This is a genomic window from Nitrosomonas communis, assembly GCF_900114745.1.
Taxonomy (GTDB): Bacteria; Pseudomonadota; Gammaproteobacteria; order Burkholderiales; family Nitrosomonadaceae; genus Nitrosomonas; species Nitrosomonas communis_A.
Map to the genome: position 1 here is coordinate 1 of NZ_FOUB01000014.1, position 55,956 is coordinate 55,956.

A 55,956-nucleotide genomic window follows, 5' to 3' on the forward strand; every position below is an offset into this window, starting at 1 on the left:
GTGTGGGGATTACCGGGATCGCTAAACGGGGAAAGGAGTTGAAAGTGTTGGTGCAGTACAAAAAAGGAGGTGGCATCAGGGTCGCGGGTATCGATTCGTGTCATCGGTCATTCCATGACGGGTGCCCATATCCACGATGGCGATATGTTGGTGGTGGATCGCTCAGTCGAACCTAAACACGGGCATATTGTATTGGCAGTGATTAACAATGAATATACTGTCAAGCGACTGTATGCCTGCAATGGCGTGATCGAACTGCACGCTGAGAATCCAGCTTATCCCCCCATCCGTTTTCGCGAACATGAGGAATTGCAGGTGTGGGGGGTGGTAGTGGGAACAGTAGCACGCTTTATCGTGTGATCATGTCAACTGACATCACTCTCGTCAGTAGACAACTATTCGCTTTGGTAGACGTCAATAATTTTTATGTCAGTTGCGAGAGGGCTTTTAATCCGCATCTGATCAATCGACCGGTCGTAGTACTCTCCAATAACGATGGCTGTGCAGTGGCTCGTTCCAATGAAGTCAAAGCGCTCGGCGTCAAAATGGGCATGCCCTGGTTCCAGCTCAAGGATTTGGTAAGACAGCATGGCATCATCGCACTTTCATCCAACTATACGCTCTACGGCGATATGTCTGATCGGGTGATGACCATCCTGCGTGATTTTAGCCCCTATGTCGAGGTCTATTCCATCGACGAATGCTTCCTGGGTTTACAGGGGTTAGGCAAACTCTGGCCAACCGCTACGGACATGGGTCAGTCGATACGTAACCGTATCTATCAGTGGACCAGCTTGCCGGTCTGTGTGGGCTTTGGCGCCACCAAGACATTAGCCAAACTGGCCAACCATATCGCCAAGAAGCAGCCCGAATTCAACGGAGTATGTGATCTCGCCATGATGCCTTCCAGCCAATTGGATGCGCTGCTATCGGCGATTGAAGTAGGAGAAGTATGGGGAGTAGGGCGCAGAATCAGCCAGCATTTGCATGCAGCGGGTATTCACACCGTAAAAACGTTACGGATACGCCAACCGCTTGGTTGCGTGCCAGATTCGGCGTAATAATGGAACGCTTAGGTTATGAGCTACGCGGTATATCGTGTCTGGTACTGGAAGAAGTATCTGCGCCCCGGAAACAGATCATTTCCTCGCGCTCGTTTGGCCAACTCATCTATAACCTGCATGAACTCAGCGAATCCGTTGCGAGCTATATGAGCAGCGCGGCGGAAAAGTTGCGCAGTCAAAACTCGATCTGTCATGCCATCCAGGTGTTTATCCAGACCAATCCCTTCCGTGAGCAGGATAATCAATACAGTAACTGTATTACCGTACCCCTACCCAACGCCAGCAGCGATACACGCTTGTTGGTCAGGGCAGCACTATTTGGACTCAAGCGTATTTACCGCAAAGGCTAGGCTTACAAGAAAGCCGGGGTGATTCTGACAGGCATCGATCCCGTCACGGTGTACCAGGATTCATTGCTGACACAATATGGCGTGGATGAGAAATCAGCAAGACTGATGAGTGTGATGGATCAGTTGAATCAGAAGTATGGACGCAATACGGTATCGGTATTCTCTGTAGGAGGCCAGAAAACCTGGAGCATGCGACGGGAGATCATGTCGCCCTGTTACACTACAGAATGGAGTGATGTGCCTATTGCATATGCTTCATGATTGCATTAGGCTCAAATTACGATGACATAGAAGGAGCAGTCCTGTATCGTTCGTCACATTTCTTTGTGAGTGGCTAATTTAGGGATTGCCAGCACTTTATCGATGCGCAAACCATCGAGATCGATGATTTCAAAGGTCCAGTTTTCCCATTCAAATCGATCACCGGCTTGGGGAATTTTTCCCAAAAGCAGCATGATGATGCCACTTAACGTATGGTAGCGGCCGCGCTCTTCTTCTGGCACTGCATTCATCTCGAGCCGGTCTTTAAGCTCAGGAACCGGAATCAGGCCATCAAGTAACCATGAGCCGTCACGACGCGGTACTGCCCAAGATTCTTCAATTGTGTGCGGCTTGAATTCGTCAGTAATCGCTTCCATAACATCATAGAGTCTCATGATACTTTGTATTTCACCGTATCATACACATGAGTGCGTCACCCTGTTTTTTTCCGGCCTCCCTCGCCCATAGGGCGCGTAAGAAGCGGGCCGCCAAGCTTACGATCCGCTGTTTTTAGATATATATGTTATTCATTTTCCCTAGCTTTTCCCGGCTCCGCTTTTTCTGGATGTTCCATTTGATATTCTTTACCAATCTCTTGTAGACGTTTCTTGCGTTCGGATGGTATTTGCTCCCTGCCGTGCTCTACTGCAGGGTATATCTGGTGTAATACTTTGCTGACGCGATATTCATCTCTTCTATCCGAAATTGGCACGCGAGTAACATATACAAAGATATAAGCAGGTTCAAGGAATGCTACAGCATCACGTTTTGAGGGATCAAAGTAAACTAAATCGTTGGCAATAACGTTGACTTGCGAACCGGGAGGCAACTTAATGGACCGTTCAAAACGATTTCTTGCATCATTCATTCCAAGTTGCAGCGGTAGCGTTTCCCGTTCTTGACGCAAATCACGCCAAAATAAATCTAGGCCGGCTACTCTTCCACTTTTGTCAAAGACAATATTGACGCCTTCTCCCGAGACCCCTAGGCCGTTGATAGTTCGCGGTACAAAAACACGCACATCTGCGAGCTTCATCTCACTTGGTGCGTATTTGCCTTTTTCGCCCTGTTGTGCTCCTGCGGCACTCCGCTCTTTGCGAAACGATACCCGAGTAGCATCGAACAATAGCTGATCTTCTTCTATCAGCTTGGCGCTAATTAATTTGTTTAGCACATTTCTTGCCCATCTGCGCGCCTGATCTTCGGTCATTACTTTTCGATCAGCATCCTTATCCGATAGCTCGTTGTACAGTCTTGTGTCGCGGAACTTAACCATACCGGAAGGGATATATAGTTTGAAACGATAGCGCTCGTCTTTTACACGTATGATCTCCTTGTTTTCATCCGTTTTAACTATCATTTGATCATTGCTCATCTTTATATCAAGCGCAGTTCTTAAGCTCTCTATTTTTCGTTTACCGGCGACCATTCTTTCGTGCTCGCTTTTATAGATCGGTACAACCATGTATATCTTATTTGATACTTCACCTAATGCTAGTGGTCGTTCATATTGATAGTTAAATTTAACTTCAGCTTTGCCCGGTTCTAGTGCAAATACGAAATTAGTGGAAGTTAAAACCAGCGTCACACCAAACGATATCAAGATTCGAGTCCAGTTCCTTAATAATTGAGTTTTCATGATAGTCCTCGGTACCTTATTAACAAGAGCCGTTATCTATGAACGACCAGTGGTAATGGCCATCCCAGCCGGAAGGCGGATCAGCTCTTGGGCTGCGCATGGTTTCATTATTGTGACGGTCACTAGAGTCACTGGAGTTAGCGCCAAACGTAATTACCATTGGTGAGTTGCTACACCACCATAGAAAACAATTCTCTCCGGCATCAAGCCATGCGGATCGATTTGAGTCGCCATCATCGATGTTTTCAATGAACTCTTCGAGCCGATCATCGGCATCGTCCGGAGAATTATGGAATGCCAATCCTTGATGCGAACGCATCAATATACCGGGGCCCCAGTTTTGCCAGACTTGAGCCAGTTCGCCTTCAATTGCGCTACAGCTTGCGTCCATCACCACGTATTCATTGTCTCCGTCATTGCCAAATCCATCGTTAGTTTGCTCGCCCATTTTGATGCTAGACGGGGAAGTTGCATTACAAACGTCGTTATGGCGGTGTCCCATTGCGATATCCCAGCTACCATTGGGTTCATTAGTGGCCCCAGTTCCGTGGCCGGACCAAACAGAAATATCTGCCTTACCAACCTTATCCATATACGAAGAGTCTAGCCCACCGTTCACCGTAGCGGTTTCTTGCCAGTCCTGCGGCCAAGCGTTAGATCCTTTAAAATACCAACCTTGAACCCAACCTCCTAACGAGTTCATCTCAGAAATCATCCCATCGGTGTTATCACAAGAGTTTGGCAAGTTACTCCCGCCACATTGACTATAATCTTCATCACATTCAACGGCCCATTCACGAGCGGACGCATCATATGCGAGTAACGAGATGAGCACGACAGAACTTAGCAAGCGAACTACTGAGAAATTCTTGGTAGCGAGATTTATTTTCATGATTTACTCCATCGTTAAATGATTACCAATACGTATAACATGCCTGGTTCAACTTAAAACTGAAGGAGAAGCTTTGATTGTTTCAGAAAAACTTATAGTCTCAGAAAGAGCTATATAAGATAGTTCTAGAACGAATATACACCGAGTCAACCTAGATTTATATAGAATATTTACGAATTTCATAAGCATATCGAAACTTTATTAGCGGATGGCAATGCTCCGACACAAATCGATTAAATGGAAACAGATCGTTAATAAGAAAAAGGAGTATCTCTTCATCAGCATAGCGCAAGAGATGCGATCAAGAAAATTCTCCAAGAAGATTAATCCAGCAGAAATGACAGATGGAGTTTGAGCAGGGCTAAAACTGATGTGGCTTATATGGTTTGCTTTCGCACAAACTAGTATAGATCATCTTTGGAAAGAACGATTCGTTTGTTGAGAATCAAAAGGGCGGCCGACTCCCGGATATCGTGGTAGCACGCACACATTGAAACCGATGATGAGATACCACTTCCCACTCCATGAATCGAGCTGTTTCCTCCGCTTACCAATGCTGAAAATAAACCATTTGATTAGTCCACGCGTAATTCATTGATTTATATGCTATAAAAATAAGAGCTTGTGGACTTCGTTCTCAAATGATGGGGAGGGTAGGAGAGAATAATAGGCAAAGAGAGAAAAATTGAGCTGATTTAACGGATTTCTTGAAACCTCGAAGTCCGCAATAATCCGCAGGAACCCGCGCAAACACGCGAGAGTAGGCACAAAAAAACCAACCGGATGAAGGGTTGGTTTTTGGTATTGGTGGTGGGGTGGAAGCCTGCGTCAAACCATGTTATATCAACGCGTTCGGGGCAGCGCTAACTGCTGCGGAAAGATACATAAATCCCTTGGTTGGCCATTATCTAATTAGGAATTTGATCATTTTATTTCCATAAATTGAGTAAAAACTACCGCCAATAGACGGTGACCTTGACTTTAAATGTATGATCCATGTTCTCTGGGTCTATCCCCGCAGGCGCGGCGGAACCTGCTCCGCCAATATATGAGGTATAAGTATCTGATAAATATGCATATAATAATTGATTGCTTTGCTCGGTTCTTGCTCCTGTTCTTACCCTAGAAAATTCTACTCACTCCAAAAAGCATTTTCCTAATCAATTTATGGAGAATGCATTATGGAGGAAACCATCACAGCAACACCAGCAAATGAATCAACCCATAAACCAATGACGCCAGTATAAGCAAAGGACATTGATAGCTTAATTAATTCCATCATGGAAGAGATTAGCCATGTTAGATAATTAAGCTTAGCATCGTTAATCAAACCATTTGCAGAAGCACAGCCGGCAGTAAAAATTGATTGTAATCTTGCCGAAGCACTGGATATGTTCACCAAGGAAATTTATTTTTAGGAATAAAAATTCTTCTGGAATGTACTAAAAAATCAAATACATGGCTTGCTGAGGCATTAGCAGAAAGAGAGGATTTTGATGAGATAATGGGACTTGCAGAAAGCAAAGATTAAACAACAAGCCTGCCAGCCCTTAAAGGTGTGGTGCATGTCTTTTACTAGCTGTTCTCTCGAATAAATCGCACAATCTGAAACTTTGCAGGCACGTGAAACATTGCCAAGCTCGTCAGCCAGATTAAGCAGACCAAGCTTGTGTTTGATAACATTATGTTGAACACTACTCATGGGATTACTCCTTTACGCTTTCGCGTTTGATTGATAAAGATCTGCACCTTTATCAAACCGAGTATCCCCCTTTTGGCAAGACATTCTTGTCAGATCAAGTCTGAACTACTACAGATAACTTACCCACGCGTCGTCCAATTAATCGCCGTGATATTGCCAGTGCCTAGGAATTTCTTGTTGTAGTATTTTGGTGATGAACTCATCAGGCTCAAGTCGTACTTTTCGCCGGAGCTTAAGTTGAAGGTCAGTTTAAGGCAGCCCGACCCCAGTCCCTGAGGTCCCCTTCCATAGACATAAATCACTTTATTGCTTGCGATTCCCAGATAGTTCCTGAAGATAATCGACTGGACGTAAGCGCCATTTTTACCAACGATAATCTCGGACAGGTTTGCATTACTGTTGATCGATACCTGAGAGTCTGGTGTCATGTGACCTTCGGCCATGCCAATCATTTCCCCTTCATCCTGAGTATTAAAGTTAGATACCGGTAAGTTACTGCTACCACAGCCGGTTAGATTGCTCATGATATGGCATAACCAGTTAAAAATGATTTGGCATGTAAAGAATATGGAGAACATACCGACGGTTCGTTTTTATTGTTTACTCTTTGTTTTGGTTTACGCTTATTTGTGCTCGATGAAAAAATGAGAATAATCTTTGAATCATTTACAACCGGTTTGTCTATAGTGCAAATAAAGCTTGGTTTGTAATTTCAATTAATGGCCCATTATCAGCAGCTTTTCTTATCATCAGGATACTTTTTACAATCTTATAGCTCTCTTCTTTAGTCCCTAACTTTGGGTGCAAATCAAGAAGGACGCGAAGAATAGCATTTACATCTGTAAATTGAATACTGAATGGATAGAACAGGAGACAAAGCCTGCCCAAGCGAACGATTTCCATAGTAAAAAACCATAGATTTAACCTCTCCTAACTGAAATTGATACTAGCCATAAAAAAGAAAACCCCACCGAATCAGCTAAAATCCGACGGGGCTTCTAGCACTTTTTTAAATTTTAGAATGATTCATGACAAATGCATCATGAAATACTCTAAACGGCTTTTATTTTTGAAACTTTAGGAATAGAAAGAGGAGTGAAGTGGTACCCAAAAACTGTACAGGTTGTTAAGCTCTGGCAGAATTAAAAAGGAGCTTAATGAGGATGAGTAAAAAGCGCACACAATACTCGAGTGAATTCAAAGCAAAACTAGCGCTGGAAGCAATACGTGGCGATGAAACTGTCACAAATTAATTAGCAGCGCGCTATAATGTACATCCAACACAGATCAATAGCTGAAAACGGCAGCTCATTGAGCAAGCTGCCGAGTTATTTTCTAAAGATAATACTGCCTCTAATAAGCAGCGACATACAACAGATGACCTGCACCGGGTTATTGGTCAATTGACGGTAGAACGCGATTTTTTAGCGAGAAAGCTCAATCATTAATTCTTGTAGAACGCAAAGAGATGATTGAGCCCCATGGAAGTCTTAGTCAGGTTCGTCAATGCCAATTGTTGAATCTGGCACGTTCTACCTATTACTATCAACCGCAACTGATCAGTAATGCTGATCTCGTTCTGTTGCGTATGATGGATGAGCAATACCTGAAAACACTAAAATCAGGCTCACGCAGTTATGCTACCTGGTTTCAGCGCCAGGACATCATGTTAGGGCGCAAGAAAGCTTCTTCCTTAATGAAAACACTCGGTATTGTCAGCATAGCTCCAAAACCCAGGACCAGCATCTCAAGCAAACAGCATAAGGTTTATCTCTATTTAACGTGAGTTCGACATAAAGATCACGCTACCACAGCTGGGAGAGCTTGAGGGAGTCTGATATTAAGCGAGGGTTTCTTCTCGCGAAAGGTGTAAGCCACCAGCCCGGCTATCAGATTAACAAAAAAAGTTAACTGGGCTGCGATGACGTGAATGCTCGATTTGCGAGATATTCTTCAATTGGTCATTGACGCTCTCAATGATCGTGCGTTTACGTAACAGAATTTTGTCAAACAGCGGCAACAGCTTGTTTTTCATGTTCTTGCGTACCCTGGTAGCAAGCTGCTCGCTTTGCTCCCAAAGTTGCTCAAAGAGCGGCTGCGAGAGGTGGCTTCAGTCATTAAAGAGTTTCCCAAACGAAGAGCGCGCCAGTTCCGGTAACGAATCACGATCATCAATATTAGCCGCCGTGATTTTTTATTGCCAATAATTCCCCTTGATCATTGGTAACTAAGTGTAGCTTGAACCCATAAAACCAATCTGCACTGGCCGAGCAGCAAACTCTGCCATTACTTTATGCGACGCAATGCGGTGATTGTGACACATACTGATCTTGATTAAATCAATGAAGCTGATCCTACTGCATTGCCCAAAGCGGCTGATTAGAAAATTAGCACAAAGGCACCAGATTACCTCGCAATAGCTCAACAAAGCGGTTGTAGCTCACCAGCCCTGGAAAATAACACCGCTGATACCTCAACACATAATTCAGGTAATAATGTTGAAACGTCCCGTGACCGGACAGATGGAATCCCACCATGATGCTCATGACTTCACTTAGACACAGTTCCCCTTGTCAATTACGCCCTTTTAGTGATGACTCCGACCTCTTTAATGATGAAACTCTTTTTGAAAGTGCTTTCACCATGAAGAATTCAGATTTCTTTTGCTACCTTTCTTATGTCGAACTCACGTTATTTAAGTTTTGAATAAAATTCTGTCGAAAAATTTTACACTTTGATTAAGCGATATATTCAACAAATCGATATTTTTAATTCTCAACCTTTTTTTCTGTTTTTTATTTTCAGCTTTCTACATTATTGAGCAACTTAACCTAATTTTGGAATTTTCTGTCAGCACAAGAATGAGGAAGTAATGAAATTTTTTAACTATTTATTTGCGTGATTGTGTTGGGATTGCATATTTTTAGCATCTCTGTTTTTCGTTTGGCTTTAGGGAGAATTGAAAAACTGTAGCCGATGATAGGTAAAAACGGGCGAAAAGCAAGTCTATACTTGATAAATAAGCATTTTGAATCTATTTTTAACACCTCAGCGGCAATGTAATTTTTTTACAGCCTACTAGTTAATGCGGACACTTCTATTGACTGTCCGGCCGACTAGCTTCATCTGCTTAACTCGATCGCTCATATTGTGGTCATCCTACTACAGTAACATTCTCACAAGCACATTTTGCTGCTCACGCCAATGCATTAATACCAATGCATTATTACTTGATTCCTTGCTCTCCTTTACTCATTTACCCGGATTCACTTGTTATCCGAAACTCGATCTTTTGTGCCACATCGAGAATATTATTTCTTCCTGAGCACAGCAAAATTATGTCGAAGAATTTTACACTTCAATCCGATGCTATCCTTTGTTTATTTGCAACTTAATGATTATTAATTAGTAATATGAGTTGGCATAGACCATGCTTTATATTTAACTAATCCAGTTTACGCCTTTGTTATCTTCGAAGGTAATGGAGGGGATAAGAAATTGCAGAAATTAGGTGCTTCAACTTCATGGGATATTATGTGAGCTGAGAGGGGAGTATTTATGACAGAGAATTGGAGATTAGCAGGGGATCTGTTTGTCACAGTGGCAATGTGGCTATCATTAATGATGGCGCCGCCTGCATTAGCCGATAATGCAGGCAAATTGAAAGTATTGCTTATTTCGACTAGAGATGAAACCCAAGAGCTGGGACTCAGCTATACCTCGCCTGCTTTAAACTTTTGCAGCCAAATAACTTCCTAAATTGGAGCACTGAAGAAACTCGGTTTCAAAAAAACAACAGCTTGTGGCAGTAAAAAAAGAAGAGTTGCGCAAGTTAATCGCAATCTCAAAATTAAGTTATTAGTCATCACATATATCACATATATTGGAGGTAATGATGAAAAAACACGATTCCCAGCATCACATAGGATTGTTTTGGGTGATTATGTTGAGCATTTTCTGGCTTGTGGCAGCCACTTCCATCAATGCTCAGACCGTGACTAATCCTGGCCAAGGTCAAGGCAATGACATTAGTCAAGGTAAAAATGAGAATACTGCTCATCCAGGTAAAGGTAATAAAAATAGTAGCAAACACGATTTGGAAAACATTCGGAATCTGGGAATAGTGCCTTCTCCTCCGCGGCCACCAAAAACAAAACCAGACGAACCTAAAAAACCTCAAAAAGTTGTGCCAGCTGAAGATACGATTAGAGGTGCTCAGTCTCTAGGCTTGGATTTACCAGGCAACCAGGCATCACTGATGACTACTCTTGCCGAAGTCCCAAACAACTCAGTTAACACCCTGATTCTCTATGACACCAGTGGACAGTGGGGTTTTCTAGGTGAGCTCTACGCTCAGATGGCTGCCAACCTTGTGTCCCATTTCGGGACCTGGCAGGCGCATCCGGTAGGCACGTACACGGCTGGTGAGATGAACAGCTATAGTGCGGTGATTTACATCGGATCAACCTATGATGAACCCCTGCCTGCTGCCTTCCTTACTGACACGCTGGCCGGAACGACCCCGGTTATGTGGATGTATGACAATATCTGGCAGCTAACGGCATATTCCAGCAACTTCGAAGCGGCCTACGGATGGAATTGGGCTGGGTTCGATTTCAATCCGGTGGGGGCCATCAAATATAAACTGACCGATCTGACCCGAAACACGACAAACCAGGGAGGGATGATGACCTTTGCCAGTGCCGATCCAGCTCGGGTTCAGGTTCCAGCGCTGGCATTGAGAGCGGATGGAACCAGCTTTCCCTGGGCGGTGCGTTCCTTGAATTTAACTTATATCGGTGAGATTCCATTCGCATACATGGATCATAATGACCGCTATCTCGTTCTGGCTGACATGTTGTTCGATCTGTTGGCCCCTGCCACGGCCGAACGGCATCGAGCATTGGTTAGAATCGAAGATGTGGGGCCTGATGCTGATCCCCAGGAGCTTAGACAGATTGCCCAGGCGCTGTCTAATCGCAAAGTTCCGTTTGCGGTGGCTGTGTATACCCGTTACGAAGACCCTCATGGCGTATTAAATAACGGCGTGCCTGAGGCCTTCAATCTTGCGGACAGGCCCGATGTGGTCGATGCTTTGAAATTCATGCAATCCAAGGGTGGCACCCTGCTTATGCACGGCTATACCCATCAGTTTGAAAACTTGAATAATCCTTACGATGGCGTGAGTGGGAACGACTTTGAATTCTACACCGCCCACGTGGATGCCAATAATTCGGTTATCTATGACGGACCGGTACCAGGCGATTCCCAGGCGTGGGCAGCTAACCGTATCGCTCTGTCTGAAGCGGCATTTAAAGCGGCCGGGTTGGCAGTTCCAACAATCTTTGAGTTTCCGCATTATGCCGGTTCGGTGGCCGACTACACGGCGGTACAGGAGCGGTTTGGGATACGTTACGATCGTGGTTTGTATTTCCCGGGTAATCTCAGCCACCAACCTATCGACTACAGCCGGCTTGCTGGGCAGTTTTTCCCTTATCCCGTGAAAGATATATATGGCAGTGTGGTCATGCCAGAGAACCTCGGAAATATTGAACCTGAACCATTTAACAATCATCCGGCTCGACTTCCGACAGATCTGCTTGCTACCGGTCGAGCCAACCTTGTCATTCGTGATGGATTTGCCAGCTTCTTCTACCACCCATATTTGGGGCAGCAAATGCTTATCCAAGTGGTGGACGGGCTCAAGCAGCAAGGCTACACATTTGTCACCGTAGATAGCCTCAAGCCATAGGAGCCAAAATCTTTATATAAAGACCTCTGCATAACTATGTTTCTAAAGTTTTTTTGTGTATGTGCTACTCATAAAATAACTTACTTAAAAATACTTAACTATCCAAAAAGCCAGTTATGCAGGGGTCTCATATATCAAATATGATAGATTTAATGATGAAAAAACAAAATTTTCTGTATCGCTCAGGGTTGTTTTGGATGGTTATGTTGAGCATTTTCTGGCTTGTGGTTGCCACTTCCATCAATGCTCAGACTGTGATTAATCCTGATCAAGAAAAAGTTGTGCCGGCTGAAGATACGCTTAGAGGTGCTCAGTCTCTAGGTTTGGATTTACCAGGCCACCATACATCACTGATGACCAGGCTTGCCGAAGCCCCGAACAATCCGGTAAACGTCCTGATTCTGTATGATACTAGCGGACCCGAGGGTTTCTTAGGTGAACTATACGCTCAGATGACTGCCAACCTTGTGTCCCATTTCGGGACATGGCAGGCTCATCCGGTCGGTGCATACACGGCCGGAGAGATGAGCAGTTATAGCGCAGTGATTTATATCGGATCAACCTTAAACGAACCCCTGCCCGCTGCCTTTCTTACTGACACGCTGGCTGGCACGACCCAGGTTGTATGGATGTCTAACAATATCTCGCAGTTATCGGCATATTCCAGTGATTTCCAGGGAGTCTACGGATGGAGCTGGGCCGGGTTCGACTTCGGTCCGGTCGGGACCGTCAAATATAAACAGACCGATCTGACCCGAGACACGACAAATCCGAGGGGGATTATGACCTTCGCCAATGTTGATCCAACTCGGGTTCAAATTCTGGCCATGGCGTTTAGAACGGATGGGAGCAGCTTTCCCTGGGCGGTACATTCCTTGAATTTAAGTTATATCGGAGAGATTCCATTCGCATTCATGGATCATAATGACCGCTATCTCGTTCTGGCCGACTTGTTGTTCGACCTGCTGGCCCCTGCTACGGTCGAACGGCATCGAGCACTTGTTAGAATCGAAGACGTGGGGCCTGATGCTGATCCCCAGGAACTAAGGACGATTGCCGAGGAGTTGTCTAATCGCAGCGTTCCGTTTGCGGTGGCCGTCTATCCTCGTTATGAAAACCCAAATGGCATAAATAACAATGGCGTGCCTGAAGCCTACAATCTTGCTGAAAAGCCCGATGTGGTCGATGCTTTGAAATTTATGTTATCCAAAGGCGGCATCCTGCTTATGCACGGCTATACACATCAGTTTGAACACCTAAACAATCCCTACGATGGCGTGAGTTCGAACGACTTTGAATTCTACACCGCCCACGTGGATGCCAATAATTCGGTTATTTATGACGGACCAGTACCAGGTGATTCCCAGGCTTGGGCCGCTAACCGTATCGCTCTGGCTGAAGCTGCATTTGTAGCGGCCGGGTTGCCCGTTCCGGAAATCTTTGAGTTTCCGCATTATGCTGGTTCCGTGCCCGACTATACGGCAGTACAGGAGCGGTTTGGGATACGCTATGATCGCGGTTTGTACTTCCCGGGTTACCTCAGTCACCAGCCCATCGACTACAACCAGTTTGCTGGGCAGTTTTTCCCTTATGTAGTCAAAGATGTATATGGCAGTTGGGTTGCTCCAGAGAACCTCGGAAATATCCAATCTGAATCATATAATAATCACCCGACTCGATCTCCGGCAGATCTGCTTGCTACCGCTCGAGCCAATCTTGTCGTTCGCGATGGATTTGCCAGCTTCTTCTACCATCCAAAGCTGGGGAAGGATATGCTTATTGAAGTGGTGGACGGGATCAAGCAACTAGGCTACACATTTGTCACTCTAGCCAGCCTTAAACCATAGGGGCTCAGCCCTTATCTCTGCCTTCTTAATAATATTGCTCACACGAATTTTACACATAAGGGTTGAGGAACGACTTGCGTAAAGTTGCGAAGATTTTTTAGGCAAGAATTAATTAAAATTATCTGGAGAATCAATGGTTAAAAAGAAAATAGCATTAATTATGGGGACACGTCCTGAAGCCATCAAAATGGCTCCTATCGTATATGCTCTTAAACAGCGATCCAATGATATTGATACTGTGGTAATTGCAACAGCCCAGCATCGGCAGATGCTTGATCAGGTTTTATCTTTGTTTAATATTGTTCCGGACATAGATCTAGATTTGATGAGGCCCAATCAGAGTTTGAATGATTTGACCTGCAGCGTGCTGCAATTGATGCAAAAAACTCTTGAAGATGTAAAGCTGGATTTGTTGATGGTTCAAGGGGATACAACCACTGTCTTCGCAGCTTCAGTGGCAGCATTTTATCTAAAAATACCTGTTGCACATGTTGAAGCAGGATTGCGCAGTCATGATTTGTACAACCCATTTCCGGAGGAAGCAAATCGTCGGCTAACTTCTGTATTGGCTCAAATTCATTTAGCACCTACTCCATTAGCAAAAGAGAAATTATTGAATGAAGGTGCCAACGAAGAAAATATTTTTGTGACGGGGAATACAGTGGTTGATGCCATGTCAACACTGCTTGACGTACCATTCTCCTTTCAAGGTTCTCCTATCGAAAATTTACCTCTGAGTCAGCACCGGGTCATTTTAGTAACGTCACATAGAAGAGAGTCGCACGGGGAAGATCTCAAGAATACTTGCTTGGCGTTAAAAGAAATCGTTCAACGTTTTCAAGATGTCATGGTCATTTATCCCGTTCATTTAAACCCAAATGTCAGGAAAACGGTTATGGAAATTCTGTCTGATGTTGAACGTATCGCATTGACAGAACCGGTTGATTACCTGTGTTTCTTGAACTTGATGCGAAATGCTTATCTCATTGTTACCGATTCTGGTGGTGTTCAGGAAGAGGCACCGACACTTAAAAAGCCGCTATTAGTATTAAGAAAACTGACAGAAAGACCAGAAGCTTTTAACGCAGGGTTATCAAAAATTATCGGTACATCAACACAAAAAATTGTTGATGAAATCAGCCTGTTATTAACTGATGACAAGGCATATCAAGCAATGATTGGCATTAATCCATTTGGTGATGGAAAAGCGTCCGAACGAATCGCTGAATTGGTCTGCAGATGGGCAAAAAATCAAAAGCCTCTATTGCCATCTGAGAATGAGTTTAAAGGCTGAACTATAACATAATATTTATAAGAGGTTTTATATAAAAATGGATAATATTCCTTATCTTCTCGTTGTCATGCAAATGTTGATGGCATTTGTATGTATTGTTTTTTTTATTAGTGGCCTTGATGATCTGTTCATTGATTTATATTTCTGGGTTAGGCGTTTTTATCGCAAATTTTTTGTGATGACAAAATATCAGCCATTAACAGAACAGCAGATATTAGATAAGCCGGAACAATTTATTGCCATTATGCTGCCAGCCTGGGATGAGTCGGCAGTTATCGGTCAGATGCTTAGGAACACGATCAAGTCCATCAACTACACTAATTATCATATTTTTGTTGGGGTTTACCCAAATGATCCGAAAACCAGAGCAGAAGTTGAGAAAGTCATGGTTGAAAGTGAACATGTTCATCTTTGCATCACGGGAGATGATGGGCCGACCAACAAGGCGGATTGCCTTAACTGGATTTGTAATGGAATCAGAAAATTTGAGCAAAAAAATAATATTGAATTTGCCTGCTATATCATGCAGGACTGTGAAGATGTAATACATCCATTATGTTACAAACTGTTTAATTATTTGTTCCCAAAAGCAGATATGGTGCAACTGCCAGTATTATCATTACCCCGTAAATGGTATGAATTTACTGGTGCACACTATCAAGACGAATTTGCTCAACTGCATTACAAAGATTTACCAGTGAGAGAATCTATTACTAGGAGCATTCCAGCGGCTGGCGTTGGTGTTGCTTTTAGCCGGAAAGCTATTAATGTTGTTGCCAATAATAATAATAATCAGATTTTTAGTACCAATTCTCTAACAGAGGACTATGATTTCGGATTCAAGCTCAGAGAATATAATTTAAAACAAATGTTTGTCCGTTTGTTTGTGGATAGAACCATAACCAAGAAGTCTCTTATTACAGGAAAAAAGAAGCAAGTTAAAGTTAAGGAGTTGGTTTGTATCAAAGAATTCTTTCCAAACATTTTTTGGGCTTCAGTGCGGCAAAAATCACGGTGGGTGCTCGGTATAGGTTTGCAAGGCTGGGCGAATTTGGGATGGAAAGGACCATTATCCATCAAATATATTTTGTATCGGGATCGGAAAGCTCTTATAACTAATTTAATTAATTTACTCGGTTATATTATTGTCTTGGTTGTTGTCTCAATCTGGATAATAATCAGTTTGGATCCCAATTCTTACCAATACCCTCCCTTGGTCGAGGAAGGGACATTTTTATGGTACCTGATTGCAATCAATGCTTTTTTTCTGGTGCTTAGAATTTTTCACCGGGGCTACTGTGTTAAGCAACTTCATGGTTGGACTCAGGCTTTTCTTTCTTTTCCAAGAATGGTGTGGGGCAATGTGATTAATTTTTTTGCGACTACCAGGGCTTTGTCACAATATATGACGTATTTAAGAACCAAAAAAACAATTGGCTGGGATAAAACTGATCATGTTTATCCAGAAGATAATGCTCTGAATGTATTTAAACCGAAATTAGGAGAGTTCTTGGTTGGCGCAGGAATTATTACAAAAGAGCAGCTAGATAATGCGTTAACAAAGCAAATAGAACAGCCTCGCTTATTAGGTGACCTTTTGAGTGAGCTGGGATATGTACAAAAAGTTCAGCTGGAATCGATCATTGAAAATATGTAACCAAATTTTATTACTCGTATTAAAGAAGATGATGCAAAGATAGGATTTATACTTGCTAAACCATAGAATGATGCGTTTGGTCTGATTTCAGTGAGAAGCATATTTACAAGTGCATGATATTTCATCTGGAAGGTGAAAGCGTGGCCCGACAAAATGATTTGTTGAGCATTGTCCTAAAACGCAGCAGTTCATGATAGCAACACGGAAGCAGGGAATATATAGCAATTTTTACTTGATCAAATGTTGGCAACTAAAGATGTGAGAGAAGGATGAGGGATGATATTGACATGGGTATTGAAATTAAAATTAAGGTTATTTTTAACTGCAATAGGAAGCTTGATGTTCATACTGGTGATATTTACCAGTCATGCTGCTGATCCAGCATTGAGTCAAAATAAACAAGATTATTATTTGGATAAAATAATCATACAACGATCTGAGCGTTATTTAGAACCAGCAATACGAAAATTTCGTAGTTTTCCACATTTGGATAAAGCCTATCGTTTAATGGATGAAAATAAATATCCTGAATCCAAGATCGAGTTTCAGAAATTCTTTGAAATCGATCCATTGGATATTAAAGCAAGAATGGCTTATGTCATTATGCTATATAGAATCAAAGAATATCAGGAGGTAATTCAACAAGCGAGCCTAGCATTAAAACAAATTGGCAATAGTGTGCCATTCCTTCTATACCGTGCTTTAGCTCATAATGCCATTGGAAATAATGAGCAAGCGCTAAAGGATTTTAGCTCAATAATCACAAGTAATGATGTTCTGGAGGAAGATAAAATATTTGCACTGGATATGTCTTTAATTATCTCACTAGAGCAAAAAGCATATCTACAATCTTTGACTTTTCTTGACCAATATCCAGTTGAAAAAAAAGACTTTAATTATTATATGCGCTATGCAATAGCAAGAGAAGGTTTAGGTGAATTTGATTTGGCTAGGGAAATGCTTGATAAGGCTTTACTACATTCAAAAGCAAAGAATGAATCTATAAAGGTCTATATGGCGTTAGGTAACCTTTATAAAAAAAGCAAAAGGCCTGATTTAGCAGAAAGCGCATATCAAGCTGCCTTAGCAATTGGCGGAGAAAAATCTGAGATATTGCGGCCATTAGCTTATATATATTATGATTTGGGTCGTCTGGATAAAGCCATTGATATGATAAATGTGCTTTTAAAGCAGCGGTATAATAATAATGATCAAGAACTTCTGGCCAACCTTTTTTTTGCAAATAAAAATTATTTATCCTCAGCAAGAGCATATGAAACATTACTCTTGAATCAGACACAGGAATCAGATTTATATCGTACTTATAGGTTGATAGGTCATGCCTATAGTAATGCAAAGCAGTATGACATGGCAGCTAAAGCTTTCCAGCATGCTGCGGAAATAAAACAATCCGATGAAGTTATGCAATCTTTGGTCAATACACTAGAGAATAAAGGCGATGTTGGCAAAGCAATCAAGGTCTATCGCGAGTGGTTAAATAAAGAAAAAAGCGCAGAAGGATATATTAGATTAAGTAATCTTTATAGCAGTTCTGGCGATATCGATAAAGCTTTGCAGTCATTAGTGTTAGCACTTCAATCTGGCGCATCTAAAGAACAGCAGAAAACAGTGTACCGAACTCAAGGTGAATTGCTTTACCAGCAAAAAAAATATGCAGAGGCTAAAGTTGCATTTCAAAAAGCAGCAAAAATTGATTTAGCTGATACAGGATTAGCAGCAAAAATTGATTCAGCTGATCTGGAATTACTGAATTCATCGGCTATGACAAGTTTAAAAACAGGTCACTTAGAAGAAGCTTCAGACACTTTAAAGAAAAGTCTGAAAATAAAGGAATCGGTTCATACCTTGTTTATGCTGGCTGAAGTTGAAAAAAGTCTAGGAAACTGGGAGAAGTCAGCTGAAATATATCGCCATTTAATTCAGCTTAATGATTTAAATTCAAAACAAAAAAGCGATGTGTTAACAAATCTGGGGTTGTTGTATCTCGACCGAGGGCAAGAGCAACCGGCACTTGATTATCTAAGAGCAGCAGCTTCTATGGATGAGCAAAACTGGGTAAGCAACCGAATCCTGGGTAATGCGTATGCCCGTTTTGATCGGTGGGATGAAGCGCTTGTACAGTATCGGTCTGCATTATCAAAACAAAACAATTTGGAAAATCTGTTGAACTTTGCCCAAGCCAATGGCAAGCTGAATAAAAACGATATTGCTACTGATTATTTTCAGCGAGCAATGAAGCAAGCAGATAAAGATGGCGTTAACTCCGAGGATAAAAAAACAGTTCTTGATACATTTGGCTATTTTTTAGCGAATCAAAAGGAATATGAACAGGCCGCAGAGAAATGGCGGCAATCTTTGCGAATCAAAGATGATCCGGTTATCAGAATGCGGCTGGCTATGCTGCTTGGTACTGAATTTGATGATGATCAATCTTTAAGCGAATTAGAGACAATTGATAGCAATAGCTTATCTAAAGAGCTGAATGCTGAACGATATGATTTTATTGCTCAACAGTATGCAAAAAGAAAACAGTTTTCAAACGCAATTAGTGCTCAGATAAAAGCGCTTGATTTTATAGAAACAGCAGAGCGGCACTATATGTTGGGAAATTATTTTCAGTCAAATAAGCAGAATAAAGAAGCGCTTGAACAGTTTAAGCTTGCTGTTGATAAATCTCCAGATAATACATTCTTTGTAACTGCATTAGGCTATGCTTATTTAAATAATGATCAACCTGATCAGAGTATGCAGATGTTTGAAAATGTCGTAGAGAAAGATCCTAAAAACTTTGGCTTGCATAAAGAACTGGCTTACCTTAGTCTGAGAAATTCAGATAATGAAGCAAGTAAGTATTGGTTTAAACAAGCCATTGATGTCAAGACTGAACAATTAGGCGGTAGTCAGGTTGATGTAGTTAACAGAGATAATGAACTTGCCAATTTAAGAAGAGAAGTGAGGGAGTTAGAGGATAATTTTAATTTTACTGTTTATTCTGGCTATAGACAAAACAATAATACTGTAAACCCAACTGGAGCTGCGGGGACTCTTGGTGGGGTTATTCCTTCCCAAGGTGGGGTTGAACTGAATTATCGACCACCTGTTATCGGATTGCGTGACGGACGAACCTTCACATTGTTTTCGCGTTTGCTCTGGTCTATGGAGCCTGATTCTTTTAAAGTCGATTCAGAAACTTTTCAGTCTACTGTTGGAATCAGGTATAAGCCTTTTATAACGCACAATTTTAATATAAGTGCAGAAAAACTAATCAAGATTGGAGATAGTTCCCAGAATAACTGGTTGATTAGAGGAATGTATGGCTGGACAAATGGATTTGACATCAATTTCGGGAAACAATACTGGAACTACACCACTTTATTTGCCGACTTAGGTTATTTTGTTGAATCTCCTAGTATATTGAGTTTCTTTGGTGAGGCCCGCCAAGGAATCAGTTATAACTTATGGAACAACATCGTTTTAACACCACACGCAGTGATTGATGGTCGAATTCAGACAAAAGATCAGAGTAACGTGTCTTATTTAGAAGCTGGCGGTGGATTATCGTTGAAGTATTACTTTAATCAAACCAGATACTCAGCTCCTAAATCTTATATTGAATTTTTATTTCAGTATAAAGCGGGTATTGTAAATATTGAAAGTGGTTTTAATGCGATGGGGATTTTCCGATATTAATTCCTATATCTAGGAGTTATAGAATGAAACGCTTTTCCTGGGTATGGATAGGTTGTTGGATGATAATAATGATTAGTAGCAGTCGGGCGCTTTTTTCAAAAGAACCCGAACCAATTCATCCAATTCGAGGGACGTTTATTCAGCTTTATGAAGACTCACATGGACAATGGGATAAAAATGAGTGGGTAATTTTTTTTTCGTATCTGAAAAAGCTAAAGATATCTAATTTATACTTGCAATGGACGGTTGAAGAGACATACGCTTTTTTTCCCAGTAATTCGTTTCAGCCTGTCGAGTTTCCTCCATTGGAAACTATTTTAAAATTCGCCGAGCAGCTTGATATAAAAATTAATATCGGTTTAGTGTACGATGACAAATATTGGAATCAGATTACTAAAAATCCACATCGAGTGAAGGTCTATTTGGACGGGTTGTTGAATCGTTCTATATTAGCTGCTGAGCAAATCGCCCCAATCGCCAAAAAATATAAATCATTTAATGGTTGGTATATTACCGAAGAAGTCGATGATATTAACTGGAGACATGGCAAAAGAAAACTTCTGTTTGCTTATTTAGGACAATTAAGTAGCGCGTTAGAGAAACTGACACCTGGCTATCAAATTGCAATTTCAGGATTTTGTAACGGGCAAATTAAGATGGCAGAATTTAAAAAATTTTGGGATCAATTGTTTGAGCGAACAAGAATTAATTTGGCTTTGTTTCAGGACGGGATCGGGGTGAATAAATTGACTTTATCCGAGTTACCTGATTATCTTGCGGCTTTTAAGCAGTCTGCAATTGATAATCAGAGGGAAATAGGCGTGATTGTTGAAATTTTTCGTCAAACGGATGGTCATCCAATCAATGAAAATTCATTCCAAGCGGTTCCTGCAGATTTATCTAGAATCAACCAGCAGCGTCAACTAGCCAGTAAGTTTACACAGAATATAATTGCTTTTAGCATCCCATCTTACATGATGCCGATAGCTGGTGATGCCGGAGAAGCTTTATATAACGGTTATCTGGCTGATATTGAAGAAAATACCAATTCCGATTTAAGACTGGAGACTATTCAGAAAGACCCCACCCAACCTCAGTAAATTAAAATGCGAATTAAGAGCTAACTCGTAAAAAATTCCAGTAAAACAGAGCCGCAGCCAGCCTTCCGAATACTTGCACCATAAGCCCTTTATAATTCCATTTCTATTTCATAAGTTAATTTATAATCCCAGGCCATGCAACGATGGAATAGACACATCGTCGCTAATTTATTTGGATAACAATTAAAGCTATTTATCGAAGGCGAATGTTAAGACACCGTAAACGCTATAATCAAACTCTAAGTCGCCCAATAATACTAATCAATAATCAATTAACTGAAGTAAAACTAATTGATATATGGCTACAGAGACTCAGCTATATCGCGCAGTTCGGTCTCTTTCTTCTGACAATCGGTACTATATATTTCACAGTAATACCCCTATATCAAAAAGCTCTTCTTGATGAAGCAATAGCCAAACAGGAGGTTAAGCTAAAGGAAACAAATGAAATACTTGAAAGAACATACGAGCGTCTTCGAACATATATTGTAAATAGTTTTGTTAGCTATGCCGGCATGAAATGTACCGGTCTTATCGATTCGTCAGATATTTTGCCAAATAAAACCGAAAAACCTAATACTAAAAAAATGCTTAATGAAGATAATTTATTTGAAATAGATATACCTACGTGTTTAATCAATGCTGCACATAATTTTTCCTCATTACAATATCTCCAGCCAGACGATCGAGTAACCCTTGAAGAAAAAATACATACATTAACTTTAAGTGGAGAATTGTCTTCTCTTAAACAACAAGTAATAACAGAATATGAAGAAGTTCCTAATCAAGCAGCTAAAAATTTTAGCGAGCTTAAACCACCTGATGGATTCCAGAAAAGAATGCTAGAAATTCTGGAAAAACTTCAATCACCTGAAGATTTTGATCGGAGTATCTACATTGCGACAATTGATTCTGAGAGACTTCGTATTAGAGCATCCTATCAAAAGAAAATTTTAGAATTGATTAATACATTAAGGATTTCTAAATTAGCAAAGGAAGAAAATTGACACATCTGAAAATTGGTAATGCGAAAATTAAAGAAAATAGGAATCGAAGAGAAATGCAGCGTCGACGTTTGCAAATGTCCTGTCCCGAGGTTGAACGCGAAGTCCGCAATGAGTGCTAGCCATTCCCCTGGCTCAGCAGCGAGCACTAGAGAAGGTGAAGCTCAATATAAAAGAGCCACCAAAACGCAAAAATTCCCCGATATCGGGGAAATTATCATATCGGATTGTCTGTGGGTTACCGTCCCGGCCCCCGCCACTTATCAAAACTCCTAGCCCCAGTATAACCGAGATAGCCAGCCCCAAACAGCCACCACAGACTCTCTGGCACTGCTCCCAACAGCTTATTTAAATTCTCCGCTGCCTGGAACACGTGCGCCGGCCACCAGATGCCAAGGATAGACCCGAGCACACACAGCAAGATTACCCCGTAGATCACATACAGAAAAGTCGGCCTTGCCCGGCTCGTCCATGGGTCGGCGGAATTGGCCTCAGCCAGAATGGCAGATAGACTTGTCTGCATTTCCTGCAGTGCTTGCTGCCCCTCGGTTTGTAATAGGGCAAGCTTGGCCTTCTCACGTTCAGCCGGATCAGGAATCAAGCGATCAAGCAGACGGCTTCCGGCTTCAATGAGCCCTGGTGCTAAAGTGGTTAGAATTGGAATCATACGGTACCCTCCACAAATTCTGCCATACGATTCATCCAACCAGCCGCAAAGACTGATTGCTTTGGATCATTGGTAATTAATCGCCCCAAGTGGCGAACCCGTGATGCAAGCACTTTACTGTAGAGTTTATTTTGATCGGCAGCTGCTATAGCAGCAAGGGTCTTCGGACCAATTACTCTATCCGCGGCTACACCCACAGCTGTTTGCAGCCAATGCACTGCCGTTTTCGGATCAGAATGCACACCGCTATCTACCAAGAGCGCTTGCAATGCCGGGTGCGTAATTGCATCAAAACCTGGCTCTACAATATATTGCTGACGATAAATTTCCCGTGCTTCAGCTTCAGTAAGCGCTGCTACTTCATCACTAGTCGCTGCTCGCCCGAGACGGCGCCAACCTCCGAGTGTTTTGGCCGTGATGCCGTACTTGGTCGGGCCACCCCGATCAGCCGGGTGATTGATAAAGCTGCCTTCACGGCGAATGATGTCATCGATAATAGTTTCAACCATTACTGACCTCCAAATAATTCAATTTTCAAAAGTGCTCCAGCTAACAACGCCAACACAAAGCCGGTGGTGATGATCTTGATTACCGTCTGCCAGGCGGTACGTTTGGCAGTATTAAAGGCATCAAGTAGATCACGTAGCTCACGAATGTCGTGGGCAGCGTCCTCGCCTTCAAGGCCGACATCGGCTAATGCGCGCTTGGCACCGCGCGCGGCTGCTTGTTCGAGCAACTGTTCGAATTCGTCTTGCGGCATGGCGACCATACCGTTATACAGAGTGGGTAGATTCATTTATATGCTCCAGAAATAAAAAAACCGCCAGAGGCGGAGTAGGGGTGGGGTGAAACAGGATGAGAAGCGAAGGCGATGTTAAGCAAAAATGAATTTCAATGCGCCCGCCGGAAAATTCGGTGCTGGATCGCCCGCCACGATATTTCTGGCCGTGTCGAGATTGGCTACCGCTAGTAGGGTGCCACCGGTAGACGCATCATAGATCCCTGCGCCGACTACGTTGCCCCAATTGGCGTTAGGAGCGCCGTACACAATCGCAGCGGCATTCGAGAACTCGCCATTTCCGCCAGTAGGCGCATTCCAGGCGGTATCACTAGGGCCATTCTGCACTCTGGCGTAGTTACCGCCTGACACCTCTACGCCACCGGTGCCATCTTCGAGCGGAAGCGTAGTAAAAAGCGCAATATAAATGCCTGCTGGTTTTGGCCATGTAGCCGTGCGCAGCAGATGGTTACCGATGGATTCTTCCAGAACATTCGTAGCTGAACTCATAATGCCTCCTGATTAAAACAATAAGAAAAACCCGCTCACGGATTCGGGATAAACCTTTGAGCTAGCTCGTTGTTTGAACGTAATGGGTAGATTGACCGACAATTCAGAACCCTGCTGCAAGCCTGCTTGCATAGAAGTATTGATAGGAAAGAGAGCCGATAATCTTGACTCAGACTGCAACGCGGCTTGCATCTCGAGGGATATGGGGTATTGAGTGAAAGCCAACTCAGTGCCAAGCTCAAGATTGCTTTCGGTATCAAAGGTTGCGGTAAAGATTGACCCTAGGGCAAAACCAGACACCAGATCAGCCTGGAGTGTAACGCCGAGCGGCAAGACCGCATTCAAGGTTCGCTCTGCGCTAATTACTTCGGATACCACCTGGCTAACCTGCGCAGTAATGATCGACGGCCTCAATGTCTCTGCGGTTAATTGGCTTACCTGAATATTGGGTGGCGTCACCTCCTTGCGTAAAATAGACGCGATAAGCTGGTGTGCTTGGGCTTTGACCGCTGTATTTTGCCGCAATACGCCAGCAATGGCATGACTCGCCTGGACATTGACGCCCGTATTTTTGCGTAAAACTGCGGCGGTCGCTTGACTTGCCTGAGTTTTGACCGCGGTGTTACTACGCAGTATCTCCGCAACAACCTGACTTGATCGAGCTGCCGTCATTATGCCGACTCGATGACCACTTCCATCGCGTTGACCGCAGCCGGTGTCCAGGCTGCACCGGTATTCGGATCCACCTCATGAATGCTCGAATAATAAATTTGCGACGTCGATAACGCCTGGGCAGCGCCAAGGCTATCGGTAGTGCCCGATCGAATGCCGACTTTAAGCGAGCGAGAGCCGGCATCATCTTTGAGCGCGGCTACTTTAACCCTGACCCCATAAATGATCTGACTGGCTAATGATGGCGGATCGCCCATCACGTAGCTATCTTTCTGCCCGATCACATTGCTCGCATTGTAATCGGTGGTGTTGGGCGTGGGATCATCCACCAACGCATAATGGCTGGTCCCAGTACTTGGCGTCCAATCGGTGTAATTGCCATCCGCGCTAGGATAAACCGCATCGATGCGTACATCGCCCAGAAAATCATTGTTGGGCGCAGGCCCCGTCGTATCGAGCAAATAGAAATCATCATACTTGAATATCGTGGAGAGGCCGGTATTGCCTGGTACACCCAAAGCCACCTGATTGACAAAAGCATTGGCGGTATTTTTAGTGTCGACATTCGAGGCAGATAGGATATTGATCCCGTTCAATCTCACATCAAAGGCACCGGTGGTATCATGCATCGTGGCTTTCAATTCCAGATACTGCTCAGCTGCTGCAAGCACGGCAGTGCTGGTACCTAGAACCGTGCCGTTGCGACTCACAAAGACATTACCCGCTGGGTTAACGCCTAATTCTAATTGTTGAGTTCCACCATCCATCAGGCGCAGAATGGAATTGGATAAAGAAGGCATAGTGCTTGGGTTAAATGAGAATCCCACGATCAGGGTAGAGTAATTTCCGGGCAGCGTCTTGGATGCCCAACCAAAGGAGGAGGAATTAGGTGCCAATAAAGCACCTCCGCCCCGTCTTCCCCCTGTGGCACTGATCGAAAATAGACCAGTTGTGCTGTTCCATTCTTTCAAAATATCAGCGGTAGCATAGGTCTCAAATCCATCAAAAAAAATTAAACTCATTAGAATCCCCTCATCAAAGCGACCACGTCAAATTTGGCTGCGGCCGCGTCATAAATAAAACCGATCTTGTCTGTCAACCCCGGCCCGGTAGATAACGTTATATTGGTTAAATCCGAACCGAAGCGATGATTTACCAGCGTTATAGTTCTACCTCCCACGCTATCTTGCGTTAATTCCAGCATGCATTTCTGCCGGTCCTCTGCTCCTGTGAGCGTAATGGTGGCATTGCCGCCGAGCGTGACCTTGATGGTATGCGCCTGCGAGAAATCCGCAGTTATGCTGGTATTAAAGGGAAGGGCGAGAACGGCCGCTTTGGGTAGGGTCAGAATATTGGTGCCATCGTGATACACCCAGATGGCTACATTTGGCGGCAAAGCTACACCGGTGCCACTCAGCCCTTTTAGGGTAAGCTTATAGCCGCCAGTGGTATTATTGATTACAAGCCAGGAGCGCGGCGCATTGCTGAGCGGTACCGAGATGTTGATCTCGCCCGATACTGCACCGGTGAATACCAGCTCCAGGTTATTCGCCTCATCGGCAGTCAAAGTAACATTGCTATTACCTGCTACAGATTTGCTCAGTCTGCCTAATAGATAGGTTCTCGCCAGATCGCCCGCCACCGCCTTGTTTTCACTCGCTTCCAATCTGCTGTCGAGGCTGGTAAAGCTTGTACCAAGCACGGTACTACTCTGTGCTGCTACATCATCGGCCGCACCCCACACCACATTGAGCAGTTTGGTAATGGTGCCAAAGGCTGAGCCGGTCCACACTACGCTATAAGCCGCCTCAGCGATGCTATTGGTGCGGATGGGAGTGCCGCTCGAATCGATGGTAATGTACCAGGTGCTCGCAGAGACACCAGAGAAGCTGATGGTGGTAGGGGTCGTTTTGGACACTACTGCATTCAGACTAGGCCGCCAGCAAAAGCCAGGCTGCACCGTTAGGATATTACCTGAACCAGTGCATTTATAACTATACGCACCGATCAGGCTCGCGCTTACCCCAAACAACGCCTGAAATGCCTTGGCGACATTGGCGCTGCTCGCTGCCGTACTGTTGCCGGCTAGCAATTCCAGTGCAGCAATCGCTGCCTCGATCAAATCGAGGTTGCTGTTGTGTTTCGTGATGTAATTGGTATCGCCATTAATGAAGCGTTGCAGCTGTAATGTCACGAATAAATCTCCTGTAATACGCCGCCTTTAAATATCCCGGTTGCTCCGTAGGGCGTTAGGCCATATATGCCGAGTTGAGAAAATTCCTCATATGTTAAAGGTCTGCCTACGAGGGAATTATCAATGGGTGTGCCGATCACAATCCCACCGGACTGAAATACAGATGGCGTTGATGCCGGGTTTATACCGGTGATAATGCCTGCGTTACCAAAAGTGAAGGAGGGGAAAGTGACGGGTATCCGAAAAAAGCTTCCCGGTTGCTCCTGAGAAAAGCCCACCACCTCATAGCGTCCAGATTCGCTCCGCCTGAGTCTGACTGCCGCGCCTACTTCGGCATAAAGTAGATTACGGTTGGCGCGTGCAATCGGCACATTCTTGAGCGGATTTATCTGGCCAATATCGACGTCGACCGCGTAGAGCATTGCCAAGCCATCCGTCACTAATAGCGCAGGTCGGGTCAATACTTTGCCGTCTAACTCTTTGGCCGCATTCTTTATTTCCGCTTGCGTGATATAAGTCAGTGTGCTCATACGCGAAAACCCTCCACTTCCAGTACTGCAGCGCTGCCCGGCGAAACATCGCGCTGGTAGTTGGTTACATACAGTCTCGATTGATCGGGTAATTGCAGAATATCTCCTGGCTCGATTCTGGGATCATCGACAATCGACACGTTGAAACTGGATACCTCGTGTGCTCTGTAAAGCAGTTCACGTACCGCATAGGCTTGTGCCATCGGTTCATCCATGATGAAATCGTTTTCGATCTCGACTTCATTACTCATCCATTCTGGTGCGTTTTGGTCATAGGCTTCGGTGGTGTTGTGCGTGTGTACATAGTCGTAGGGCGTGCCCCAGATCTCATACATGCCGGTACCAATCGAGGCTAATGTCAGCAATACCGCAATCTCGGCACTTGCCTGAATGGGCCTGCCTAACGGAATGGTTTCCGTGGGAGTTACTCCGTCGGGAATAAGTGAACTGGACAGAATCGCTGCCATGCCGGCGGTTACCAGCGCAGGCACCCAGGCATAAGTGGTGAGCACGATTTCGCCACCGGTTTGAGTTTTTTGCGAGTAAGCTTCTTCGCATACCGGCAGCAGTCCCGAATTGGCCGATTGGCGAATGACCAGGTAAGTATTTTCTGCGCGCTGCGTTTCGTCCTCAGAAAAACTCACACGTTTTGTCTGCTTGAGTTGGAAAAAGCCTGCGGTGATATTGATACTGGCCAATATCTGGTCCTGTTGGGAAACCTTGGTCAGGTTTGGGTCCAGCCATCGTACTTTGACAGCGGTCAGTAGCGGCCTGGATTTGGCTGCGGTCACGCTGATGATGCGTTCGGTGGTTAAAACAATATCGGCTGGCCGCGTGATATCGCGGGAAATGGTTTTCAACACGCCACGTGCATCGACAAAAGGCTGCACGCCGAGAGGCTCAGCCAATTTCTCCAGCATTTCCCAGGCAGTAAGGTCTGCCAGTTGGGTATTTGAATGGACGGTAGTGACGGATGTCTCACCAAATCCGATCTCGGCATCGGTCAATCCGAGCGTATAGGCAATATCTCTGGCAATGACTGACAGGGGCGTGGCCACCGGGTAAATCTCTGTCACGCGGCGAACGTTGCGCCAATGGGACGAGGCATCGCGTGATCGCAGTGTCAACGTCAAAGAGCGCACGCCGGAGCTCAAACGGTAATCGTTCAGTGATTCGATCATTCCCCACCACAGCAATTGACCATCCAGTCTGCACTCGATGATCTGGCCTGGTTGTGGCTGATCAATCTCGTATAACTCCAAATGCCAGGTGACGGTCACATTGCCCTCACGAGCGCTGTGTGAGGCACGAGTAACAAAAGCGCGGATATCCACCCCGTCCGCATGCGTGCCTGCTACCAGCTGCAATGGGGTGGCTGTTGGGTGCCAGATGATGGCGACGTTTTTGACGCCATCCTGAGCAATTGGCTGCCAGCGGTGATCCATTACACTCTGCCCGCGATGCGCATACGTAACACCAACGTTCCTGTCACATAACCCTGGCGTGAAATGAAATCAAAATTCAGTCCTTGCCCATTCAGCTCTAAATCCGTGAGGATGACTTTATAGCCGTTAGCGTTGACATAATTGGGATACCACTTAACGTAGTCAATGGCAGGATCGGGCGGATTCTGCCAAAAAGCAGCCAATATGCGAACCATCTCCAGAGAGGTGGACAACCCACCGGTCCAGCGTTCCTCTACCACCACATCGCGAATGTTGCCCATCATCAGGGTATTGGAGGTGCCATTTAGAGTTTTGCTGCTGGTCCAGATTGGGGTAATGATGGCATCGCCATCGATGTTGCTCCATTCATCCGGGCAGTACTCATAATCATAAGTACCTAAGGTAGGATGGATCAACCGTCCCTTACCGGTAGCCGCACCAATCGCAGGCAGGATGGTGATATTAACGGATACGGCTTCGGTTGAGGCCTCGCCTACGGTAAAGGTCGTCTGGCTGGCCAGAATAGTCATGTTGTCACGGCCTCCGCACTGACGGTGAGAGTAGCGCTACCGGCGACAGTGGCTGTGCCCTGTACGAGCGCATAGCCATTGTTATCGGTAATACCCGGTGCTATCGTGGCGTTCACGCTGCTGATTGCACCTTGTACATGCACCCCTGCCACTGGCTCGCCCGCATCGCCAAATAGTCGGGTGAGATAGGGCACAGTCCTACCCGCGCGTGGTGCAATGAGCGGTATCGGCTGCATGATCCTGACCGGCAAGGGCACTGGATACCACCCTTTGATGGTTGATGCGCTCGATCCGTCCGCATTGTTGGCGATCATCTGAAATGCGAGCAGACGTCGATGGAAACGATCATAGGCAAATTTCTGCGAGCCGATCTGTGTCAAATATTGTGTGTTGGTCGGCGTTGGTGCTCTCAATGCCGACAACACGCGCCCATCAACATAATTGATTAAATTAATGATGCCGTTGTGGCAGTAGACATAGGCGTGTTTGTTGCTCTCCGGCATGATCTGCGCGGGTGGTCCGGATACCTCGATATCGCGTATCCACGTACCGGTAGTGAAGTTATAAATCTTGATTCTGGCAACACCACTACTTTCTGCACGCACAAGGATATTGTTGGCGCGGTCTACTAAAGGTGTTTCAATCAATGCGGGATTGCCGTATTTAGTCTTGTCCAACGTGCTGCCAGAGACAGCGACCATTGTCATGGGATTTAATTCGATCCACCCGCCCGTCCAGGCGGTATACATCCAGATCGAGCCATCGGCGCCTTCCACCAGATCGCCTCCGAGCGCCAGTGGCGGGATGGCTGGATCGTCACGCAGAAACTTTCCCGTGATGCCGTCGAACACCCAGTGACGGGTATCCCAGCTCGGCCAGCGGATAATTTGCGTAAAGCCTACCAGATGGATGGTATGGTTGGTGCTTGCGGTTTGCTCACGCCGCACAAACAAGCCGGCAAGCAAATACATTTCCTCGCCGTATAGCCTCGGCGGCTCCACTAAGTAAGCGTTATATAAAAACGCGCCAATACCCGTTCCCACGACCGGAAAATCCTCATGGGTACGATAGGGCGGCGGCACCGACTCAAAAACCTGCCTGAGCATCAGAATCTCAGCTCCGCTTTGATGTTGACATTGCCGAGCATTCCCACGACCGGAGCCAGATAATCAACCGTGGCATAGCCATTGGCGTCGGTGCACGATTGCATATTTTTAAGCTGGCCTACGCTGCCGGTTTCCAATGACCAATCGATCAACTCATCCGGACACGGCTCGCCCGCATCACCTGTCAGCTGCACGGTATAAGTGGTCACCTTCCCCCTGACGGGTACCGATCCGGTTGGATTAGATAACGCGTACGGCCGAGGCTTGGAGGCATGCACATAAAGTTTGCGATCACTGGTTAGTCGCAGCCAGATATCATACTTGGAACTGTACCAGGCATCCTTGTTCGTACCAATATAAGCTGCCCCTGGCGCTTGTGTTTTGCTGACGTGGTCGTAGTAGATGATATTGCCGTTTTCATAAGCGAGCGCCAGCACATCGGGATGGCGTGTCCTGGACCAGACCGGATTGATCGATAGCCCCGTTAAATCGCCTACATCCGTTAACGTTGCCTCGGTTACAGCACTCGCACTTAAATCGAGGGGTCGCCATTTCACCAGGTCTTGGCTCGCAAACAAGAAGCGATCTTGGGTGCGCACTTGAATATCCCCCATGGCATTGGTACCGCCGGATAACAGCAACGCTTCCCTGGTGGCGGCGCGCTTGTTGTACTGATATAACTTGTCCTTGAACAGCGCATCGATCAGCAGGTATTCATTTTGTGGTGCTTGCTGCAAATCCACCACGTAAATGCCATAACTGTCGCTGCGAATGCAGGCCGTGCCGTCCAATTGGATTACCCAGTTTTTGCCGAGAGTGCGGCCTTCTGAGAACATCAAGCCCACGTCATCGTCGTAATAGCGCGCCTGCTGTAATGAATCATCAGTGACTAAATTGCCCTCCAGATCGAGCAAGTCATAAGGACCAGCCAGAATTTCAAGCACCGGCTGTCACCTCCACCGTGACGGTATCGCCTATTGTTCCCGGCTGGTATAAGGCGCCGGCTTTACCGGTTACATCGGTGTAGTTTGACAAGGGCATTACGGAGCCTGAACCGATCAGATTCCAGCTCACCGTTCGATTGGGCTGTCCCTGATAAACGAGCAATGCCGTGGCGTCAGCGTGCACTTGCGCGGAATAAACGGTGAGCGTCGTAATCATCTGCTTCCCACAGCAATGCGCGCGAGCTCACCCTCAAGCCAATCGCGCAGCGTGATATGAAGCGCCTCAGGATGCAGTTGCAAGTTCAAATTAACGGAAGTAGCAGAATTTCTAGTGGAAGAGCCGCTGGTAGACACGAGCCCACCTTCAGCAAAATTCAGCCGGGTAGGTGAGTGGCTTGGTGCTAACGCTAGATAATGCATATTGTTGATCGCATCGAGGAAGCCCACGCCGAACCGCTTGACCGCGGCGGCACGAATGACATATTCCCCATTGGAAAGACGAGCCGGAATGGAGTCCGACGTATTGGTGCCAGGACCCGATATCAAACCACCTGTGGCTTTCTTGATAGGAGTAGTGCTTCCGGTTATTGCACCAAATAGGGATCCCACTATTGAACCGGCGCCTCTCAATCCACCGAAAAGGGAATCAACCAGCCGGGCGGCCAGTGCTTCTGCTACCATGTTGGCTATGGCCACCTTGAATGTTTGCACCATGTTGTCGAAGGCATCTTTGGAGCCCAATGCGATATCGCTGAAGAATCCCTGTAGTGCATTGCGTGTGGCGCCTTCAAAGCGAAGAACGTATTGATCGGTATCTATGCGCATCCGTGCTACTTCATTTCTCAGTTTAGCAACACGGTTGACCGCTTCACCTCCGGCGCTATCTGCCAAGGCCTGCATCTTCGGTAGCAGTACATCCAGGTCGGTGGCAGTCTGTTGTAAAAGCGTATTGATCTGACTGCGCGCCTGTGATTCCGTCAATAAACCGGCTTGACGTTTGATGTTGATGCTGTCCTGCTGAGTGTGCATGCGCGCGAGTGTTGCCTGGAATTCTGTTTCAAGCTTTGAGAGAGAGGCCAGATCCGACTGGACATCAATCAGTTGCAGCACATCTCTTTCGCCCTGCTCATCCTTGGCGGCACGTAATTGCTCGAGCAAGGGCTGGTATTCGAGTTGTAAGCGCTCGCGTGATACTTGGCTATCAGCTTCACCACGAATTTCGATCAGGCGCTCGCGCACTTTTGCAAGCTCGTCAGCCAATGCTTTCTCGGCTTTGGCAGCAGCATGTGCGTTGGCGATTTCAATTTCCGTGCGTTTCTGATTGAGTATTGTCAGTTCGCCTTCCAGTTTTTTGATATCAGCCATGGCGCGCAGGCGCTCGTTTTCATCACGTCCTCGAATAGCGAGATTCGATTGTGTTGATAGCTCTTGCTGTATCGTATTGATTTGCGCATCAATCGCTTGCTGATCGATGGCCGTCTTGGCAGCATAAAAGTCACGGATGGAAATGAGGCGCTCATCAAGTGCCCGATCATAAGCTTTTTGTGCTAATTCCAGACCCTGCTTGATCAGCTTGAGTTCAGTCTCTGATTCTGCCTTGAGCAGGTTCATGCGAGCAGAGAGAGTATTTTGCTCCTGGATACGCCCAGTCGATTTTTTGATGCATTGGCTGTTGACCCATCGGCCACCGGAGACGATACACGCGATGCGCTGCATATCCTTGGTCGGGCTTGCTGCTGGTTTTGGCTCCGTTTGCTCCGAACGGGTGAGGTTATCCAGGCGTTTTTTGGCCTGAGCCAGTTCTTGCTCATACTTCACGAGATTGCGCCGCAGTGTCGACAGTGCCTGATCGTTGAATTGCACATCAAAGGGCAAGAAGGGTATCTTGGTTTTACCGGTTGCGACTCTCTGCCGGGTGGAATTGACTAACTCTTGCAGCCGCTGAACTTCGTTTTGTGCTTGTTTGATTTCGCTGCCATTGAAGATGAGGTTACCGATGCCACCCAATCCTACCCACAAGGATTTAAGTACTCCCGCTTCATTGGCAGCCATGCGCATGGCGTTGGTAATATTGGTGAGTTCTGGCAGGAAATCCCCAGCGAGGGTTATGCCCAAAGAGGAGGCAGAAGCTTTGAGAGCTGCCAAATTGTCATTGAAGGTTTCAGCCGATCGTGCCGTTTCAGAGTCAAGTTTGAGTCCCAGCCGCTCTGCTTCCAGCCGTAGTTGTTCGATGCCAGCTTTGCCTTGATTCAACAGCGGAATCATGTCCTGGCCTGTTTTGCCGAACAGTTCGACGGCGAGTGTGGTCTTGACAGTGCCATCTTCCAATGTGGTAAACACATCGGCTACTTCCAGCAGTACCTGTTCGGCTGACTTGAGGGTGCCGTCCGCATTTTTGACAGAAATACCGAGCGCATCAAATATTTGTGCGCCTCTGCCTGCACCGCTATTTGCTTCGACTATATTTTGCGAGAGCGCCTTGATACCTTTCTGTAATGCTTCGAGGCTCACATCGGATAACTCAGCAGCAAAACGCAGTGTCGAAAGGGCCTCGACCGAAACACCTATCTTTTGCGACAGTTTGTTGAGCTGATCAGCAGTATCAATGGCATCCTTAATGAAAGCAACGAATCCACCTGCAGAAAGTGTCACCCCCAGGCTTGCGAGCAGGGTTTGCAACTGACTGGATTCGTCACCCACGCGTCTCAGATTACTACGGATCGAATCAAAGGCAAATTTAGTTTGATCAACCGCGGTGATCAATATTTGCGCACGATCATTGGGCATATCAGATGGTTTTCAGTTTCATTTCTATACTATGAGCAAGATTCGGTAGTTGCCGCTGCACTGCTTGGGCCAGATTGAAACGCGCAGACAGGCTTACGCGTGGTACCAGCACAGCAATAGGTATTTCCTGGCCACGTTTGATGGATTTAGTGCCGGCGCGAGCTCTTTCAGCACGCTTGAAACGGCGAAGCTGTTGTTGATTCTCTCTGATGTTCTCGGCCATCAGAATGGCCATGCCATCTTTCTGGATGAAATAGGCATTACCGGAAGAAATGAGGGCGTCGATTATTCGTTTGAATGCACGTCGCCCGATACGGCGGCCTTCTTCTGTGAGCGGAATCAGCATGCGCCCCGCAATGGTTCCTCCGCGCATATGTACACCTAGCCAGGAAATTTTGGAACCGATGAGCAATGCGGGTAACTTGTTTGGGTTACGATTAAATACTTGAGCACGCACCGATCTGAGGAATCTTTGCTGCTTGACGGTGAAGTCAGCCTTCATCTGGTTACGCACGCTCTCGACCAATTGCCTGCTTTCCGCACGCATTCCAGTCGTGACTGCTTTGCGAATGTTGACCTGTTTTGATAGCGACCATGAGGACAACTTGGCAGGGTCGAGCAAGCCTGCGCGGCTTAACGAGATTTTTAGCACGACAATTGCTTCATTATTTTGTTGATGGTGTCGTTGGTGCCTTGGCTGCTGGCAGTGAATATCGTGAGTAGATTAGCAAGAGATCTTGCTTCCTGCCGATCGATGGCAGCCAAGAATGCAGATACCTGCGTCACGGTGTAATCCATGATGCTCTCGTACGAGTGACCCGCGCTGATCAGTCGCTGGATGGCACCCGCCCAGCCATCCGTGCTTCGAGCCTGGCTGCCGCTTCGGTTACGCTTGGCAGCAGGCGCTGGATAAAAAAATCGGCATTGACCTCGAACACGGTCGATGCCAACTTGATCGCATCATCCAATTCAAGTCCGGCGATCCACTCGCGGGAGCGACGAGTAGCAATGGTCAAGGCATTGATGAGGGGCTCGCCATGTTCAGCGACGAGGGCCAGCCAATCAGGGGAGGCAGATAGATGAGCGACAATCGGTTGTACGGCACGACTGAATGCAGGTAGCTCGCCAATCTTGATGGGAGTGATGTCGATTGTTTCATCATTAATGACGATAGAGGTTGCAACCGGTGGTAGAGCTGAGAAATTATTATCACTCATAACAGAATGACTCGACCGAATTGCCCAAACTGTCCTGTAGCTGATTTGGTGAGATCAGCTAGCACTTGACCTGAAAGCTCGAACTTCATCAGATCGTTGCCGATCACTGACAATTCCTTGGCCGGGTTGATTGCCACTCGGTATAAATCGATGACGACCTCATGATTAGAATCAGCAGTATTCAATCCTTCAAAGCGCACCCAACGTTCCGGCAGCGGTTGAGTGAACATAGCCGTGACATTGGCCGCACCATAGCTATAGTCGACCTTGAATGGTTCGATGTAAGGCCCGCCCGCAGTCTTATCGTTGATGATGAGGGAGCCGTGTTTTGCGTTTACTGTGTATTGTGTTGAAGGTAAAGTTAACGGTGTGCCACTCGAATCCTTGACTACCACGCTCGATACATTCTGCTTGGAGAGAAGATTGAGACTGCCAAGGGTGACCGGATTGGGCAATAGCTCGCTCGTTACAGTGCCACTCGCCACAATCGTGGTCGAGCCATACAGTGCCAGTTCCAGATTAGACTGGATCCATTCTTCCAAGGTGCAGGCGAACTCGCCTTTCTTAGTTCGGATCAGTTGCAAATCGGTCAAACGCTGCCCAGATTGGGATTCCTGGTGTTCAAGCGTATCGACCGAAATCGATACCTTCAGATCGGGCACATTACCCACGAAAGTGAGCCCTGCAGGATTACCATTGGTATCGCGACTGCCGATAAAGACACGTCCTTGTCCAGAGAAATAAGCCATGGATTATTCCTTTATTTTGCGGTTGGGTTTGGTTTTAGCTGGAGCTTCTACACTTGATGAGGCTTGCTCTTCAGAAGGTGAGCTGGCAATCTCATCGGCTACTTTGCCAACATTGTGCTTGATCAACCAGGAAGCGGTCATTTCATCGACTTCGAGCACATGGCCCGCGAAATGCACCTGGCCTTCATGCGTGTGAGTTTTGAGAAGTTTGATGCGATACATGGCTTTTATCCTTTTTGCGTTAAATCATGGGTGAGCGTGCGATAGGTGATCCGGTAGCGGGCGGGCATGGCCGCCAACGCCATATCGGCGTCATCTTGCTGCCACTCACAATCGAGTTCCTCTAAACTTTGTGCTAGACCATCAAGATTGGCATCCGTCATCAGTACACTATGGGCAGCGGCTAACAATCGATCGGCAATTGGCTCTGGCTCTTCCAGCACGGTGCCACAAGCCAGCGCCACGATGCGGAGCACCAATTCACGCTCGCTGCGTTCATTGATACGCAGCACGGTTTCCATCTCTGGAAATACCAGCAAGGCGGGGAGCCTAGACCGATCCGTCGGTATAGTAGGTTGGCGTTGAATGGTCGCACTCTGAAGCGTAGCTACTGGAGTAAGCTTGGCGACGATTTTCTGGATGATTTGCTCGCGGATACTTTGCATTACAGTTTTGAGAGAGTGGTTCTTGATTCGCTTCCATCGCGTATTTGACGCACTTCGCGTACCTTATAAGATTCACCTTTAATCACTACCACGTCACTGATGGACAAGGTGAGCCAAGAAGTGGGGTACTCGATATGGTAATCACGCGAGAGCACTAACCCATCAAGTACGGCTTCATCAGGTGCGCGAAAGGCACATTGGATGGTCACCGTACCTACTGTGACCGGTGTTAAAAGTTGATTGCGGGCAGCCGCTTCATATAGATCGGTAACGTTCATTAGGAAGCCGTGAGTTTCAGCAGTACGCCGGGACGGTGGCACATCGGCAGCGGATTACTCTGCGTGTGCAGATCAGTGCCGCGCTCAAACTTGCGTGGCTCTTGCTTGGCATACAACTCTTGACCCAAGGTATTGACCGTTTCATTGAAATCCGCTGGGGAAAAATAAGTAGCAAAGGTATCGAGCGTTCCTTCAGGAAAAGCGATCGCTTCATTGTCCGGAATGAATTTGCGAATAGTGCCGGCTGCATCAGTGGCAAAACCGACATATTCCTCAAATACGAGTCCGCCGAAGCGAAACCCGGCGCGGGTGTCATCGACCAGCGCTGCGCCCTGTTGGTAGAAGGCAAAAGCCTTCTCGACATTGTCGTGAGAGGTGAGCACATCGAAGAATTGAGGTGAGCATAAAACGCGCACGCCGGTAGCCACTTCGCCGAGCAAATTCTTCTCGATGGTGCGCAGCACTTCATTGCATTTGACTTTGACCTTGGTCGTGCTGCTGCTTAGTTGGAAGTTGATCGTGGACTGCGTAACGTTGAATTCAGCAAACAGATTATAGATCACGCTACCATCGGCATCGAGGATCTGTCCCTTGAGTGCGCCCATGCGCAGATGCTCCAAGGTGATCGCATGTTTGTTGCGCATGGTAGCAAGTTTGCGTGCCATCACGCCGGCGATGGCTTCCAACTGGTTTTCTGAACCAAAAGCACGGATACCCTGGACTTCCTCCGGTAACACCACATCATCGTGCGGAATGTGGGGCACGATGAAAGAACGCACTTTACGTTTGCCCTGGGTGCCGACCGTTCCAGGTGAGCCGGGAGGCAGGGTAGGCAGCAGATTCAGAATGCCATGCATTTCCTCTACCACGATGTTGCGTTGGATAACGGGTTTGGCATTAAATAAATTTAACTCACCAATACGCCCATAGCGATTGGGAATAAGGTTGATGGCTGCTGTGAGGCTCGCCATCGAGAAAGCGGGATTGAGAAAGGGGTTCTGCATAAATGTTCTCCAAGTAGGCTAAGCGCTTTGGTAAACCAGGATGCCGCTAGCTTCAAGTTGGGTGAGGGCGGTGATCTTTTGCGGATTGGTGATGCCGGCAGGCCACACCAAGGCTTTATCTGCGACGATGGCATGGCGCGCGAGAATGAGGCCGTCTTTATCAAGCAGCGTGGCATCGACTGCTTCGATCAGAACGCCTACTGCAGTTTCTGTCCCATCAGTGGCAGCAGGATTCAAGGCATAAATCTTGCCATCGGCAGTTTTGCGCCCAACAACGGTGCCTAAACCCAGGTTCTGACCAGACGCGATTGTTTCCTGTTTGCGCGAATAGCGGTGGCTTTCTTCGAATTTGACGAGGTCGCCAAGATAAGCGGATTCATTAATGACAGCCATAATGCGTTACTCCTTGACAGAAATTTTTTTGACTGCGGCAATCAGCGGGTTATGGACAGATGCAGCCGGTTCCTGAATTGCAGTCTTATCCGGATCAATGGTAGAAAGAATCTCCGCTGACTGATGGGTTGCTTTCATCGTGAGCAGTAATTGGCGCACTTGAGCTTCATTCAAACCCTGCGCAATAAACTCAGCCGCTTTGGCGGGGTAGCCCGCGATGAGGCATAGCTCTGCGATCGCTTGCGTCTCGCGGCGTACTTCCTCGCGAACATCTGTAACCGTTGCGGTGGCCTCAAGAGTCGAATTGGTTTCGGCATTGGGATCACGTTCGTGTGTCTGTTCATCGGATGTTTCATGATTTTCTGGCATGTTGAATTCCTTGTGATGGGTTGCACAGTCGACCTGAGATTGCGCCCGGGCCGGACTGCGCGAACGGCCCTGCGGGATGAGAAAGGTGTTAAATTCGGTGAGCACTTCATCAAAACTCATGAGGCTGTCTGCAAGACCGGCCTGGATCGCTTCTGGACCAAAGTAGAGGCCTGCTTCTGTTGCGCGCACCGCATCTTCTGAAACAGCACGCATGGTAGCGACATGAGTCACAAACAAGTCATACAGGCGATTGACTTCTGCCTGAAGTCGCGCCTGCGCCTCGCTTGACAATGGCTCGTGCGGCGAATAGTCGCTCTTGTGTGCACCTGCCGTGATGGCGGTGTAGTGAAGACCGTTTTTGCTGTCGGCTACCGATTGATCAACGTGTAAAGCGATGACGCCGATACTGCCTACGCCACCCGTGCGCGTGATCATGACGCGGGAAGCTGCGCTGCTGATGGCATACGCAGCAGAAAAAGCATTATCGTTAGAGATCGCCCAGATGGGTTTAACCATTGAGGCTGTACGGATAAATTCAGCCAACTCGAACACGCCGCCCGTTTCACCTCCGGGTGAGTCCACATCGAGCAAAATGCCTCGTATCGATGTATCGCTAACTGCTGCAGCCAGCAGGGCTTGTATCTCACCGTAACTAGTAAGGCCTGAGGCTGCTTCCAGCCCTAGTGTGCGCTTAACGAGCGTACCTTGCACTGGAATGACGGCGATACCGGGGTTATTCGTTGGCTGGCTGCGAGGAGCAGGCATTGGGATAGCCAGATCGGTATTTGGCCAGTCGATGCGATTGCCAAGTACCGACATAATCACATCCAGTTTGGCACGATTGATAAGTAACGGCGTGCCGTAAAGACGCGCTGCAATATGGGGTAGCTGCATATTTATTCCTGAGAAGGTTGTGGGGGCGTGGATGGCAATTCATTTGCTTTGCCATACCTTGGATCGGAATCGAATATCAATCCCAGGCTATCTGCTCGTGCGTTGTCGGCAGCAATTTCCCGATCAACATCTTCTGCGTCATAACCATTGGCGGAAATCGCTTCAGATCGGCTCATGAGACCGGAGCGAATCGCTGATTTCATCGCTTCGGTTTCCTTCAACGGGTCGACCCATTGCCAGCCTTGTGGAATCCACTTGACCGATTGATAGTCACGGCGGCGGGTTGCGTAACCAGGCAAAGTCAGTGCGCCTGCCAATACCGCTTGTTCCATCCAAGCGCGAAAGACTGGGCGACAAAGCTGATGCACGATCACACTGTGTTGGATCGCCTCACAGCGACGGCGGAATTCCAGTAATCCTGCACGGATACTGGAGTAATTCACTTGGGTCAAATCACCGGTAAGCATCTCATAGGTAATCCCCATGGCTGCGGCTACCGCTCTAAATTGCTGGCGCATGAACTCCGAGTAGCTCGATCCCACATCCGCTGGTTGGCTGAATTTGATATCCTCACCGGGTTCAAGAATCTGCAAGGTGCCAGGCTCTAATCCTGCCAGTGCTACTCCATTGGCATCGGTCATGCCTTCGCCCATCAGATTATCTTCTGGACTCAGGCGGGTGATGAAGCCTGCGAACATGGCAGCGGTCTTTTTACGCACGAGTTCGGCATCATCGTATTGGTCGAGTTCATGCAATTTGATCAGTGCACGTGCGAGCCACGGCTCACCGCGAATCTGACCAGGGCGCAAGGGGCGAAACAGATGGATGACTTCTGTAGCCGGTACCCGCACCGGTATGAGATCGCCGCCCGATCCACTCATGGGAGCCAAAAGTGCATCATCCGGGTGCGAGCGATACATCCAATACGCCACACGTCGCCCGAGGCTGTCGAACTCGATACCGCAGCGAATGCTGTTACCATTGTTGGCTACCGTGTTGTAAGTGATAGGCACATGTTCGGGTTCCAATACCTGCAATTGCAGCGGCACGCTAAGATCATCTTCTGGTCGACGCAGCCGGATTCGGATGAACGCTTCACCGCCTTCCAGCATCGCCCTGACACTGAGTGACTGCAGGCCATAAAAATCAGTAAGGCCGGCCGTATCCGCTTCCTCCACCCAGTCCCACCACAGCGCATGAATCGCTTCGCGTATCGCCTGGTCTTTGACCATCGACTGCGGCTTGATACCTGTACCGATGGCATTGGCTACGAAAGCTTCCACACCTGCAGCGGCCCAGGCATTACGTCGCACCAGATCACGGCTCTTGGCGCGCAGATCGCTTTGTGCATAAGCCAGAGCACTGACTGCTCCCAGGTTGACTGGCATCCAGGCAAGGCTGCGGTGGCCTGAGCCCACGCCATCATAGATAAGTGTGCCGTTGGTTCCGAACAAGCGACGGCGAATAGCAGAGAAAAAACTCATCAGAACCCTTTGTTGCTGGTTACGCGAATTTGACGGGGTGAGTTTGTAATCTTCAATCCACGCTTGACTTCGCGGATTGCTGCTTTGAGGTCCTCCACCGAGCGATATTCCATTGTTTTGTCGGCAAATGTGACGCGATGTTCACCGCGTGCCAGCGCTATTTCCAGAGCAGTCAGTTGATCTTGGGTGTAGGCCATGAATGGTTATAACTTTGGAGTAAAATTGCGTTGTGCCTTATGTCATCCAGCGGCTACGAATCAACCGCCTGCTTCGTTTTGTTTCTTTGGAAGCGGTGGGTTCACTGGCTGTAGTGTCGTTGTGATGGTTGATGGTCATCGGTTGTGGTGCGGATGGCGATTCAAAAATACCGAGCTGCTTTTCCAGTTCGCGCCAATGGCGTTCTTCGAATCGGTCTAGCCCTGCCAGACTCGATGCTGCCCGGGCATACACATAGCAGTCGAGCGCTTCGTTGCGTTCGCGCATCTTCTGCCATTCGCGAATGGCGAAACCATGACGGTTGCGTCTGGTGATGAGCTGCTCGGCACATAACTGCTGCACGAATTCGGCATCCACTTTGGGTAGATGCACGAAACCGGCGGGATAGCTAATGCTCCCATTCTCACTGGTGTCGATGTGCTTGCGTAAATTGTTATAAAGCTCCTGCTTGGCGATGCCGCCCGTTACAGAAAAAACCTTGATCCCTCGGCGTAGTTTCTTGCCGCGAGTAGTGGCATCCACCGCAGTGGGTGTGCCCACTAGCGCAGCGCCACGTGCTACTCCCTTGACCGCCATGATTCTGGAGTCTTTTACTGAGCGCACAAAAGCATAGGCTTCTTGGGTGGCAAAACCGGTGTCGATGGCAAAACGTGCCAGCGGCATAGCAGCCCCCGTTTCATGCGTCCATGTCTCTGCGATCATGTGCGCCAAGCTTTGCCACACGCTATCGCGTGCCGTGTCCCCCATCAGCACACGATGTTCGATCAGCCAGGATTCCTTGCCACGTCCAAAGGCCCAGATCGATACTTCGATTCGGTCTTTTTGAATATCAGCGCCGCCAGTAAGAAGCAGGCCACCGATAGGGATCGTGCCGATCTGGTAATCCTCACGTCGTTCGAGCAGACGTTGCCAATCCGGTGCTTCGCCTTCTTCCAGCCAGGTCTCACCCAGTTCGGTGTTCTTAAAGGTTTTGATGGCGGAAGCCGAGCCTGATTCTTTGTTGATGGCGCTTTCCCAGGCGGCAGCAATGTCTCGCCAGCTACGCCAACCTATGGGACTATAGAGACTGGATAGATGAAAACCCGCCGTTTTGTTCCCACTCTCCGGCACCATGGCGCGCCACTCACCGCATTCCAGCATCCAGGTTTTGTGATGCTCGGCGATTGGCTGGTCACAAGATTCGCAAACGTAAGCTACTGTTTCTGGTTGCCCTTTTTGCCAGCGCAATTGTTCGAAACGCAACCACTGGCGGTGCGAGCAATGCGGGCAGGGCACAAAGTAGCGGCGCTGGTCACTCGCTTCATACTCGCGTTCGATAGCGCTCGCGCCCGAGATAGTTGGCGTTGATACGATAAAAATCTTGCGGCGTGCAAAGGTACGCGTGCGCGCTTCGGCCAGTGAAATGGCATCACCTTCACCTTCGACGTCTAGTGGATAACCGTCCACTTCGTCTAGAAACAGATAGCGCACCGGCATCGAGCGCAAGCCTACCGCACTGTTGGCACCGGTCATCACGAGCACTCCACCGCGGAATTCCTTGGCGAGGATGGTATTGCCTGCATCGCGGCTTCTCGCGGGCGCGATCAGCTCCGCTAATGCCGGAGATTCCTCGATCAACGGGTCGATGCGCTGCTTGGAGTTGCGCTTGGCCATCTCCACGGTGGGCGACACGGCCATCATTGGGCCTGGAGCATGATGAATTACGTAGCCAATCCAGTTATTGCCCATTTCGGTCGCTCCGAGCTGAGCCGCCTTCATGAACACCACACGCTCGGTCGGTGACATCGGCGACAGGCAATCCATGATCGCCTTCAAATAAGGTGTACGGCTGGTGCGCCAACGTCCGGGTTCAGCTGAGGCTTTGCTCGACAATATCCGGTGGCGATCAGCCCATTCGGACACAGTGAGTAACGGATCAGGTGTTAGTCCCTCTCGCCAGGCGCGCTCGATCTCGAGAGCCCCTTCGTAATTCTCAATCTGCATCAGTCTACCCGTGGTCGCAGTTCGCCTAGTTCCTGCAAGTGTTCACGCACAGCCGCTTCCAACGCGACATGCATTGCATGCGGGTCGACGTCGAGCTTGGCGGCGAGCTGCGCCGAGATGCGCGCAGGCCAATTGAGCCAGGCATCGCGCTCGGTACGGGCCAGTTGGAACACATGCGCAATAGCCTGTGGTCGATCGACGAGTTCGCCCTTGAGTTGGGCGAGCCGTACTTTGTTGGTCTGTGCCTTGACGACTTCGTTGACCGTGCGCGCCTGCAATAGTGAGGTGCCATTAGCAGAACTCGTTGAGGAAATCGACTCTGCGGCTGTGTGATTTTGCATGGAAATCTTCTTGCGTGGATAGGCGGTGTTCTGCTCCCACTCTCGGTCTGCCTGCTCAGGATCAAGGGTGCCATCGGCTTGCTGCGTGATCCGTCCAGCTTCGATTGCCTTGATCACGGCAACATGGGAGACACCGCGATGACGCGCGTAGGCGCGAATCGATAATCCCATGATCTGGATCAATCATTTGGTTGAAGAAAGTGCATGTTCTGCTTGTCTTTATGCTTAAAGGAAGCGTTCATGTAATCGTCATCAACAAACAACAGGAGAAGGAAAATGAGTTACACCACAAATGGTTTCACGGTTGACGAAATCGGTTTCATCCAGACTGCGCTGACCAAGGTGCTCGTTGCAGCGGCACGCGGTGAATTGGATCTGAATCGCTTGGCGCGCGAAGAGTTAGCCTCACGTGGCCTAGATCAGAATGATGCCTGGGTTGGGTTCGAGCAAGCCGCAAAGATTCACAACGTTTAAGGAGAAGCTACATGACCATCAAGCTGAGTCCCGCACAACAACAAATTATTAGCCATGCTGCAGCACATACGGGCGGCAAACTGATCTGGTTTCCCGATAACATCAAGGGCGGAGCCAGAATAAAAGTGATCGATAGCCTTTCGAAGCGGGGCTTGATCACTCCTGATGAAACTGGCTGGCTTGTTTCAGAACAAGGCTATAGAGCCTTGGGTTTACCGCATCAAGAATCGATTGCCCCCACAGCGCCCGATTCGGTGAAAGAAGCACAAGCAAGTCAATTCCAAAAACCTCGCTCGCGCGATAACAGCAAGCAGGCACAAGTGATTGCCATGCTCAAGCGTCCTGAAGGAGCGACCATCCATCAGATTTGCCAAGTAACGAATTGGCAATCGCACACTACAAGAGGATTTTTCGCAGGTGCATTAAAGAAAAAATTCGCATTTACCATCACTTCAGAAAAAGCAGAGAAAGGTGAGCGTGTGTATCATATCGGGTAAGTTATAAATGCAAAGAGCGGCAAATGCCGCTCTCTGCTCATTCTTGTTTATCAAGATGACTTCTTTTTTTTCTTTGGGGTAGCGAGCGCTTTCTTGAAAGTGCTTCCTGCCGTAAATCTAGGCACCGTGCTCGCGGCGATCTTCAATGCTTCACCTGTTTGTGGATGTCGGCCGGTGCGAGCTGCACGCTTGGTGGATTTGAAAGTACCAAAGCCAGGCAGCACGACGGTATCGCCTTTGGCCACTGTTGCGACTACGCTGTCGATCATGGCATTCAATGCCTTGGCTGCGGTGGCTTTAGATATCTCTGCCTGGGCGGCGATTAGGTCAATCAGTTCTGACTTGAACATGCTTAAAATGCTCCTGTTGGTTGAGAAGCCCGCAGTATAACCGGATAGGCTTTATTTTATTACAACCGAATAAAATCAAAAAAGCTTGGCTTCTTGATCGAACAGAGCGTTACTAGGAGTGTCGCAACCACAGGAGTTAAAGATGAACACAACCAGACAAATCCCTTCCTCTCAAAACGAAAGCTGGGGTTTTTGGCACACGCTGGAGAACCAGGCCAGTAAAGCATGGCCTCTTGCCATGACTGCCATCGCAGACGCCACCAACCAACCACTTGAATCAGTACGGCTTTTCTTGGATAGCCGATTTGGGCGCCATTTTGCAGACGACGTGCTGAACCAACTGTATACAGGTCATACGCTGCCTGATGCGATTAGCGCAGCCACACAGAAGTGGATGACTTGGAAGATCGGACGTCAAACCAGCAAGGGCTACGGCATCCCACGCGGGCTTCCTTATCTGACAGGTTTTGTGATTCACTGTGAGATTGTAGAAGAATCGTGCGCTGCCTGATTATCAAACAACACGCCATCCGACTCACGGGTGGCTTGTTTTCCGCTCCAATCCTGCCAACGGCGCACAATCACATCGACATACTTTGGATCGAGCTCTATCAGTCGGGCCTGACGTCCCGATTTCTCAGCGGCGATCAGCGTCGCTCCTGAACCACCGAATGGATCAAGCACGATGTCGCGACTTTTGCTGGAATTAAGTATGGCGCGCTCCACCAGTTCCACAGGCTTCATGGTGGGATGGAGATCATTCTTTATTGGCTTGTTGATGTGCCACACATCGCCTTGGTCGCGCGCGCCGCACCAGAAATGGTCAGCACCTTCGCGCCAACCGTACAGGATGGGCTCATATTGGCGTTGATAATCAGAGCGGCCGAGTGTAAAGGTATTCTTTGCCCAAATGATGAAGGTCGACCATTTGCCACCGGCGGACCGGAAAGCAGCTTGTAGCGTGTCAAGCTCAGATGAACTCATGGCGATGTAAACCGCACCCTTGGTAACCGAGAGGATGTTACTGCAAGCAGCTTCGAGAAAAGGTCTAAACTCGCTACCGAGATTATCATTCAAAATCGGGCGATGTTTGCCGCGCAGTTTGTCTTTTGCGTTGTTGGCATAATTGACCCCATAGGGTGGATCGCAAAAAGTCATGTCTGCCAGTTCAGACCCAAGCAATAGTTTATAACTTTCGGCTTCAGTGGCATCGCCACAGAGCAGGCGGTGGTTTCCCATCAGCCACACATCGCCCATGCGGGAGACGGAATGCTCGGTAGGCTCAGGTACCGCATCCTCGTCGGTCATGCCTTCCTTGTCGGCAGGGTTCATCAGTAACTGGTCGAGTTCATCGTCGCTGAACCCTGTGAGGGTTAGGTCATACCCAAGCTCTTCTAACTCGGACAATTCCAGCGATAATAATTGATCGTCCCATTCGGCCCAGGTAGCTGAGCGGTTTGCCATGATGCGAAAAGCTTTTATCTGCGCATCACTGAGCTCATCGGCCAGTGTCACCGGAACTGTTTCCAGTCCGAGCTTCTGTGCACCTTTTAGCCTGAGGTGTCCATCAACGATCTCGCCAGTACTGCGCGCTACAATTGGAATGCGAAAGCCAAATTCAGCGATGACGGAAGCCATCTGATCTACGGCGTGATCATTTTTGCGAGGGTTTCTGGCATAAGGCAGTAATCGGCTAATTGGCCAGTACTCGATCTTTAAGCTGGATGTTTCCATAGACAATAAAAAACCCGCTACATGAGCGGGTTCGAAATGGTGATAAAAACGAAGCAGTAACTGGGGTGGTAACTGGTAACTCTGGTAACCTGATTTTTTGATCTGTCGCTAGCGCGATGTCGGGCGCGCGCCCCCCGCATGCCATCCTGGGCAGGAAGGACCCATCAGATTTTGGCAAGTGTTTGCAGGAGCAATTATTGGTTGGGGCTTAGCAGAATGTCTTGATCTATCAGTGTCTATTCCATTGTTATTTCTACGATGAAACAGATTTTACACGAAATTTTAGGAAATGCGACACCTCTGAAAGCCCCTGAATTGGCGATTCTCCGCAGCTTTCCGCACCCGTTAGCAATCATACGAAAAATTGCTAAAAATATTTTGTATCAACTGAAATATCGTTGAGGTGATCATGATCTGTAGCGCATATTACTCTGTATTGTGCAGGCATTTGAAAGGTCAGAGGACGGCTTCCAGTCCTTTGCGCTCGATGAGATTCAATAGCTTCAAGGAAGGGCTACTGGGCTTCTTGTCGCCGATCTCCCACTTCTGTACCGTCGAAAGGCTGGTGTTCAGCACCGCGGCAAAAACGGCTTGGCTGAGGTGTGCTTTCTCACGCAATGACTTGATCTTTTGCGGGACATCTCTACCACATCGAGATGACACAGGGCGTCGAACTCGCACATACGACGCTTGCTGATCAAGCCAGCATCGTGCACAGTCCGCGCGCAGTTTCATGCATCTCGTCCAGAATACGGCTCTTACGTTTTGCGTTGTCATCATTTATCTCCATCATCTCACACCTAGACAGAGGTTAGAAATACTCTTCTCATCAACAAAACATATCACTTAGAAACTGTTTGGAAATTCTGAGAGCTAGCTGATGTGGCGATTATTGCTGTTTGTTAACATGCGCCATTATGAGTCTTCTTCAAGTGAGCATAAAGGATTTTGCTTAAAATACGTCCAGTTTATATGCTATATTCGACGCCAACCCCGAGGTTTACGGCTTACTGCTTAGAAAACTCGATACCAATCCGGAGGTAAAAGCACAGTACCCTAGTTCCAAATTACTGATAATTTGCCTCAGCATGCTGAGTATGGCTTGAGCAGTGATGAATAGTCGTGAACGCGCGGGCGTCTCTCCCGATCCTTTTTGTTCTTATCTTGAGCCAAAGAAGTGCAGGTGAATATGCGATTAGCTGATTTTATTCGGGCAGAAATTGAGCCAATTCTTCGGGATTGGGAAGAATTTGCCAAAACCATTTTTCATCCCAAGAATATGGACAGTCCCAAGTTGCGCGACCACGCCAGAGGCATGCTTCTGACGATTGCCGAAGACCTTGATACATATCAGAGTCAACTAGAAAGAGTCAACAAATCGAAAGGCTTAGGTCTGAAGAAGAAGGGTGTATCTTACGCAGAAGTGCACGGTGGCGATCGACTGGCCAGCGGCTTCAGCGTCAATGAAACAGTTTCCGAATTTCGGGCCCTGCGTGCGAGCGTGGTGTCGCACTGGACTAAAGCTTATCCAATGACTGCCGGCCATCAGCTTGAAGACCTCACCAGGTTCCATGAAGCGATAGACCAGGCCATCGCCGAATCGCTGGATCAATATGCGACCGTTAAAGAGATGGAAACCCGGCTGTTCGGCGCTATTCTGGTCGCATCACCTGATCCGATTTATGTGCTGGATCTCGAAGGCAGATTTGTTTATGCAAACAAAGCCACCTCTGCTCTTTTCGCTCTGGAGCCCAGTGCGATCATTGGAAAATCCACCTTTGACCTCGGGTTTTCGTTCGCCTCCGACTTACAGCACAATCTGGAAAAAGTAATTGCTGACCAGTCCACCCACCGAGGCAAATTCGTCCACACTTTTGCTTCTGGCCAAGGTGAAAGGTTCGAGTATTTGCTTGCACCCGTGCTGGACGAGCATCGAAACACCGAAGCGATTGTCTGCATTTCCCGAGATATTACTGCACAGGCGCTCGCCGAAGAAAAAATATGGCACAACGCCCACCATGACCCTCTGACAGGGCTGCCGAATCGACGTCTTTTCCTGGACCGCCTGGAACAGGAGGTCAAACATGCAAAGCGCAGTGGCCTAGCTTTTGCTCTGCTTTTCCTAGATCTTGATGGCTTCAAGAAAATTAATGATTCGCTAGGCCATGAAAAGGGGGATCGCCTACTTTTTGACGTGGCAGAGCGCCTTAGTGATTGTGGCCGGCAGGCAGATACGATTGCCCGTCTCGGCGGCGATGAATTTACCGTGATTCTCACCGGTGCTAAGCAGCTTAAGGATGTTGAGCGTGTGGCCCAGACTATTATTGATGCACTCGCGAAGCCCTTCCACATTGCGCAACAACCTGTCCAGATTTCCGTCAGCATTGGGATCGCGCTCTATCCCCAAGATGCATCCTCCTCTGTCGCTCTGCTTGAAGCCGCGGATCAGGCCATGTATAAAGCCAAAAGATCCGGTTCTAATCGGATGTGTTTATACGACACATCCGATAAAACAAACACATATTCGGCCTAAGCTTAGTCAAGACGTTCCACTCACCAATTACTGCACCGGACGCGAATTATGGGAAAAAGGCAACGTTCCATTGTAAGCAACTGTTTGGAATCTGTGAGTTCTGGATTAATGTAGCGTCTTTTTGCTATCAGCAGACAATATGATGAATCTACAAAAAGACGGAAGAAACGCTATCCGAGCAACCTGAGCGATGGCGCGTAGCGTTATTTGAAACCACATCTGCCAGTATCAGCCGTGGGGAGGCCACGAGAGTTGAGTATGCGTCAGGTAGTCAATGCAATTTTGTATATTCTGAAGTCTGGAGGTGGGATTGCGCCCCAGGGAAACCAGGAAATTTGTGCTACTACCTCGTCGCCGGGTGGTCGAGCGCACTTTTGGTTGGCTGAACCATTCACACAGACTGAGTAAAAGGGCTATGAGCGCCTCCCCCGGACGGATGAGACGTGGATTTACATCGCCATGACCCGCATTATGTTGAGGCACTTGACATAAAACAGGAGTTTCCAAACAGTTTCTTAGTACAGTATATTGCCAATTGTGCTCCGAACGATCCGGTTTGCGATATCTTATTCCGACAGACCTAAATCATCCGTGAGAGGTGAGCTTTCCCAATGCTCACTCTCTCTTTAGAGAGCAAAATCCGGGAAACCGGGAAAGTGGCGTAAATTCTAGGTTTAAACCCTTCCCACCCTGACCGGGAAAAGTTTTGGCCGGGAAAGGTTTTCACCCGCGCCAGTACTGGGCTTAACCTTTCCCACCCCAGTTGCATTCCCGGTGGGAAACCGGGAAGGCGGGAAGGGTTTACAGGTTCGGGAACGCTCATTCATGGGTTGGTCGTCCACCGCTGGCACGACTCAGATGGCCTGTGACAAACTCTGCCTGGCCTTGATTGAGGTGATCAGCCACGGCCAACAAAGCACGTTGCCAGCGACGCTGTGCAGTTCGGGTACAATAGCCGAAGCGTTTCGCAATCTTCTGCCACTCGTAGCGCTTGGCGCGCATCCAGATCAGATGTCGCTGCTCCTCTTCCAGCCATTGCACCCAACGCATGGTTTCATGCATTCGGTCGATCGCGGCCGGCTCGGGTGGGAAGCGATACACCGGTGGTTCGGTACCGAGCTTCTCCCACGCCATGCGCTGAATGTCCGGCCAGCAGTTGAAGTAACCCTGGACACGCATCGGCGGAAGACGTTCTGCTGTTTGCGCAGCCTCCGAGAAACGTTCTGCCACGAGTTCGGCTGTCCATTTAATCATTGCTCACTCCTTTCTCACCGTAGAGGCGTTCTCCAATGCGCTTGAGCAGCTCTCGTTCCATCCAATCGAGACGATCATCGTCTGCTGACACGACCAGGATGTACTGGTCGCGCCAGCCGCTTTGTTTGATTGCTTCCAGGTTGGTAGCTCTCGGCTGAAGACGTCCGAGTGGGCAGCGGTAGTGTTGTTGTGGAATTTTCATCTTGCACCTCCATGTTGCAGTGCCCAATGCAGCAGTGCCAGCGCATCAGCTTCATTATCATCAACAGGCGCATAGCCAAGCAACTGAACGGATGCGATCATTTGCTCCTTGCTCGCATTGCCTTTGCCAGTCACGTGCTTTTTGATCGTGCCCACCGGCACACCCTGGTAGGGGATGTTGTGATGCTCACACCACGCGGTGAGTGTGGCCAGGAAGCCACCATAGGCATGTGCTGCATCCATACCCACGTGCCGTCTAACCTCTTCCAAGAACACCGAGTCAATGCCATCGGCACATTGTTTCATCTCAGTCAGCCATCGCTTGAAACGGAGATAACGCATACCTCCACCTTCAAATCGTTGGGGTTTAAACTGCTCGGTGCCGCTGGTGATGGTGCCGTTCAGGTGGTGTAGTGCCCAACCTGTGTTTGTGCCTAGATCAAGGGCTAGAAGTGTTGTTGTCATGATCAAAATCTCCTTCTTGACTGAATCTGACTGTCCGACGGATAACTTCTTACGCGCCCGCGCGTAAGGGGTAAATCCATGGCTCAGTCAGCATTAGTCAAATATATTAAAAATCAAATACTTTTACAAAATACCAGCTCAGTCATCGCGATAAGGCAAACGGCTGCTGGAATCCCTAGGTTTGAGCGATAATCCCATCAGTGCTTTAGCGCCGGTGGCCGTGCGGGCACGGTGAAAACCACGCCTAAGCAACTGTTGCACCAACCAGCGGCTGGTGCCGATGTATTCGCTTCGTTTTTCCGCGCGCTGTCGCCAACGCTCGAATACATCAGCTATAGCTACTCTGGCGTGCGGATGCTGCAGACACTCTTCCTCGAGGAATTCTCCGATGGTGTCTTCCTCGTCGAAGTACTCGTCGGTGGCATCCACGACACATTGGGGCGGTGTAAGACTGATTTGCTGCCAGGCGAGACATCCTTCCAGTGCCCAGGCCAGGATGCCGTCACGTTCCACGAGCAGTTTTTCCTGCAACTGTTTGTCGCGCTTCTCCGGTGGTACGGTGATCGTGAATGGAATAAGATGCAGTCGCCGGCGCATCGCCTCATCAATGTTGCGGATCGCTGGCTTGTGATTGCCGGCGATCACCAGCTTGAACTGCGGCACGTAGGTGAAGAAATCCTGGCGCATGAAACGTGCCGATACCCGATCACCGCCGGTGATTTCTTTGATCTTGGATTCATTCCAGCGGCGCCCCTGTTCAGTCTCGGTGGCTCCCACAAAGCGTGCACCGCGCAGGCCTGCCAGATCGGTTGGATGCCGGTCGCCTCGTGCCTCCATGAAGGTGTCCATCGGTGCATTGGCCGCGTAGTCTCCCAACAGCGTGAAGAGCGTATTGACGAATACCGATTTGCCGTTGGCTCCGGTGCCGTATAAAAAGAAAAGCGCATGCTCTTGCGTGCTGCCCGCCAGACAATAACCGGCAAAGCGCTGCAGATAGGCGGCGTATTGCTGATCACCCTGGGTCACTTGTGCGATGAAGTTCAACCAGATCGGGCAAGTTCCGCGTGGAGTGGCTGCTGCGATCTTGGTCATACGATCACGGCGATCATGCGCACGTATCCGACCGGTATGCAGATCCACGACACCGCCAGGCGTGTTGAGCAACCAAATGTTCTCATCCCACTCATCGGTGGTCGCAGCGTGCTTGCGATCCGAGCGTGCGAGCCGCTCGACACCGCCAACCGTGCTGCTGGCAGCAAGCTTCGCGGCTACCTTGATGCTGTTGGCTTGCACGGCTGCGTGGCGACAAACATGACGGATCAGATTGCTGGCTGCCAAGGTCTCTTCTGTGCGCCAACGCTGACCGTCCCACATCAGCCATTTGCCCCATGCTGCGACATAGCGCCAATCGAGCTGGTAGCGTCGGGTAAAATTCAAGGCCAAGGCATCTTCAGTGCCCCATACGGAGGTTTCGCTTTCACCGATGCTATTCTGATCAGAGTCGTTGGAATCTCCTTCTGCAGGAGGTTGCACGGTTATACGCGGGCCATTGATGATAAAATCTTCAACATTGGATCCATCGTCGATCGCATCAGCTGCATCCCAGCCATCAGAGCGATCATCAGGTGGCAGTAGAATGGCCACCGACAGCGCACCAGCTTGCAAGATTGCCTGCGCGGCCCGGTCAGCATAATCCCAGCCGGGCTTATCGTTATCGGGCCAGATCAATACCGCTTTTCCTGCAAGTGGCGACCAATCGGTTTTATCCACCGGCGCATTGGCACCATGCATTGCGGTGGTCGCAGCTATGCCGATATCAATTAATGCTTGTGCACATTTCTCACCTTCGACCAGAATGACTTGTTCAGCTTCAAGAATGCCTGGCTGATTGTAGAGCGGGCGTGGCTCAGGTGGCGCATTCTTGCGTCGTCTCGCATCCCACGGACGGAATTCCTTCTTCCGTCCAGGTGGATCATAGCGATAGACGACTGCGATCAGTTTGCCACTAGCGTCCAGATAATCCCATTTGGCAGTGGCAGGGCCGAGATCATCGATCGGGGCCTCCTTAATAGGCTTGGGTGCGGGCACCAGATGGGATCGACCCAACAGATCGGCTCCTTGAGCCAGCACTCGTGGGAAATCGGTGTGGACATTGATACCATAGTGTCCCCCGATCAAGGCAAATATATCGCCGCCGGAGTTATTAGCACGATCAGTCCATAAGCCTGCTTTGCTACCTTCAAGCACGACTTCCAGGCTGTCACCGGGGCTGCCAAGAATGTCACCGATCAGAAACTTATCTCGGCGTTTCTTCCCTGCCGGGTATAGGGTAAACAGCACCGATTCCAGATGCGCCAACAACTCGGCACGAATGGTAGCACGCTGCTGGTCAAAATTACCGCTCAAGAAGTTTGTTAAGGGTGGTTCGTTATTAAAATCAAGCATAATAATGTCCTCTGCTTCAGTGACAGATAATGGGAGGGATGGGAGATTTGCTAGCGTTGTCCTCCGACTTAGTCAGCATGGGAACCTTGGCGGAGACACGCTGCCAATGCCGCTCTTCTGAAGCGAGATAGCCCGCTTTCCTGGCGATGGCGCGAACGAAATCTGGATGTAGGCCGATCAGATCGCACCAGTATTGAAGATGCGACCCCATAATGAAGCGCCGTGCCTCTTGGCGCTGCTTTGAGTCGGATCTGTCCAGGCAATCCTGGATGGCAAGCACAATGACTGCCACTACCAGGCGTGATTCAGGACACGCCACTTGTACGTGGCGGTTCAGAATTTTTTCCAGGACTTCCAAGCCAGCCAGGGGTCGGGGCGGGCACCAGTGCTTGACCCATTCCTTGCGGGTGGCTGATTTGCGCAGTTTGGGAGTTGATTTCATAAACTACCTCCAGGCTTGCTATATATAGGCCAATGAACTACACTGAGGCCATGAATTTCGAATGGGATGAGGCCAAGAGCGAAGCCTGTTTTCGTGAGCGTGGGTTCGATTTTGCTTATGCTGCCCACGCTTTTTTCGATCCCAATCGTGTGATTCAGCTGGATGCTCGCTACAGCTACAATGAAGAGCGATATCAGCTGATGGGCAAAATTGAACAGCGCCTGTTTGTCCTGGTCTACACACCCAGAAGCGATGTGATGCGCATTATCTCCGCGCGCAAAGCCAACCAACGAGAGATCCGCTACTATGAAAACCATACGCGTGAAGATTGACCCTGACGATTCCGCCTCGATGAAGCTGGGATGTATTGACCGTGCCCGGGTAGATGCCACTAGCGAACAGGACATTGCTACCCAACAGGCGGCCGATGAAATGGAAGCGATGCAGGATACAGCCAAATTCGCGCGCCGAGTACGGAAGCGCCTGGGATTGAGCCAGGTTGAGTTTTCCGAGCGTATCGGTGTCTCGCTTGACACCATCCGCAACTGGGAGCAAGGCAAACGCTGTCCAACCGGGGCTGCCAAGGCCCTGCTCAAGATACTGGATAAGGCGCCCGAAGCAGCGCTCGCTGCGCTTGATTGAAACTCAAGAGGGATACTCATTGCCTACCTCCTTCCTGCCAGCAGCGCTTGGCATAAGGGCAGAACTTACACTCGAAATGAGTGGGATCATTAAATGAGCGCGGTAACAGTTCGCCTGCCTCGGTTGCCGTGATGACCTTGGCCGCCCGGTCGGACATGCGCTGCGCCAGTGCAGCGTCAAATGGCACAAGTTCGGAATATATTTCCATCGTGTCAGCGTTGAGTGCCGTGAACAGTGCCGGATGCTCATGTAGCTCGAGATAGGCCTGGTAAAGTGCAATCTGTGCCGCATAGACTGGTTTTGCCACAGCAAGTCGCTTCTTCTCCAGCTCACGCCAGGATTTGTTACCCAAGCACTTATTCTCCCAAAGGGCAGGGTAGGCAAAGCCTTCGGGGCCATCCATGATGACGCCGTCGATATGCCCTTGCAAACGGCCATCGACCACGGAAAAACCGAGCTGCTTCCCGTTGGGTTTACGGGTGCGTAGGTCAAAGCCAGCGGTGCGCAACCACTGCACCATACAATCCTCCATGACATGGCCACGCTCGAAAATGCGCAGCATCTGGCCTTGGGTTTCACGCCCAGAGTCGACCGGTGCTTGCGCATATTCGTATTGCAGCGCACGTTCGCAAGCGATCCCTAGACGCGATGCGCCCAGATACTGTCGTGTAGCTTGCTGAGCATGTTTGTCTTTCATGCCAGCATCGATCAGTGCCGTTACTTGCCCAGAGATACTCGAAATGGAATTGAAATCCATCATGTTTGCTCCTCCCATGGCAGATCATTTTGGAGATCAGCAAAGGGATCACCGACCGACTTGGATAGCCCTTGCATCGGTGGAAACTTGGCAGCCTCATGCGCATCGGTCATTGCCTCGGTGTAACAGCTTA

The 55,956-nt window shown here is 48.0% G+C and carries 63 protein-coding genes and 3 pseudogenes (1 of these 66 only partly in view); 21 read left to right on the forward strand and 45 right to left on the reverse strand.

Going from position 1 to position 55,956, the window contains the following annotated elements; all coding sequences use genetic code 11:
* The first annotated feature begins 114 nt into the window (after window positions 1–114).
* Genes BM122_RS07270 through BM122_RS25910 form a run of 4 tightly spaced genes read left to right on the forward strand, consistent with a single transcriptional unit; the run spans window position 115 to window position 1,675 of the window.
* Window positions 115–360 (forward strand): LexA family protein, encoded by a 246-nt coding sequence (locus tag BM122_RS07270; protein WP_083398382.1) that lies wholly within the window; start codon window positions 115–117, stop codon window positions 358–360.
* Entirely contained in the window at window positions 318–1,061 is a 744-nt protein-coding gene (locus BM122_RS25900; RefSeq protein WP_371264901.1) for a Y-family DNA polymerase, read from the forward strand. Before BM122_RS07270 ends, BM122_RS25900 begins: the two co-directional genes overlap by 43 nt.
* 2 nt (window positions 1,062–1,063) lie before the next feature.
* Entirely contained in the window at window positions 1,064–1,414 is a 351-nt protein-coding gene (locus BM122_RS25905) for a DinB/UmuC family translesion DNA polymerase (protein ID WP_371264902.1), read from the forward strand.
* Window positions 1,415–1,432: 18 nt separating this feature from the next.
* Window positions 1,433–1,675: a DUF4113 domain-containing protein gene (locus BM122_RS25910; protein WP_371264903.1), complete on the forward strand. Its 243-nt coding sequence runs from the start codon at window positions 1,433–1,435 to the stop codon at window positions 1,673–1,675.
* Between the two features lie 53 nt (window positions 1,676–1,728).
* Here BM122_RS25910 and BM122_RS07280 read toward each other — a convergent pair whose 3' ends face one another.
* From BM122_RS07280 to BM122_RS07305, 6 genes and pseudogenes are all read right to left on the reverse strand, one after another.
* Window positions 1,729–2,070: a transporter associated domain-containing protein gene (locus BM122_RS07280; protein ID WP_083398379.1), complete on the reverse strand. Its 342-nt coding sequence runs from the start codon at window positions 2,068–2,070 to the stop codon at window positions 1,729–1,731.
* Between the two features lie 128 nt (window positions 2,071–2,198).
* On the reverse strand, window positions 2,199–3,314 hold the full coding sequence (locus tag BM122_RS07285; RefSeq protein WP_143083351.1) for a hypothetical protein: 1,116 nt from the start codon (window positions 3,312–3,314) through the stop codon (window positions 2,199–2,201).
* A gap of 19 nt (window positions 3,315–3,333) precedes the next feature.
* The gene (locus tag BM122_RS07290; RefSeq protein WP_074904803.1) at window positions 3,334–4,206 is read right to left on the reverse strand and encodes a DUF6345 domain-containing protein; all 873 of its coding nucleotides are present in this window, start codon (window positions 4,204–4,206) and stop codon (window positions 3,334–3,336) included.
* A 1,567-nt stretch (window positions 4,207–5,773) separates the two neighbouring features.
* Window positions 5,774–5,908: pseudogene (locus BM122_RS25915) on the reverse strand (IS481 family transposase); the annotation flags it as partial.
* Window positions 5,909–6,027: 119 nt separating this feature from the next.
* Window positions 6,028–6,432 (reverse strand): hypothetical protein, encoded by a 405-nt coding sequence (locus BM122_RS07300; RefSeq protein ID WP_143083352.1) that lies wholly within the window; start codon window positions 6,430–6,432, stop codon window positions 6,028–6,030.
* A 157-nt stretch (window positions 6,433–6,589) separates the two neighbouring features.
* Window positions 6,590–6,811: a hypothetical protein gene (locus BM122_RS07305; RefSeq protein WP_074904809.1), complete on the reverse strand. Its 222-nt coding sequence runs from the start codon at window positions 6,809–6,811 to the stop codon at window positions 6,590–6,592.
* 565 nt (window positions 6,812–7,376) lie between these two features.
* On the opposite strand from BM122_RS07305, the gene BM122_RS07315 reads away from it, so the two are divergent.
* The gene (locus tag BM122_RS07315) at window positions 7,377–7,694 is read left to right on the forward strand and encodes a hypothetical protein (protein ID WP_074904811.1); all 318 of its coding nucleotides are present in this window, start codon (window positions 7,377–7,379) and stop codon (window positions 7,692–7,694) included.
* Between the two features lie 14 nt (window positions 7,695–7,708).
* Here the strand turns inward: BM122_RS07315 and BM122_RS26530 are convergent.
* A pseudogene (locus tag BM122_RS26530) lies at window positions 7,709–8,508 on the reverse strand (IS982 family transposase); the annotation flags it as partial.
* Between the two features lie 958 nt (window positions 8,509–9,466).
* Here BM122_RS26530 and BM122_RS07325 point away from each other — a divergent pair.
* The 8 genes from BM122_RS07325 to BM122_RS07360 all read left to right on the forward strand — a co-directional run bounded on the left by BM122_RS07325 (window position 9,467) and on the right by BM122_RS07360 (window position 22,276).
* Window positions 9,467–9,667, forward strand: a complete 201-nt coding sequence (locus BM122_RS07325; protein ID WP_074904813.1) for a hypothetical protein — start codon at window positions 9,467–9,469, stop codon at window positions 9,665–9,667.
* Between the two features lie 136 nt (window positions 9,668–9,803).
* Window positions 9,804–11,660, forward strand: coding sequence for a DUF2334 domain-containing protein (locus BM122_RS07330; protein WP_218152024.1), 1,857 nt, complete (start codon window positions 9,804–9,806; stop codon window positions 11,658–11,660).
* Between the two features lie 152 nt (window positions 11,661–11,812).
* Window positions 11,813–13,507: a DUF2334 domain-containing protein gene (locus tag BM122_RS07335; RefSeq protein WP_218152025.1), complete on the forward strand. Its 1,695-nt coding sequence runs from the start codon at window positions 11,813–11,815 to the stop codon at window positions 13,505–13,507.
* 133 nt (window positions 13,508–13,640) lie between these two features.
* A complete protein-coding gene (gene wecB / locus BM122_RS07340; RefSeq protein ID WP_074904815.1) occupies window positions 13,641–14,801 on the forward strand; it encodes a non-hydrolyzing UDP-N-acetylglucosamine 2-epimerase in 1,161 nt (386 codons plus the stop codon).
* Between the two features lie 37 nt (window positions 14,802–14,838).
* Window positions 14,839–16,458 carry a glycosyl transferase family protein gene (locus BM122_RS07345; RefSeq protein ID WP_074904817.1) on the forward strand — a complete coding sequence of 540 codons (1,620 nt, stop codon included), beginning with the start codon at window positions 14,839–14,841 and terminating at the stop codon, window positions 16,456–16,458.
* Between the two features lie 276 nt (window positions 16,459–16,734).
* Entirely contained in the window at window positions 16,735–20,169 is a 3,435-nt protein-coding gene (locus tag BM122_RS07350; protein ID WP_083398380.1) for an NfrA family protein, read from the forward strand.
* A gap of 23 nt (window positions 20,170–20,192) precedes the next feature.
* Entirely contained in the window at window positions 20,193–21,269 is a 1,077-nt protein-coding gene (locus BM122_RS07355) for a DUF4434 domain-containing protein (protein WP_074904821.1), read from the forward strand.
* Between the two features lie 206 nt (window positions 21,270–21,475).
* Window positions 21,476–22,276, forward strand: a complete 801-nt coding sequence (locus BM122_RS07360) for a hypothetical protein (RefSeq protein WP_074904823.1) — start codon at window positions 21,476–21,478, stop codon at window positions 22,274–22,276.
* 235 nt (window positions 22,277–22,511) lie between these two features.
* Here BM122_RS07360 and BM122_RS07365 read toward each other — a convergent pair whose 3' ends face one another.
* From BM122_RS07365 to BM122_RS07415, 11 genes are all read right to left on the reverse strand, one after another.
* On the reverse strand, window positions 22,512–22,940 hold the full coding sequence (locus BM122_RS07365; protein WP_074904825.1) for a holin family protein: 429 nt from the start codon (window positions 22,938–22,940) through the stop codon (window positions 22,512–22,514).
* Window positions 22,937–23,449: a glycoside hydrolase family 108 protein gene (locus tag BM122_RS07370; RefSeq protein WP_074904827.1), complete on the reverse strand. Its 513-nt coding sequence runs from the start codon at window positions 23,447–23,449 to the stop codon at window positions 22,937–22,939. The genes BM122_RS07365 and BM122_RS07370 overlap by 4 nt, the downstream gene beginning before the upstream one ends.
* Window positions 23,449–23,736, reverse strand: a complete 288-nt coding sequence (locus BM122_RS07375) for a DUF6127 family protein (protein ID WP_074904829.1) — start codon at window positions 23,734–23,736, stop codon at window positions 23,449–23,451. Before BM122_RS07375 ends, BM122_RS07370 begins: the two co-directional genes overlap by 1 nt.
* A gap of 78 nt (window positions 23,737–23,814) precedes the next feature.
* Window positions 23,815–24,228 carry a phage tail fiber protein gene (locus BM122_RS07380; RefSeq protein ID WP_074904831.1) on the reverse strand — a complete coding sequence of 138 codons (414 nt, stop codon included), beginning with the start codon at window positions 24,226–24,228 and terminating at the stop codon, window positions 23,815–23,817.
* A 12-nt stretch (window positions 24,229–24,240) separates the two neighbouring features.
* Window positions 24,241–24,900 carry a hypothetical protein gene (locus BM122_RS07385; protein ID WP_074904833.1) on the reverse strand — a complete coding sequence of 220 codons (660 nt, stop codon included), beginning with the start codon at window positions 24,898–24,900 and terminating at the stop codon, window positions 24,241–24,243.
* The gene (locus BM122_RS07390; protein WP_074904835.1) at window positions 24,900–25,922 is read right to left on the reverse strand and encodes a hypothetical protein; all 1,023 of its coding nucleotides are present in this window, start codon (window positions 25,920–25,922) and stop codon (window positions 24,900–24,902) included. The genes BM122_RS07385 and BM122_RS07390 overlap by 1 nt, the downstream gene beginning before the upstream one ends.
* Window positions 25,922–27,094 (reverse strand): hypothetical protein, encoded by a 1,173-nt coding sequence (locus BM122_RS07395; protein ID WP_074904837.1) that lies wholly within the window; start codon window positions 27,092–27,094, stop codon window positions 25,922–25,924. Before BM122_RS07395 ends, BM122_RS07390 begins: the two co-directional genes overlap by 1 nt.
* Complete coding sequence (locus BM122_RS07400; RefSeq protein WP_074904839.1) at window positions 27,091–27,624, reverse strand: hypothetical protein; 534 nt, start codon at window positions 27,622–27,624, stop codon at window positions 27,091–27,093. The genes BM122_RS07395 and BM122_RS07400 overlap by 4 nt, the downstream gene beginning before the upstream one ends.
* Entirely contained in the window at window positions 27,621–28,886 is a 1,266-nt protein-coding gene (locus BM122_RS07405) for a hypothetical protein (protein WP_177198068.1), read from the reverse strand. The genes BM122_RS07400 and BM122_RS07405 overlap by 4 nt, the downstream gene beginning before the upstream one ends.
* A gap of 182 nt (window positions 28,887–29,068) precedes the next feature.
* Window positions 29,069–29,599 carry a hypothetical protein gene (locus BM122_RS07410; protein ID WP_074904842.1) on the reverse strand — a complete coding sequence of 177 codons (531 nt, stop codon included), beginning with the start codon at window positions 29,597–29,599 and terminating at the stop codon, window positions 29,069–29,071.
* The gene (locus tag BM122_RS07415) at window positions 29,596–30,348 is read right to left on the reverse strand and encodes an Ig-like domain-containing protein (RefSeq protein ID WP_143083354.1); all 753 of its coding nucleotides are present in this window, start codon (window positions 30,346–30,348) and stop codon (window positions 29,596–29,598) included. Before BM122_RS07415 ends, BM122_RS07410 begins: the two co-directional genes overlap by 4 nt.
* 105 nt (window positions 30,349–30,453) lie before the next feature.
* Here BM122_RS07415 and BM122_RS24945 point away from each other — a divergent pair, with 105 nt between their 5' ends.
* The gene (locus BM122_RS24945; RefSeq protein WP_256211942.1) at window positions 30,454–30,585 is read left to right on the forward strand and encodes a hypothetical protein; all 132 of its coding nucleotides are present in this window, start codon (window positions 30,454–30,456) and stop codon (window positions 30,583–30,585) included.
* Window positions 30,586–30,704: 119 nt separating this feature from the next.
* Here the strand turns inward: BM122_RS24945 and BM122_RS07420 are convergent, their stop codons facing one another.
* The 17 genes from BM122_RS07420 to BM122_RS07495 are packed head-to-tail and all read right to left on the reverse strand — an operon-like array spanning window position 30,705 to window position 44,200.
* The gene (locus BM122_RS07420) at window positions 30,705–31,649 is read right to left on the reverse strand and encodes an Ig-like domain-containing protein (protein ID WP_074904846.1); all 945 of its coding nucleotides are present in this window, start codon (window positions 31,647–31,649) and stop codon (window positions 30,705–30,707) included.
* Window positions 31,642–31,833: a hypothetical protein gene (locus BM122_RS07425; RefSeq protein ID WP_143083355.1), complete on the reverse strand. Its 192-nt coding sequence runs from the start codon at window positions 31,831–31,833 to the stop codon at window positions 31,642–31,644. Before BM122_RS07425 ends, BM122_RS07420 begins: the two co-directional genes overlap by 8 nt.
* A gap of 29 nt (window positions 31,834–31,862) precedes the next feature.
* Window positions 31,863–34,436, reverse strand: coding sequence for a hypothetical protein (locus BM122_RS07430; protein ID WP_074904850.1), 2,574 nt, complete (start codon window positions 34,434–34,436; stop codon window positions 31,863–31,865).
* Between the two features lies 1 nt (window position 34,437).
* Entirely contained in the window at window positions 34,438–35,088 is a 651-nt protein-coding gene (locus BM122_RS07435) for a DUF6441 family protein (protein WP_074904852.1), read from the reverse strand.
* Entirely contained in the window at window positions 35,082–35,234 is a 153-nt protein-coding gene (locus BM122_RS23190; RefSeq protein WP_177198069.1) for a hypothetical protein, read from the reverse strand. The genes BM122_RS07435 and BM122_RS23190 overlap by 7 nt, the downstream gene beginning before the upstream one ends.
* Before the next feature lie 29 nt (window positions 35,235–35,263).
* On the reverse strand, window positions 35,264–35,653 hold the full coding sequence (locus tag BM122_RS07440) for a hypothetical protein (RefSeq protein ID WP_074904854.1): 390 nt from the start codon (window positions 35,651–35,653) through the stop codon (window positions 35,264–35,266).
* A complete protein-coding gene (locus BM122_RS07445) occupies window positions 35,650–36,402 on the reverse strand; it encodes a phage tail tube protein (RefSeq protein ID WP_074904856.1) in 753 nt (250 codons plus the stop codon). Before BM122_RS07445 ends, BM122_RS07440 begins: the two co-directional genes overlap by 4 nt.
* Window positions 36,403–36,405: 3 nt before the next feature.
* Window positions 36,406–36,624: a DUF7210 family protein gene (locus BM122_RS07450; protein ID WP_074904858.1), complete on the reverse strand. Its 219-nt coding sequence runs from the start codon at window positions 36,622–36,624 to the stop codon at window positions 36,406–36,408.
* A 5-nt stretch (window positions 36,625–36,629) separates the two neighbouring features.
* Entirely contained in the window at window positions 36,630–37,067 is a 438-nt protein-coding gene (locus tag BM122_RS07455) for a hypothetical protein (RefSeq protein WP_074904859.1), read from the reverse strand.
* Window positions 37,067–37,345, reverse strand: coding sequence for a head-tail joining protein (locus BM122_RS07460; protein WP_074904861.1), 279 nt, complete (start codon window positions 37,343–37,345; stop codon window positions 37,067–37,069). Before BM122_RS07460 ends, BM122_RS07455 begins: the two co-directional genes overlap by 1 nt.
* On the reverse strand, window positions 37,345–38,349 hold the full coding sequence (locus BM122_RS07465; protein ID WP_074904863.1) for a major capsid protein: 1,005 nt from the start codon (window positions 38,347–38,349) through the stop codon (window positions 37,345–37,347). Before BM122_RS07465 ends, BM122_RS07460 begins: the two co-directional genes overlap by 1 nt.
* A gap of 18 nt (window positions 38,350–38,367) precedes the next feature.
* Window positions 38,368–38,742: a head decoration protein gene (locus tag BM122_RS07470; protein ID WP_074904865.1), complete on the reverse strand. Its 375-nt coding sequence runs from the start codon at window positions 38,740–38,742 to the stop codon at window positions 38,368–38,370.
* Window positions 38,743–38,748: 6 nt separating this feature from the next.
* Window positions 38,749–40,005 carry a S49 family peptidase gene (locus tag BM122_RS07475; protein WP_074904867.1) on the reverse strand — a complete coding sequence of 419 codons (1,257 nt, stop codon included), beginning with the start codon at window positions 40,003–40,005 and terminating at the stop codon, window positions 38,749–38,751.
* Window positions 40,006–40,007: 2 nt separating this feature from the next.
* Window positions 40,008–41,489 carry a phage portal protein gene (locus tag BM122_RS07480; RefSeq protein ID WP_074904869.1) on the reverse strand — a complete coding sequence of 494 codons (1,482 nt, stop codon included), beginning with the start codon at window positions 41,487–41,489 and terminating at the stop codon, window positions 40,008–40,010.
* A complete protein-coding gene (locus BM122_RS07485) occupies window positions 41,489–41,686 on the reverse strand; it encodes a phage head-tail joining protein (protein WP_074904872.1) in 198 nt (65 codons plus the stop codon). Before BM122_RS07485 ends, BM122_RS07480 begins: the two co-directional genes overlap by 1 nt.
* A gap of 37 nt (window positions 41,687–41,723) precedes the next feature.
* Window positions 41,724–43,688 (reverse strand): phage terminase large subunit family protein, encoded by a 1,965-nt coding sequence (locus BM122_RS07490; RefSeq protein ID WP_074904873.1) that lies wholly within the window; start codon window positions 43,686–43,688, stop codon window positions 41,724–41,726.
* Window positions 43,688–44,200 carry an elements of external origin gene (locus BM122_RS07495; protein ID WP_074904953.1) on the reverse strand — a complete coding sequence of 171 codons (513 nt, stop codon included), beginning with the start codon at window positions 44,198–44,200 and terminating at the stop codon, window positions 43,688–43,690. Before BM122_RS07495 ends, BM122_RS07490 begins: the two co-directional genes overlap by 1 nt.
* A gap of 105 nt (window positions 44,201–44,305) precedes the next feature.
* On the opposite strand from BM122_RS07495, the gene BM122_RS07500 reads away from it, so the two are divergent.
* Both BM122_RS07500 and BM122_RS07505 read left to right on the forward strand, forming a co-directional pair.
* Window positions 44,306–44,503 (forward strand): hypothetical protein, encoded by a 198-nt coding sequence (locus tag BM122_RS07500; protein ID WP_074904875.1) that lies wholly within the window; start codon window positions 44,306–44,308, stop codon window positions 44,501–44,503.
* 11 nt (window positions 44,504–44,514) lie between these two features.
* Entirely contained in the window at window positions 44,515–45,000 is a 486-nt protein-coding gene (locus BM122_RS07505) for a DUF3489 domain-containing protein (protein ID WP_074904877.1), read from the forward strand.
* Between the two features lie 50 nt (window positions 45,001–45,050).
* Here the strand turns inward: BM122_RS07505 and BM122_RS07510 are convergent, their stop codons facing one another.
* On the reverse strand, window positions 45,051–45,350 hold the full coding sequence (locus BM122_RS07510; RefSeq protein WP_074904880.1) for an HU family DNA-binding protein: 300 nt from the start codon (window positions 45,348–45,350) through the stop codon (window positions 45,051–45,053).
* Window positions 45,351–45,492: 142 nt separating this feature from the next.
* On the opposite strand from BM122_RS07510, the gene BM122_RS07515 reads away from it, so the two are divergent.
* A complete protein-coding gene (locus tag BM122_RS07515) occupies window positions 45,493–45,861 on the forward strand; it encodes a hypothetical protein (RefSeq protein WP_074904882.1) in 369 nt (122 codons plus the stop codon).
* Here BM122_RS07515 and BM122_RS07520 read toward each other — a convergent pair.
* A complete protein-coding gene (locus tag BM122_RS07520) occupies window positions 45,825–47,084 on the reverse strand; it encodes a DNA modification methylase (RefSeq protein ID WP_074904884.1) in 1,260 nt (419 codons plus the stop codon). The two genes, BM122_RS07515 and BM122_RS07520, sit on opposite strands and share 37 nt — an antisense overlap.
* A gap of 456 nt (window positions 47,085–47,540) precedes the next feature.
* The gene (locus tag BM122_RS25925) at window positions 47,541–47,702 is read right to left on the reverse strand and encodes a helix-turn-helix domain-containing protein (protein WP_371264904.1); all 162 of its coding nucleotides are present in this window, start codon (window positions 47,700–47,702) and stop codon (window positions 47,541–47,543) included.
* A 571-nt stretch (window positions 47,703–48,273) separates the two neighbouring features.
* Here BM122_RS25925 and BM122_RS07530 point away from each other — a divergent pair.
* A complete protein-coding gene (locus BM122_RS07530; RefSeq protein WP_074904886.1) occupies window positions 48,274–49,617 on the forward strand; it encodes a diguanylate cyclase domain-containing protein in 1,344 nt (447 codons plus the stop codon).
* Between the two features lie 334 nt (window positions 49,618–49,951).
* A pseudogene (locus BM122_RS24950) lies at window positions 49,952–50,109 on the forward strand (transposase); the annotation flags it as partial.
* A gap of 327 nt (window positions 50,110–50,436) precedes the next feature.
* Here BM122_RS24950 and BM122_RS07545 read toward each other — a convergent pair.
* From BM122_RS07545 to BM122_RS07565, 5 genes are all read right to left on the reverse strand, one after another.
* Window positions 50,437–50,871 (reverse strand): DUF6362 family protein, encoded by a 435-nt coding sequence (locus BM122_RS07545; protein WP_074904887.1) that lies wholly within the window; start codon window positions 50,869–50,871, stop codon window positions 50,437–50,439.
* Complete coding sequence (locus BM122_RS07550; RefSeq protein ID WP_074904890.1) at window positions 50,864–51,073, reverse strand: hypothetical protein; 210 nt, start codon at window positions 51,071–51,073, stop codon at window positions 50,864–50,866. The genes BM122_RS07545 and BM122_RS07550 overlap by 8 nt, the downstream gene beginning before the upstream one ends.
* Window positions 51,070–51,537 carry a crossover junction endodeoxyribonuclease RuvC gene (locus BM122_RS07555; protein ID WP_074904893.1) on the reverse strand — a complete coding sequence of 156 codons (468 nt, stop codon included), beginning with the start codon at window positions 51,535–51,537 and terminating at the stop codon, window positions 51,070–51,072. The genes BM122_RS07550 and BM122_RS07555 overlap by 4 nt, the downstream gene beginning before the upstream one ends.
* A 138-nt stretch (window positions 51,538–51,675) precedes the next feature.
* The gene (locus tag BM122_RS07560; protein ID WP_143083356.1) at window positions 51,676–53,982 is read right to left on the reverse strand and encodes a phage/plasmid primase, P4 family; all 2,307 of its coding nucleotides are present in this window, start codon (window positions 53,980–53,982) and stop codon (window positions 51,676–51,678) included.
* Between the two features lie 16 nt (window positions 53,983–53,998).
* Window positions 53,999–54,424 (reverse strand): hypothetical protein, encoded by a 426-nt coding sequence (locus BM122_RS07565; RefSeq protein ID WP_074904897.1) that lies wholly within the window; start codon window positions 54,422–54,424, stop codon window positions 53,999–54,001.
* A gap of 32 nt (window positions 54,425–54,456) precedes the next feature.
* Here BM122_RS07565 and BM122_RS07570 point away from each other — a divergent pair, with 32 nt between their 5' ends.
* The gene (locus BM122_RS07570; protein ID WP_218152028.1) at window positions 54,457–54,756 is read left to right on the forward strand and encodes a BrnT family toxin; all 300 of its coding nucleotides are present in this window, start codon (window positions 54,457–54,459) and stop codon (window positions 54,754–54,756) included.
* Window positions 54,731–55,066, forward strand: coding sequence for a helix-turn-helix domain-containing protein (locus BM122_RS07575; protein ID WP_074904901.1), 336 nt, complete (start codon window positions 54,731–54,733; stop codon window positions 55,064–55,066). Before BM122_RS07570 ends, BM122_RS07575 begins: the two co-directional genes overlap by 26 nt.
* A 16-nt stretch (window positions 55,067–55,082) precedes the next feature.
* On the opposite strand, the gene BM122_RS07580 is transcribed toward BM122_RS07575, so the two are convergent.
* Entirely contained in the window at window positions 55,083–55,826 is a 744-nt protein-coding gene (locus BM122_RS07580; RefSeq protein WP_074904903.1) for a PD-(D/E)XK nuclease family protein, read from the reverse strand.
* On the reverse strand, window positions 55,823–55,956 hold the 3' end of the coding sequence (locus BM122_RS07585) for a DUF6511 domain-containing protein (RefSeq protein WP_074904905.1). It continues 325 nt past the right edge of the window; only the last 134 of its 459 coding nucleotides appear in the window; its start codon lies beyond the right edge, outside the window — the gene reads right to left on this strand; the stop codon is at window positions 55,823–55,825. The genes BM122_RS07580 and BM122_RS07585 overlap by 4 nt, the downstream gene beginning before the upstream one ends.

Coding starts and splice junctions, on each gene's coding strand:
- BM122_RS07495 (WP_074904953.1), bottom strand. CDS start 44,200: ATGGGATTATCGATTCGCGCCTACGCGCGTCATCGCGGTGTCTCCCAT.
- BM122_RS07505 (WP_074904877.1), top strand. CDS start 44,515: ATGACCATCAAGCTGAGTCCCGCACAACAACAAATTATTAGCCATGCT.
- BM122_RS07455 (WP_074904859.1), bottom strand. CDS start 37,067: ATGCAAAGTATCCGCGAGCAAATCATCCAGAAAATCGTCGCCAAGCTT.
- BM122_RS07345 (WP_074904817.1), top strand. CDS start 14,839: ATGGATAATATTCCTTATCTTCTCGTTGTCATGCAAATGTTGATGGCA.
- BM122_RS07400 (WP_074904839.1), bottom strand. CDS start 27,624: ATGAGCACACTGACTTATATCACGCAAGCGGAAATAAAGAATGCGGCC.
- BM122_RS07285 (WP_143083351.1), bottom strand. CDS start 3,314: ATGAAAACTCAATTATTAAGGAACTGGACTCGAATCTTGATATCGTTT.
- BM122_RS07325 (WP_074904813.1), top strand. CDS start 9,467: ATGACAGAGAATTGGAGATTAGCAGGGGATCTGTTTGTCACAGTGGCA.
- BM122_RS07440 (WP_074904854.1), bottom strand. CDS start 35,653: ATGAGTGATAATAATTTCTCAGCTCTACCACCGGTTGCAACCTCTATC.
- wecB (WP_074904815.1), top strand. CDS start 13,641: ATGGTTAAAAAGAAAATAGCATTAATTATGGGGACACGTCCTGAAGCC.
- BM122_RS07465 (WP_074904863.1), bottom strand. CDS start 38,349: ATGCAGAACCCCTTTCTCAATCCCGCTTTCTCGATGGCGAGCCTCACA.
- BM122_RS07305 (WP_074904809.1), bottom strand. CDS start 6,811: ATGGAAATCGTTCGCTTGGGCAGGCTTTGTCTCCTGTTCTATCCATTC.
- BM122_RS07445 (WP_074904856.1), bottom strand. CDS start 36,402: ATGGCTTATTTCTCTGGACAAGGACGTGTCTTTATCGGCAGTCGCGAT.
- BM122_RS07335 (WP_218152025.1), top strand. CDS start 11,813: ATGATGAAAAAACAAAATTTTCTGTATCGCTCAGGGTTGTTTTGGATG.
- BM122_RS25905 (WP_371264902.1), top strand. CDS start 1,064: ATGGAACGCTTAGGTTATGAGCTACGCGGTATATCGTGTCTGGTACTG.
- BM122_RS23190 (WP_177198069.1), bottom strand. CDS start 35,234: ATGGATTACACCGTGACGCAGGTATCTGCATTCTTGGCTGCCATCGAT.
- BM122_RS07290 (WP_074904803.1), bottom strand. CDS start 4,206: ATGAAAATAAATCTCGCTACCAAGAATTTCTCAGTAGTTCGCTTGCTA.
- BM122_RS07370 (WP_074904827.1), bottom strand. CDS start 23,449: ATGGTTGAAACTATTATCGATGACATCATTCGCCGTGAAGGCAGCTTT.
- BM122_RS07330 (WP_218152024.1), top strand. CDS start 9,804: ATGAAAAAACACGATTCCCAGCATCACATAGGATTGTTTTGGGTGATT.
- BM122_RS07300 (WP_143083352.1), bottom strand. CDS start 6,432: ATGAGCAATCTAACCGGCTGTGGTAGCAGTAACTTACCGGTATCTAAC.
- BM122_RS07560 (WP_143083356.1), bottom strand. CDS start 53,982: ATGCTTGATTTTAATAACGAACCACCCTTAACAAACTTCTTGAGCGGT.
- BM122_RS07515 (WP_074904882.1), top strand. CDS start 45,493: ATGAACACAACCAGACAAATCCCTTCCTCTCAAAACGAAAGCTGGGGT.
- BM122_RS07530 (WP_074904886.1), top strand. CDS start 48,274: ATGCGATTAGCTGATTTTATTCGGGCAGAAATTGAGCCAATTCTTCGG.
- BM122_RS07500 (WP_074904875.1), top strand. CDS start 44,306: ATGAGTTACACCACAAATGGTTTCACGGTTGACGAAATCGGTTTCATC.
- BM122_RS07580 (WP_074904903.1), bottom strand. CDS start 55,826: ATGATGGATTTCAATTCCATTTCGAGTATCTCTGGGCAAGTAACGGCA.
- BM122_RS07365 (WP_074904825.1), bottom strand. CDS start 22,940: ATGATTCCAATTCTAACCACTTTAGCACCAGGGCTCATTGAAGCCGGA.
- BM122_RS07555 (WP_074904893.1), bottom strand. CDS start 51,537: ATGACAACAACACTTCTAGCCCTTGATCTAGGCACAAACACAGGTTGG.
- BM122_RS07550 (WP_074904890.1), bottom strand. CDS start 51,073: ATGAAAATTCCACAACAACACTACCGCTGCCCACTCGGACGTCTTCAG.
- BM122_RS07450 (WP_074904858.1), bottom strand. CDS start 36,624: ATGTATCGCATCAAACTTCTCAAAACTCACACGCATGAAGGCCAGGTG.
- BM122_RS07575 (WP_074904901.1), top strand. CDS start 54,731: ATGAAAACCATACGCGTGAAGATTGACCCTGACGATTCCGCCTCGATG.
- BM122_RS07390 (WP_074904835.1), bottom strand. CDS start 25,922: ATGAGTTTAATTTTTTTTGATGGATTTGAGACCTATGCTACCGCTGAT.
- BM122_RS07415 (WP_143083354.1), bottom strand. CDS start 30,348: ATGTATACCGCCTGGACGGGCGGGTGGATCGAATTAAATCCCATGACA.
- BM122_RS07470 (WP_074904865.1), bottom strand. CDS start 38,742: ATGGCTGTCATTAATGAATCCGCTTATCTTGGCGACCTCGTCAAATTC.
- BM122_RS07280 (WP_083398379.1), bottom strand. CDS start 2,070: ATGAGACTCTATGATGTTATGGAAGCGATTACTGACGAATTCAAGCCG.
- BM122_RS07385 (WP_074904833.1), bottom strand. CDS start 24,900: ATGACGGCAGCTCGATCAAGTCAGGTTGTTGCGGAGATACTGCGTAGT.
- BM122_RS07510 (WP_074904880.1), bottom strand. CDS start 45,350: ATGTTCAAGTCAGAACTGATTGACCTAATCGCCGCCCAGGCAGAGATA.
- BM122_RS07565 (WP_074904897.1), bottom strand. CDS start 54,424: ATGAAATCAACTCCCAAACTGCGCAAATCAGCCACCCGCAAGGAATGG.
- BM122_RS07520 (WP_074904884.1), bottom strand. CDS start 47,084: ATGGAAACATCCAGCTTAAAGATCGAGTACTGGCCAATTAGCCGATTA.
- BM122_RS07430 (WP_074904850.1), bottom strand. CDS start 34,436: ATGCCCAATGATCGTGCGCAAATATTGATCACCGCGGTTGATCAAACT.
- BM122_RS07475 (WP_074904867.1), bottom strand. CDS start 40,005: ATGCAGCTACCCCATATTGCAGCGCGTCTTTACGGCACGCCGTTACTT.
- BM122_RS07485 (WP_074904872.1), bottom strand. CDS start 41,686: ATGGCCTACACCCAAGATCAACTGACTGCTCTGGAAATAGCGCTGGCA.
- BM122_RS07460 (WP_074904861.1), bottom strand. CDS start 37,345: ATGAACGTTACCGATCTATATGAAGCGGCTGCCCGCAATCAACTTTTA.
- BM122_RS07375 (WP_074904829.1), bottom strand. CDS start 23,736: ATGAATCTACCCACTCTGTATAACGGTATGGTCGCCATGCCGCAAGAC.
- BM122_RS07380 (WP_074904831.1), bottom strand. CDS start 24,228: ATGAGTTCAGCTACGAATGTTCTGGAAGAATCCATCGGTAACCATCTG.
- BM122_RS07570 (WP_218152028.1), top strand. CDS start 54,457: ATGAACTACACTGAGGCCATGAATTTCGAATGGGATGAGGCCAAGAGC.
- BM122_RS07490 (WP_074904873.1), bottom strand. CDS start 43,688: ATGCAGATTGAGAATTACGAAGGGGCTCTCGAGATCGAGCGCGCCTGG.
- BM122_RS07270 (WP_083398382.1), top strand. CDS start 115: ATGACGGGTGCCCATATCCACGATGGCGATATGTTGGTGGTGGATCGC.
- BM122_RS07350 (WP_083398380.1), top strand. CDS start 16,735: ATGATATTGACATGGGTATTGAAATTAAAATTAAGGTTATTTTTAACT.
- BM122_RS07315 (WP_074904811.1), top strand. CDS start 7,377: ATGATTGAGCCCCATGGAAGTCTTAGTCAGGTTCGTCAATGCCAATTG.
- BM122_RS07545 (WP_074904887.1), bottom strand. CDS start 50,871: ATGATTAAATGGACAGCCGAACTCGTGGCAGAACGTTTCTCGGAGGCT.
- BM122_RS07360 (WP_074904823.1), top strand. CDS start 21,476: ATGTTAAGACACCGTAAACGCTATAATCAAACTCTAAGTCGCCCAATA.
- BM122_RS07355 (WP_074904821.1), top strand. CDS start 20,193: ATGAAACGCTTTTCCTGGGTATGGATAGGTTGTTGGATGATAATAATG.
- BM122_RS07410 (WP_074904842.1), bottom strand. CDS start 29,599: ATGACTATTCTGGCCAGCCAGACGACCTTTACCGTAGGCGAGGCCTCA.
- BM122_RS07480 (WP_074904869.1), bottom strand. CDS start 41,489: ATGAGTTTTTTCTCTGCTATTCGCCGTCGCTTGTTCGGAACCAACGGC.